Below are 57,671 nucleotides of genomic sequence, written 5' to 3' on the forward strand. Positions count from 1 at the left end.
GCTGAAAGAAGTTATACTAATGAACCACCTGATTTGCTATATTTCACAACACCCTCTGCGCAGCGATAGGCTAGTGCCCCTAACGTACCAGTTGGATTATAGCCACTATTGTGTGCGAAGTTTCCGGCACTCACAGCAAAAAGATTTTCTACATTCCAATGCTGCAGGTAGTTATTCACAACGCCATCCTCTGGCTTTATGCTCATAACTGTTCCTCCAGTATTATGGGTTGTTTGATACGGTACAATATTGTAATCAGTGATTTCAGCATTTGGGACAACAGTTTTGGCGCCCATTTCTTTCATAATGTCAGCTGCACGTGCTGAAATATATTTATGAAGTGCGCGATCTTGATCCGTAAAGTTGTACGTTAACTGTATTAGCGGTAAGCCGTAAGCATCCTTATACGTAGAATCAAGAGACAAATAATTTTCTTTATGTGGCATCGAAGCACCTTGTGCACCAATCCCGAATGAGCGTGTATAGTAATGAATAGATTGCTTTTTAAATTCTGCCCCCCATGTTGGTGTATCAGGGGGTGTTGGGTTCGAGCCGATAGGGCGTGCACCCGTTTGTGTTAGAGCGATACTTCCGCCGTGAATAAAATCTAAGTCACTATGATCGAAATTATCACCATTATAGTCATCTAAGCTCATACCAAGTGAACCTGCACCCATAAATGTGTTATACTGCTCATCAAAAAATCCTGCTGCTCCGGGTAGTATTTGATAGCAATAGTTTCTTCCAAGTGTCCCTTTTCCAGTAGCAGGATCATAGCGTTCGCCAATGTTAGAAACCATCAAGAGCTTGGCATTATTAAAGACGTAACTAGTAAGTACAACAGCGTTTGCTGGTTGAATAAATTCTTCACCAGATATCGTATCGATGTATCGGACACCAGTTACTTTATTGCCTTTCTTTAAGATTTCAACAACATTGGAATTATAGCGTAAGTCAAAATTACCTGTTTTTAATGCAGTAGGAACAACAGTAATCTCTGCAGATGATTTGGCGCCATATTCACAGCCGAAGCGCTCACAGAAGCCGCAATATTGACAAGCATTAATCGTTTCACCGTCAGGATTCTTATAAACTTCTGATACGTTTGCAGAAGGTACCATGTAAGGTGATAATTTTAATTTTTTTGTAGCTTTTTCAAATTGCGCAAGCATCGGAGTCATTTTCATAGGCCCCGTTGGATATGGATTTGAACGTTTTCCGCTAAATGGATTTTTATCATCTCCGGAAATACCTGCCGTTTTTTCGAATTTGTCGAAGTAGGGCTCGAGTTCATCGTATGTTAATCCCCAGTCCTGTAATAAATAATCTGGTCCAAGCTTTTTCGGACCATAATGTTTGTCTGTTAATGTTTTAATTTGAAAATCATATGGTAAGAAGCGATACGTCATACCGTTCCAGTGTGTACCAGAGCCACCAAGCCCTTCACCAAGTAAAAAGGAACCGAGCTGACGCATAGGCAATGCCTTCATATTGCGATTATTACGGAAGCTTACTGTTTCCTTAGAAAGGTTTTGCATTATATCGTAACGAATTGCATAACGATACTCGTCATGGATCGTCATATAATCTTCTGTGCCGCGTTTTTGTCCACGCTCTAAACCAACGACCTTTAAGCCTGCCTTCGAGCACTCTGCAGCGATAATGCCGCCGGTCCAACCTACCCCGACTGTAACAACGTCTACACCTGGTAATGTTGTTGCCATTTTCTAACCCCCTTATATTAGTGGCTGCCTAATGAATTAGGCTCAATTTTTTGGAATTTCGGATCTTCGATTTGAGTAATATACGCCATTTGATGACCAGGAAAGCCTTTCATACGCCAGCCATCCATATTACGATTTCCACCATATATAGGGTCAGAGTAAGCACCTTCTAATGTTGCTGCACGTAATAAAGTAAAGAAGAAAGCAGATGTGACACCACTCATTTGCACGTCACCTTTCTGGAAGGCAGTTAAAATTTCATCCATTTGCTTACCATCTATATCATTAAAGCTCTTTTTATAGCGATTCTGTGCTTCCGACTCTAACTTTTGAACACCTTGTTTAAAAATCTCTGAGCGGGTTAAACGACTCTGATAACCTTGTGTTGGGGCACCCTCACCAAATGGCCCATGCATATATTCTTTAGAATTACTTCCGTATTGCCCTGCTAGCTGATGATCGATAAAGTAAGGCACATCCAAGCCCTTTGCTCCTGGACCTAAATCACCCTCAGGGAAAATACGTTCAGTAGCATTTGTTAAAATATTAAAATCTCGTTGATTCATAAAAAACATTTTAGCTTTTGGCGAGCCAGTCTCTTCAGTAGCAGTTCCATGCTGATCATGCTCTAGCGTGGCAGTTCCTTTACCAGGCATGTTATAGCCTACAAGACCTCCTATTAATCCACCACCGACTAATGTACCTGCTGCAATCCCTGTTGTTTTTAAAAAATCACGACGTGAAACATCCTTTTCTGGACTCATTGAAATCCTCCCCTCAAAATGTATAGAAACTATTCTATTTTTTATAATCAGCAAAAAAAATAAATTATAATCAGGTATCTATGGGAAAATTTTAAATTTAATCCAAATGATGAATTGATTTGATGTAATTGAGATAAATTGTGGGGAGTTGTGGATTAATTGTTGATAATGTGTGGATAAATACAGGCTGCTGAGGAATTGATTACGTCAACTGAGCAAATGTCTGTGAAAATCATCGATGGGGAAGATAGTAGCAATAGAACGTGCAGCAAGTAATGATGAGCATGAATGAACAAAGGAGCCGCCCTAGCAATGGGACAGCTCCTATCGAAAAGGTCAGTTTAGTACTTCTTGCATAGCTTCCAATAGTTGCTCGGTAGAGATCAGACGCTCGCCACCGCCTTGTACCATCTGATCACTGCCGCCGCCTTTTCCATTAATGAGTGGCAGTGCTTTTGCAGCAATGTCCTTCATACTTTTCTCAATTTTTGCGCTACGTGCTGCGACAAACTGAAGCTTGTCTTCATTTTCTGAAACTAGTAATACGATAGCGTCTGCCTGCTCTGCGACAACAGTCCGAGCTAATTTTTGAAGCTCTTGCATAGTACGCTGAGTAAAGGCTGCAGTAATAATACGTTTTTTACTAGAAACTAGCGCTTTTGCTTCATAATTTAGTAGCTCCTCTTTTGCTGCCATAAGTGCTTTTTCTGTATTTTTCTGTGTTGTTAAGATTTTTGTAAGTGCTGTAGATGCTTCAACTTCAGGTACACTTAATTGTCTTGCAACGTCAGCTAGTACTTTCTTTCGCATTGCAAGCTCCGCTAAAACTCGATGGCCACAAACAAAGGAGACACGAATATTGCCCTTCATTTTTTCTGTGCCAAGGATTTTTATAGCACTTACTTGTCCTGTGGATGTCGGATGGGTACCACCACAACCGTTGTAATCAAAATCAGGAATAATAACAAGTCGAATATCTCCTGTGACGGCTACCTCTTTACGAAGGCTATAGTTTTCAAGTTCTTTTTCTGTAATCCATTTCGTTTCAATTGGACGATTCTCTAGAATAATTTCATTGGCACGGACTTCCGCGGCTACAAGCTGTTCTTCTGTTAGGGCATCCACGGCAATATCAATCGTGACCTGCTCACTACCTAAATGGAAGCTAACAGTTGGTGCATCAAAAAGCTCGACAAAGGCCGCTGTTAAAATATGTTGACCTGCATGCTGCTGCATATGATCAAATCGTCGTTGCCAATTCAATTTACCATGCACTTCGCCAGCTAAACTTGAAGAGTCGTCTTGAATATAATGACGAATTTCATCATTAATTTTCTCAACATCAATGACCTCGATATCATTTAAAGTACCTGTATCATGAGGTTGTCCGCCTCCTGTTGGATAAAATGCAGTATTTGATAGCACCACGTAGTTACGGCCATCTTTATCAGTTCCACTGTTGATAACTGTTGCTTTAAATTCACGTAGCATAACATCTTGATAATATAGTAGCTCTTTCAAGAAAAAAGCCTCCTTTATGTAGAATATTCTTAAGAGAAACAGGTCTCTCAAGTAGTTCCATTTTATTTTGGCATAATTACTTTCGAGTGTATACGAGTTTTCTAGTTGACCCATGCTGAATTTGATTTAATATATATAAGAACAGGTTAACTAAAAGGAGATCAAACAATGGAAATTACACAATTCTCAATGGAAGAAATTTTAGACCCAACAAATATTATTGAAGGTAAGCGTTACGAATTTATTTTAGATGTAGATATTGATGAAGAAGATGAGCTTTATCATGAAGCAGGAATTGAGCTTCGTGTATTAATTGCTGAAAAAGGTGAAGAGCCATTTATTTTAAATTACTTCATCCTGGAAAAAGCTAAAGGTGAGTATTTAGATTTTGCATTAGAGGATGAAGAGCTAGAGGAAATTTTAGCATTCTGCAAAGAGGAAATTGCAAAAGCATAGTATGCTCGTGTGAAAATCCTCCAAACAAAAATTAATATTCTTAATTGGTAAAATTCCGCTTTTCTTTCAGTGGGCAGGCACGAGCTACATTGGCGTACTCTTGTTTGTCTCCTGGGAGTCTACGCGGAATTTTAACGTTATATCACTAATTAAGGATTATTTAAGATTGGTGAAATATTAGTGTTGTGTTTAAGGGTTAAACTATGTTTATGAAATAAAAAATGGGTATTTTAGGTTTGTCATCAAAAGTAAGGGATGATATTTTTTTAGACGTATACTATGTATATAGTTGATTGGAGTGGAGGCTGGCGACTCCTTGGGGATTAGCGTCACAGATGAGACCCTGCAGCGAAGCGAAGCGGCTCATCGGACGCCCCCAGGAAAGCGCCCAGCCGGAACGGAAATCAACCCTATGGTGAAGAGCCGATTTTTAAACGAAGAGGTGTTCTATGTCAGTTTACTCACATTCAATAATGGTAGCTTTTTTAATAACAATTTTCGCATCCTTTGTGCTATTTGTACCTTGGCTTATTTATACGTATCGGAAATATGGCTACTTATCTGTATCCAAAACCATTATTATGTTCTCATTTATTTTTTACTTTTTATCTGCACTATGTTTAGTTTTACTACCTTTCCCGGAAACACGTGATACTTGCTCTCTACAAGCTCCGGATACGGTCCATTATAATTTACATCCTTTTCAATTTGTCACTGATATTTTAAAGGATAGTGGGATTGTTCTGACGAATCCATCAACATGGATTTATATCCCAAAGCAGCCTGCTTTTTATCAGGCATTCTATAATTTCTTACTGCTCATGCCTTTTGGCGTATACTTGCGTTATTTTCTTAAAAAAAGAAAGTACTGGAAGCGTGCATTTCTATTTAGCTTTTTGCTAACATTGTTTTATGAGGTAACCCAATACACAGGGATTTATGGCATCTTTAATTGTGCGTATCGAATTTTTGATGTGGATGATTTAATGCTTAACAGTGTTGGTGCACTATTAGGGTTCTTTTTAGCCCCTGTTGTGTGGGCGCTGTTTCCTTCTCATGAAGAGGTGGCAGCTAAAGCAGCAGAGATGGTCGAAAAAGATATCGTCAAGCCATTATCTATTTTATTGGCACTAGCAATAGATTTATTTATCGCATATATCATTTTGTTCTACGTTGGTGTCGTAACAGGCTATAGTGGTATGTTCGAATTTTTAGTGAAAATTGCTTTGTATATGTTGCTATTTGGTGTTGTTCCAAGCTTTACAAATGGGGCAACATTAGGGATGAAGGTTATGCGATTTACAATGGTCAGTGAAAACGGCAAAAGTATTGTAAAACAATCTTGGCGTCGTTGTGTTGCTATTCTCGTAGTAGTATGTACTTCGAAAATGATAACAACTTTAGGCCATATTCAATTAGATATGGATTCACCATTTTATGTACTGCAAATTGTCATTACATTGGTAGCCTTTATTGCAAATTTTGTTCTAACAATGGTTATTGCTATTCATGTAATACGCGTCATTGTAAGTGGAGGCAGACGCCGTTTATTTATGGACTATTATGCTGGCTTACTAGCAACAAGAAAAAAATAAGGGGGATTGTTGGATGAAATACGTAATCATCGGAGGAGATGCTGCCGGAATGTCAGCAGCAATGGAAATATATCGAAATGTACCAGGAGCAGAAATTACATCTGTAGAACGTGGATTTATTTATTCATATGGGCAGTGTGGCTTGCCCTATGTTGTAGATGGACGTATTTCATCGACCAAGCGTCTAATAGCAAGAGATGTGGAAACGTTTCGTGATAAGTATCGTATTGATGCCCGTGTTGGTCATGAAGTTAATGGTATTGATGTAGACAAAAAGCTTGTTTTTGGAACGCAGTCGTCTGGGGAATCATTTGAAATTCCCTATGATAAGCTACTAATTGCAACAGGCGCAGATCCTATTATGCCGGTGAAGAAGGGTTCGGATTTAACAGGTATACACACTGTGAAAACAATACCTCAGCTAGAGGATTTACTAGCCGATTTAACGCCAGATATAGAAAATGTAACAATTATAGGTGCAGGCTATATTGGGCTAGAGATGGCCGAGACGATACATGCTTGCGGCAAAAAAGTAAGATTGATTCAACGAGGTAGTTATGTTGCAAGAATTCTAGATGAAGAGCTTGCACAACATGTTCATGAGGAAGCAAAAAAGAACGACATCGAGCTTGTGCTAAATACAAAAGTAGAGGCGTTTGAGGGGAATCACCGTGTTGAGCGTGTTATTACGAATAATGGCGCATTTGATACAGATTTAGTCATTATGGCTGCAGGGATTAAACCGAATACCCAATTTTTAGAGGGGAAAGGCATAGCACTAGCTAAAAATGGTGCAGTCATCGTCAATCGACATTTAGAGACATCTGTTGAAAATATTTATGCTGCGGGAGATTGCGCAATGCATTTTAATATTGTGAAAGAACGCTTAGATTATGTACCTCTAGGAACGACAGCTAATAAGCAAGGTCGTTTAGCGGGCCTCAATATGTCGGGCAAGTTTGCGCCATTTCGTGGTATTGTAGGTACTTCGATCTTAAAGTTTTTCAATTTAACGATCGCCACGACAGGTATTAATGAGCGCAATGCTAAAGAGCTTGGTTTTGAATATGAGGCCTTTAAATTATCTGCCCGCCATATTGCTGGTTATTATCCAGGTGCTCAACGAATGTTTATTAAAATTGTTGTTCGTAAGCGAGATCAACAGCTTTTAGGAGCTCAGATTGTTGGACCTGCGGGTGTTGATAAACGGATCGATGTGTTTGCAACAGCCTTATACAATAAAATGACGTTACCAGATTTACTAGATTTAGATTTATCCTATGCGCCTCCATTCAATGGTGTTTGGGATCCTCTACAGCAGGTTGCTAGAATAAATGCGCGTTTATAACATAGGGGGGTATTAGAAATGAGCATTTACGACATTCAGGTTGCTTTAGAAGATGGTACTGAATATAGCTTAGATCGTTATAAGGGTAAGGCAATGTTAATTGTTAATACAGCTTCCAAATGTGGTTTTACACCGCAGTTTGAAGATTTAGAAGATCTATATAAAAAGTATCAGAATGAAGGCCTTATCGTTCTTGGCTTCCCGTCAAATCAGTTTAAGCAAGAGGTAGCGACTGCTGAGGAAGCGGCGTCACAATGTCGTTTGACATATGGTGTGACGTTCCCTATGCATGAAATGGTGAAGGTCAATGGTAAGGAAGCACACCCTATTTTTGAGCATGTGACATCTCATTCAAAAGGCTTTCTCGGCAACAGTATAAAGTGGAATTTCACAAAATTCCTTGTGAATCGTAATGGTGAAGTCGTTGGCCGCTATGGATCAGCTGATAAGCCAAGTAGCTTTGAGGATGAAATTAAAAAAGTATTAGCATAATAAAGGTAGAGGATTCACGCACAGCTTTGTGTGTGAATCCTTTTTTGCTTTTTGGAAGGTAGATGTCGATAAAATTCAGAAGTTGGGTGATAAAACATGAAAGTTTATCGATAAAAATTAAAAGTTAGGCGATAATTCTTGAAAGTGTTCCGATAAAACGCAAAAGTTGGATGACATTTTGTTAAAACGTATGTCATGTGGATAGGTTGATTGAAGCGGCTCATCGGACGACCCCAGGAAAGCGCCCAGTCGGAACGGAAATTAACCCCTCGTTATGATGCCGATTTAAGGTTGTTGTAAGCTTGCGACAATTTTGTTGTAAGTTTGGGGTCGTATACTAAAGTCAGAAAGAAGAGGTGAGCGTTTATGACGCCATTATTAAAGGTACAAAATGTAGAAAAAACTTACGGCAAAGGCGCGAATACATTTACAGCGCTATCGAATATATCATTTGAAGTAGAAAAAGGAGAGTTTGTTGGTGTAATGGGGCCATCAGGGGCTGGGAAATCGACGCTACTAAATGTGTTAGCTACAATTGACACACCAACGACTGGTGAAATCATTATTGGAGATACAAACTTAGCGCGCATGAAGGATGCTGAGTTAGCAGATTTTCGTCGCGACAATCTAGGCTTCATCTTCCAAGACTATAATTTACTCGATTCTTTAACAGTTCGTGAAAATATCGTACTGCCTCTTGCGATTGCAAAAGTGCCAACAAAGGCAATTAACGCAAGGGTAGAACGCATAGCTACACTGTTTGGGATAAAAGAGTTACTAGATAAATACCCATATCAAATTTCAGGTGGGCAAAAACAACGTACAGCATCATCACGTGCATTAGTTACAGAGCCGAAATTAATTTTTGCGGATGAGCCGACTGGTGCTCTTGATTCCAAATCAGCAACAGACTTGCTTGAAAGTTTAAGTGATCTGAATAATTCTCAAGCGTCTACTATTATGATGGTTACGCATGATGCATTCGCAGCAAGCTTCTGCCAGCGTATTCTATTCATTCAGGATGGACAGCTTTCTAAGGAAATTCATCGTGGTACTCAAACAAGAAAGCAATTCTTCCAAGAGATATTACAGGTGCTTGCTGGCATCGGAGGTGGAGTAAATGACGTTATTTAGTTTAGCGCGTAAAAATATTCAGCGCAATTTGTCGAATTACTTTTTGTATATCGCTTCGATGGTCTTTAGTATCGTCATCTACTTTACGTTTGTGACATTGAAATATAATGATGATCTTTCAGCCTTAAAACAATCATCGCAGCAAATTAAAGGATTGATGAGTGCATCATCCGTTGTGCTATTATTCTTTATTATCATCTTTATGGCGTATTCCAATTCGTTTTTTATGAAGAGACGAAAAAAGGAAGTAGCACTTTACTCTCTACTAGGTGTGCGTAAGCAGAAAATCGGCTTAATGCTCTTTTTCGAGAATTTAGTAATTGGGCTTGTCTCTCTAGTATTAGGAATTGTTCTAGGATTCTTTATGTCACAAGGGCTATTAATGATTTTAGTCCGTTTAATGGGCTATGATGTTGTAGGAAGTTTAACATTTTCTACTGAGGCTCTAGTAAATACAGCAGGAATTTTTACACTACTATTTTTATTCACATCTTTACAGGGCTATCGTGTCATCTATCAATTTAAATTGATTGACCTGTTCCATGCAGAGAAACAGGGAGAGAAAATTCCACGTGCATCATTCTTAGCAGCTATTCTTGGGACAGCGCTAATTGCATTTGGATATTATACAGCCTCTGAAGATATATTTACGAGCAAGATTTGGCGATTTTTCACAGTGCTAGGTACTCCACTAATGGTTATAGGTGTAACGATTGCAGGGACATATCTATTATTCCATAGTGTTAGCGTATTTGTATTAACGGCGTTGAAAAAAGCAACTTCTTGGTCATGGAAAGGCTTGAATTTAATTGGTGTATCACAATTATTGTACCGTATTCGAGCAAATGCTAAATCTCTTTCAATCATCGCTATTTTAAGTGCGACAACGATTACAGCTGGTGGCGGCGTTTTCGGAATGTATTATAATGCAGAAGCCAGCGTACGTCATATGTTACCTAACACATTTATGTGGAAGGGTGATGCGGTGAAATTTTCCCAAGAAAACGTTTTGTACAACGAATCGCTTTCTGTGAAAAATTTACGCGTGGATAATGAATTTTCGTTTTTTGAATATACATTATTAAAGGAATCTGACTATAATCGTTTAGCAAAATTGCAGGGGAAAGATGAAGAATTGCACATTGCAAATGGTTCAACAGTTTTACTTGATGCAGGCTTCGATGAACGTTTTTCACATGATTTTACGGGTGAAGAGTTTAAATTGGAGAACGGGGAATCATTCCATGTTGATAAAATGTATACAGAGAGTGTATTAAACTTTATTGCAGCTGGAACAGTTCTCGTTGTTAATGATAAAGTGTTCGCTGCAACAAATGCAGAAAGTGTTAAAATGCAGGTAGTTGGTATGGATAATGACTTGAAGCAACAGGCTATTTCAAAGGAGATTTCCAATCAACTAGCTACTGAACAGCAGGAAGGGTTTTCAAGTGTTCCGCAAAGTTATGAGGATAGTTTAGCTACTGTAGGATCACTATTGTTTGTAGGAAGCTTTTTAGGATTAGTATTTTTAGCAGCGACAGGAAGTATTATTTACTTCAAAATTTTAACTGAGGCAGAGGAAGATCAGTCTAAATATGCAATTTTAAATAAAATTGGTGTTAATAAAAAACAGATATTAAAAACAGTTGCAGGGCAGGTTGCCGTTATCTTTAGTGCACCACTCGTTGTTGGTATCGCACATAGTGCATTTGCGCTGCTAGCCTTTTCACAACTATTTGGTATGGATATAACGAAACCAGTAATACTGTGGATGATTGCTTATTCTGCAATTTACGGCATATATTATATCTTTACAGTGCGTTCATTCTATAAAATTGTTAGACAGGGGAATTAATATGAAAAAAGTTTTCTTAGGTATAGGAGCATTGTTCTTATTGTTCGTAGCAGGACTTGTTGTTCTGATGACCGTAGATTTTAACCGTTTAAATAAAGAAGCATACTATGTTCATATCACTACTGATGGTGAGGTAGAGGAATTCAAGGCAAGTAACGGCGAAATATGGAAGTCATATTGGTATGAGGTACCTGCCTATGACAAAAACGGTGAAGAGCAAACATTAAAGTTTTCAGCTCAGAAAAATTTACGCCACGATGCATACATGAAGCTTTATGTAAAAAAAGAAACGGAAGTTACATCATATGATGAAGTAAAATTCCATGAGCTACCTAAAAAAGTACAAGATCAATTTAAGAAATAAGAAGGAGGAGTAGTCCCTAGTATCGGGCTACTCCTTTTTTTCTTCTTGTAATTGAATGCTGACAGTTGTACCTTGTTGTTCTTCAGAGGTAATCGTTACAGTTCCTCCGTGCGCTTCAATAATATCTCTAGCAATAGCAGTACCTAAACCAGTACCATATGTTTGCTCAGTATTTGTCCCTCGATAATAGCGCTCGAAAATATGTTCAAGATCTTCGGCAGAAATGCCATTACCGTTATCAGAAATCGTAATTGAATGATCTTCAACAAGAATATTAACTGATACGTCGGAAGGATTATGAAGCAATGCATTGTGTAAAAAATTTATTACCGCTCGTCGCATAAAGTGCTCGTCAATGTGATGCTTGATAACATCTTTAGTTGCATTAAATTCAATATTGGCCTGTTCGTATTGAGGGGTATTGAGTGTATCAATAACGATTTCACGAATAAATTGCACCATATTTACTTCGGTTAAGCTGAGCGGAAGCTGCTGATGTCTTAATCGCATTGTTAAGTTTAAATCATCTAGTAAATCTTGCATATGCAATGATTGTTTTTCGATAATCTGAACGTATTCTGTTTGTTCATCAGTAGTTAATTTTACATCATTTAGCAGCTCCGCATAACCACGAATCGAGGAAAGAGGTGTTTTCATATCGTGTGATACATTGCTAATCCATTCCTCACGCATCATCTCAAGTCGTTTGCGTTCCTGCTCGTGTGCGGCTAGTTCTCTTGATACCTCATTTAAATTCTCGAAAACAGGTTTGTACACACCACCTGGCACTTTACTAGTCACATGCTCATGATTCTTTAAATGACGAATACGTTCAATCATTGCATGTAGAGGCTTAGTCAATGTTCGACCGAAAAGCCAGCCAACGAGTGTAGCTACTAATAAATCAGCAATGACAATGAGCAAACCAAACTTGCCAATAAACTGTAAGACTGATGAGCCAGAAAAATGAGTGACATATCTAGTAACGCCACTTCCCTCGATGCCGATAAGATAACTAATACTTTCTTTACTTCCCACATATACGGTAGTATCCACATCGAATTCTTTATATTTATAAACTTGAATTAAGTCAATCGGCGCATAGTGTGAAGGAGCTTTATCTGGAGCAAAATGGGCTTCAACGACCTGTCCATTACTATCAAGTAATTGAATCCAGGCATTTCGCTGATGCAATTGTTGAAGTCCATCCTTGCTTACTGCTGGCGTTCCATTACTTATATCAATATACTGCTGGAACTCGCGCACGAAGTTTTCCTCTGAATACGAAGTTGTATGATCGTAATCTTTTACCTGTTGAAAAATGAAAAACCCAATTAAAATGGCTGTATTCAAGAAAATAACAATAATAACAATAGACAGCACAGACAGAAGGAATCTAGCTGTTAATTTCCATTTCATACTTGCTCCTCTTTTGGAACGACAAATTTATAGCCAAGCCCTTTTACAGTTGTAATATACATAGGTTTAGATGCATCTTTTTCAACCTTTTCACGCAGACGTCGAATATGCACCATCACGGTATTGTCTGAGCCGAAAAAGTCCTCTCCCCATACACGCTCAAACAGCGTCTCTTTACTTAAAATTCGATTAGGATTGTTCATAAAGCAAGCCATCAAGCCAATCTCCTTCGCCGTTAGCTCCAATAAAACGCCGTCCTTATGTACCTCCGTTTCATCCCCATTAAGCAAAAATGGACCAACTTGAATCGACTTCGCGGAAGTTACTGGTGCGGCTTCCTGCGTTTGATAACCAGCTCTGCGAAGCTGTGCCTTCACACGATAGGCAACCTCCTTAGGACTAAAAGGTTTCGTAATATAATCGTCGCCTCCAATCGCAAGTCCTAAAATTTTATCAATTTCCTCATTTTTCGCTGACATGAAAAGCACCGGCACATGTGATACTTCTCGAATACGTCGACATAAATCGTAGCCCTCGCCATCAGGAAGCATCACATCAAGAAGTACAATATCGGGTTGTGTCTGTTGAAAGCTCGTCCAAGCTTCTTGAATGGAGCCAGCTGTATGAATTTGCTTATAACCTTCTTTTTGTAAGCTGACTTTTAGAAGGTTTGCTAAATCTGCCTCATCATCCACCACTAGAATAGTTGGTTCTTGCATTGTTCACACGTCCTTTCTTCTTTATTATTTTATCGTCATTAGAATTTTAAGAATAGTGTATAGCTAATAAGTTTAGCAGTGACCGATAAACAATTCCTTATTATCATTATCTCAAAAAAGGTTCTTCATTATAACGTGAGTTGATTTCCGTTCCGACTGGGTGCTTTGTTGCTGACGCTTCGCTTTCGCACAGATAAAACATTTGTTGCTGACGCTTCGCTTTCGCGCAGAGCAAAGCTTCCTGGGGGCGTCAAGCTTGAGATTTGCCCACCGGTTGAAGTTTCACTTTATGTGACTCATTATAAATGAAATTTGCTTTAAAAAGGAATTGAGACATTACCTGAATTTAAAAAATAGACAGACGTTCTCAATGCATATTAGCGATTTTTTTCACGAGATGGCAGGAATTATCGAGCTTTAGTGCAGACTTTTTACAATGCATTTGTACAAGTCTGTACTTTTTTATGTATAAATGGTTGAAAACATACAAAATAAACGGCATAATTTTCCATGTATTCAATAGCTATTCTATTGGACGAAAATCATGCATTTATTCATAGAGAAAATGACTGAGAAGAAGGATTTTAACGCTACTATGATTATTCCATACATACGATTAGTGACATTTTCCTCGAAATGGCAGGAACTATCAAACATTATGTCGAAATTAAGTTGTACAATCGACAATTCATTACAAAGAGTTATATAAAGTGTTGAAATTATATTTAACTAAAATCTATATACATAAAATAAAAACTTAGGAGTGTGACGAAAGAAATGACAAGCGAATTGCATGTGCTAGAAAAAGAAGGAATGCAAGGTGAAGACTTTGTACAGCAACCCCAAGCGGTCGAAACATTATTCGTAAATGAGTTCATAGATGGTATTTTAGATCCACAACAGAAAATGCTTGGGCCTGTCAAAGACGGTGGAACAATTATTGCTAATACGACGCCAGGATGTTGGGGCCCGATGCTAACACCAACGATTCGTGGTGGGCATGAAGTAACAAAACCTGTATTTGTAGAAGGGGCAGAGATAGGAGACGCCCTTGTTATCAAGATTAAATCAATACAGGTAACATCAATAGCAACAGCATCTGGGCACGATGAGGCAATTTTGGATCGATTTATTGGGGACCCGTTCGTATCAGTAAAATGTCCAGGCTGTGGTAAGCTTCATCCTAGTACAGTTGTCAAAGGGATAGGTCGGCAGGCCATTCGCTGTTCGACATGTGATACAGAAACATCACCTTTTAACATGACGAATGGCTATACTATGGCGTTAGATCATAATGGTAATATTGGTGTGACTGTTGGGCGAGAAGGGGCTCGCCGTATTGCACTTGATGCGAAAAATTATATGCGTACACCTGAAAATTCTGTGCAAAATCCTGTAGTTGCATTAGCACCAAGTGATTTGATTGGTGTTATGGCAAGAATGCGACCGTTTTTAGGGCAGCTTGGAACGACACCTTCAAAGGCGATGCCAGACTCCCATAATGCTGGAGACTTTGGTTCGTTTTTAATTGGTGCGCCACATGAATTTGCCTTTACGCAGACTGAATTAGATACACACCGTACAGATGGACATATGGATATAAGCCGTGTTCGTGAGGGTGCAACAATTATTTGTCCAGTAAAGGTTCCGGGTGGCGGTGTGTATATAGGTGATATGCACGCAATGCAAGGGGACGGAGAAATTGCAGGACATACAACAGATGTTGCTGGTATTGTTCAACTTCAGGTAAGTGTAATGAAAAAAGTAGCTTTGGATGGCCCTATTTTATTGCCAAATACAGAGGATTTACCTTATACGGCTAAACCTTTTACAAAGGAAGAAAAACGTCGTGCACGTGAGCTTGCGGAGGAATTCGGCGTTAAACAAGTGGAGGAAGTATTCCCTGTATCAATTGTTGGCTCCGGAACATCATTAAATGAGGCAACAACTAATGCTATAAGCCGTGCTGCAAGGCTTTTTGAGATGAGCGAGCCAGAAGTTATGAATCGAGCGACGATTACAGGATCGATTGAAATCGGCCGTCATCCGGGAGTTGTAACAGCAACCTTCCAAGTACCTAAAACAGTACTAAAAAAAGCGAAAATTTATAAGCCAGTGAAAAAACAATATGATTAAATGCATACCGAAAAGCACGAAAAGAAAGCAAACTAGAAGATTTCATAGTTTGCTTTTTTGTGTTATAGGGCGATAAACTACTTAACTAGTGCATGGTAAAAGTCAGACGCAATTATGCTAAGGTATAATTGATGATTGTGTCTAAAATTCGACATTTTGAAATTGAATTCTATGCAGTAGTTGTTATAATAGAACAAGCTTAGAATATAAAAAAATCGATACGGTTCTATAGAATTTTGGATAGAAAGAAAGGTGACTCATGGCAGATTTCGTACGTTTGCAGGATAAGGAAGAAAAAACAAACCCCATTAAAACATACATATTCAAGATGAAAGGTGGGGGACATGCTCCTTCACGAACAAATTTTGCTGATGCCATAACAGGTGCATTCGGCGGATTAATATGTATTTCCGTATTGCTTTGGTTGACGAATTATACAGGGGCACCATGGTTAATGGCATCACTTGGTGGGAGCTGTGTACTCGTATTTGTTGTTTGGAATGCGCCATTGTCCCAACCTCGAAATATTATCGGAGGTCATTTAATTTCAGCTGTCATCGGCTTAATCATGTATTCACTGTTGGGGACGAGCATTGTATCAATTAGCCTTGGTGTAGGTTTTACCATTTTTTTAATGGCCTTATTAGGAATCATTCATCCGCCAGCAGGAGCAAATCCGATTATTATTATTTTAGGAGGCTATGGATGGAGCTATCTAGTAATGCCCGTTCTTATTGGTGCTCTCATTATCGTATTTTTTGGTCTTGTGATAAATAATCTACGAGAAACGCGGAAGTATCCTTTGTTTTGGTGATGAATAAATTTAAGCAAGTTGCGGAAAAATGCGTTGCAATTTCGGGCAGAAAAAAATCCATCAAAAATTTGCCTTAATTGAAAACCTTTTTGCATCTGTCGCTACGCTTTCGATGCAGAAAAAATACGTCAAAAAATTTGACGTATTGAAAACCTTTTGCCCCTGCCGCTACACTTTCGGGGCAGAAAAAAATCCATCAAAAATTTGATGGATTTTTTTTGTAACTATTTTGTTGATCGCTCGTCTACTGTTGTGAGAATACTTTTTCTCGATTGTATTGGAAATGATGCATAGCTTTCTAAGTTGTGTGTACTATGGCGCTAGCTTTGAGCTGGCGTAGGCAATGAGCTATTTGTGACAATACAATGGGCTACCAACTTATGAGTAATTGTCCAATGAGCTCATTTGCCGTTCTGCTTTAAAACAGCAAATTTAATTTTTACCCATCTATGAGGTAGTTGACACCTTTATAGATGGCTTTTTTTTATGCGTTGTAGCAGAAGATGTCGATTTTGCACGACTACTTTTGTTGTTATTTCTTTTATGCATATCACGCTTTTTTTAGCATATGTTGGATAAGATTTGTTATATTGAAGAAAGAGTAAAAGAGTGTTAAAACATATAGGCAAGTATTTTACACGATAGGGGAAGATCTTTGTTGGTCGAATTTGATGGGGGGCTCCAGTTGCATGCTGTTGGATTGTGATGAGCAGTTATTCATGACATATAAACAAAGTGGTGAAAAGGGTGCTGAGAAATTACTTTCAAAATGGTTAGAGGCAGAGATTGACCCACCGGCTGACCCGAAAATTCTAGGTACTGCACTTTCACCGAATTTATTTTTAGTGAATGAGGAAACAGCGATGAATATTGCGTTTTCAACTGCACGAAAATATTGGGGTCGTGTAACGAAAGATATGCAAACTTTTTTTAACAAGCATGGTTTAGATACTAAATTTGTCAATGAACGTCTCGATGCTTTTTTTTACACACAAAAAGGCAAGGAGACCTTTTTTGAGCAGCTTTTCGCACAGCATACAATGGACTTAGAACGATTAATCTGGCTAATTTTCGGGAAGCGAATGCAAATTACATTGCCAGTTAACGAACTACAAACAATATTTTTATATAAATTTGAAAATGAATATTTCGTGCATATGATTTATAAAGAAGAAACCCAATTTTGGCATTGGCTTTTCACGAAAAAAGTTTATTCACTATTTATCCACAAACCATTAGAACAATTCACATTTATCCATGAAATGATGGGTCATATTGAACAATCTACAAGGGAAACTTGTGGACATGTGGATAACTTTGTGAATAATTATAGAGAAACTCTGGATAAGTGTATAACTTATGTGGATAATTGTAATCCTACTTGCTTGGCAAAAAAACAGTTACATCTTTACCAAATTGTAACGCACTATCGCTTATCAGAAGGGGATTATCGATGTGTTAAAGCTCTAATTACTTCCTTTGAAGCTGATTGGCGTTATTCGATGTATGCATTGACAGAGAAAGAAAAAGTTCTGATTGCATATCTTCTATTTCATATAGCACATCAGGAGCAGAATCATGAAACTGTTATTCACTACGGTGAGTATTTATTAGAAGATGAAAGACTTAATAATTACGCGATAGAGATTTTATTGGAATATAAGGACTTATTGCCGAACCGTAAGCCAACACCTCCTGCCATTATTAAAAATTATGAACTAAATTTTTTAGAAAACTTGTATGCAGTATTGCTTGAGCATTATGTAAAAATGGAGCGTTACCAAGAGGGGCTCCTGCTTTTAAAGGAACATGTACTAGCATCCAATAAAAAAATACATGCCACTTTAGTACAGAACAACTATAGTAATGAGCAATTTATTGCGATTGAGGCGTCAGTTCAGCAGGATGTTGCTCTCCATGTGAATAATTCATTACAGCATATCGGCTTGTCTGTGGAAGAATGGCGCCGACATTATCGTCAACCAGAAACGCCTTGCTATTTGGTAGCACAGAGCGCATCCTTGCATATGCTTAATATTTTAAAAGTTTTATTTGTGACCGAGCAGTATGAGCTGTTTGAAAAATTAATGGAAATTTATAAAAAATATTTACTCATTGACGATCATTTCGAAAAGCTACGAGTTTTTATAAGTGCTCGTTTAATAGAAATACAAAAAAGTGTCTAATGTGTTTTAAATGCATCATTAGACACTCTTTTTATTTCGTGTAGTTGGCCTACGATATTATTCTAAAACCCCTTTGTCCTTTAAGTCCGCGATTTGCTCAACACTATAGCCAAGTGAAGATAACACTTCTTCATTATGCTCTCCAAGCTTAGCACCGACATGCTTGTACTGCGGTTTAACACCGTCAAACTTAAAAGCAGATGCAATTTGTTTTTGCGTAGTACCGTCGCTTTTGGGAATATCAACAATCATGTCACGAGCCTTGAGCTGAGGATGCTCGCATGCTTCTGGAAAAGTTAATACAGGTTCGACACATCCCTCGAAATTCTCGTTAAACACTTCAAGCCATTCTTCGTAAGTCTTCGATAAGAACGCATCATGGACAGCCTCTTTAAAACGAATTTGTGTATAGTATGAATCATTAAAAGTATTATCAATGAGCTCAGGAATATCAAGCGCTTCACAGAGTAATCTGCGGAATTGAGGCTCAAGACTTCCTACCGAGAAAAATCGGCCATCCTTTGTTTTGTAAAAGTCATAGTAGCTGCCACCATTTAAAATTTCCTGCTCGGGCTGAGGCACACGACCAGCGCCAATATAGGCAGACCCATACATAGCATTGAGCGAAAATACAGCATCGGTCATACTTATATCAATATATTGTCCTTCACCTGTTTTTTCACGATGTAAAGCAGCTGAAAGTACTCCAATTGCCGCATGCATCGTGCCCCCAGCAATATCAGCTAGCTGAATACCCATGGAGACAGGTTTTTTATCTTTATGACGTGAATAATCAAGTATCCCAGCTAATGATAAATAGTTATTGTCATGTCCTGGCCGATTGCTATATGGTCCAGTTTGTCCATAGCCTGTAATAGCACAATAAATAACCTTAGGATTTACTTCTTTTAGAGCTTCATAGCCGATGCCAAGTCGTTGCATGACACCAGGTCGAAATCCTTCGATAATTATGTCGTACTCTTTCACGAGTGACTTAACAATCTCAATAGCTTCGGGCGATTTTAAATTTAATGTTAATGACTTTTTAGAGCGATTCAAATGTTGATGAATATACGCCTCATGATCATCGTCGTAAGGAGGCATAATACGTGTTAAATCTACGCGCTTTGATGATTCAACGTGAATAACCTCAGCGCCTAGATCAGCAAATATCATTGTCGCCATTGGTCCCGGTAGTAATGCAGAAAAATCGAGAATTTTTAACCCCTTTAAAATACCCAAATCTCCCAACCCCTTTTTGTGTAGGCTACATTGTATTCAAGAATGCATTGTAGCGCTTTTCTCATAATCCCCATTTTGTGAAAAGCATGTATTACCACTGTATTAATACAGAGTGGTGATAAATTATCAGTATTATAACAGAAGAATTGATGGCTTGACTATGTTAAATTTTATTATAAAATAATTTGTCAGAAAATTATATGTCGGAATAACAATAAAAGTAAAAAAATTCAGAATGTAGGATTGTCTTCATAACGTGGGGTGATTTCGTTCCGATTGGTCCAATCCAATCAACTTATAAAAGGGGACAGATTTTCTGTCATATTTCAGTAAGGGTACAAAAAATCTCTATGCAATATTTCTGCATAGAGATTTTTGTGTATCAGCCAATCCCAATAAGCTTCAGCTATTCAAATTACTTAGAATAGAAGTTAACTGTATAATAGGGCGCACCGTTATCTTTAAAACAGACACCAACAAATATATGTGTAAAGTCTTTTCTTAAAATATTTATACGATGCCCTTTTGAATTCATCAGTGCTTCATGGGCAAATATACTATTGGGCTGACCGTGTGCTATATTTTCGCCATACCAATAGTGATTAACTCCACCAGTAGTGAGGCGGTCATTGGAATGATTACCTTTATGATCTTCATGACTAAAAAATTGATGTGTGATCATATTGCCACTATGCTGCCGAGCAATAGGATTACATCCTTTGTCATAAATGAGCGGTTGCAATCCTTCTATAACCCGCTCATGGTTAATAAGATCAACCATTAAATCTTCAAGTCCTGCTCGTAGCTCATTGGAAGGCTTACCATAATAACCATGTTTACTTAATTCTGTTTTGGCATTAATCCAAATAATAGAACGGACAATATTATTTTTGTGTAAATCATAGAAAAAAGTAACATAGTGATCATCAATCAAATAGGTCCCGTGTGTAGTATTGCCTTCACAATCATTGTAATCGAGCAAATAGCTTGTATTTTGATAGTGAATAGCTCTAAGTGGAAGACTGTATTTTCTATTCACATCTATTCGATTAGCACCGATAGGAATACCAAATACGCTATGCCCAGTGCGTGTTTCATATCCTCCAACCACATTGGAATTATGCTTTCCTACGAGGGAAAATTGGGAGTAGTCCGTCTCTACTCGATGCCATTTCATTTTATATTCACTTTGAAAGCTGGATAGTGACAAAGTTTTTTGCGTATCTGTTATTTTTGTACGAGCTGACTTATTTGGATTGAGAGAAGTATTTGTCCAAAGAGCCATACTAAAACCAACCATTATTGGAGCTACTTTACGTAACAACATATTTAAACCCTCTTCTAATAATAAATTTGATAATAAAAATCTATCAAAATAATAACAGTTCTATAGATATAAAGTTACTATATTTTTGTTCTGTTAACGACGCTAAAATTTTGGAACTTTCCCTACTATATGGCTAACCATCAAAACGTGGGGTTGATTTCCGTTCCGGCTGGGCGCTTTGTTGTTGCTGTCGCTACGCTTTCGCACAGATAAAACAATTGTTGCTGTCGCTACGCTTTCGCACAGAGCAAAGCTTCCTGGGGGCGTCCGATGAGCCGCTTCACTGGCGATGCTCGCTCCATGGTCTCGGGCCAACGCGATGTTGGTCACGAAGGCGTTATTACAGGACGTGATGGTTTTAGCCTTCGTTCCCCTATCGCTAATCCCCAAGGAGTCGCCCAGCCTCCACTCCAATCAACTTATATACAAAGTAAATTTTCATTTCGAATTTTTATGGTGAGTCTACTATTTTATTTTTGTTATATGAGGGAATTATTTTTACAAATACTTTTCTCTCAATATAAGATATTTTCTTAATAAGGAATTTTTTTGTGCTTTAATAGAATAATAGAGGAAATTATAAACTAGGGGTAAAAGATAGAAAATGAAATCAAAACAGATAAAGTTAAAGTATTTAATCATGGGAGTTGCGATAGCTGCTTTTTTCTTAACAGCCATCGGTAGTATTTGGAGTGGTTACCGAATGAATGTTGACTCGATTAAAGAGAATACACTTGAAACGAATCGAGTATATGCACAAAAATTAGCAAAAACCGCAAGTTCCTACCTTGAAGAATCTTTTCAGATTTTAGGATATAGCGCAGGTACGATAAAAACGAAAATGCATGATAACAATGCATTGATTCAGGAAACTGAGCGTTTGAAAATGCAAAATGACATGTTTAACTCGGTGCTTATCACAAATGCAAAAGGTCTTGTATTATCAATTTCACCACCATCTGAAGAGGTACAAGGTGCAGTATTAACATCAGTTGGAGCAAAAGAGGCTTTATCTAAAAGGAAACCTCTTGTCTCAAAGCCTTATAAGGGAATGACAGGGCGTCTCCTTATTTTTATATCGTATCCTATATTTTCAGAGACAAATGAATATTTAGGAATGGTAGCTGGGACAATTTATTTAAAGGAACGAAATGTTTTTAATGAATTACTCGGAGAGCATTATTATCATGATGGTTCATATGTGTACGTAGTTGATTCAGATGGGCGCGTTATCTATCATCAGGACCCAAGTCGCGTCAATGATATCGCTATTGATAATAAAGTTGTCCAAGCGGTGGTTTCTGGAAAAAATGGAGCTTTTCAAGTAGTAAATACTAAAGGAGTAGAAATGCTTGCTGGTTATAGTACCGTACCTTTAACGGGTTGGGGAGTAGTTGCTCAAAGGCCGATAGATGTAGCATTAGCTCCTTCATTTGATAGAGTACAGGAAGTTGCTATAAAGTCCATTCCGCTTATGCTAATTTCAATTTTAATTGTCCTTTGGATGGCAGCACGTATTGCCAATCCCTTACAACAATTAGCTACTTTAACAGAGGAGAGCATGGAATCGAAAAATGTAGAAGGCTTAAAATCTGTACGTAGTTGGTATTTTGAAGCGCACTTTCTAAAAAGTGCACTCATTCGGAGTTTAACATTTTTACAGGGCCAGGTGTCCTATTTTAAAGATCAATCTACAACAGATCCGTTAACAGGTGTAACTAATCGTCGCACAATGGATGCGATGCTAGCGGAGTGGCTTGAGAACGAATTGCCACATGCCCTCATTTTGCTGGATTTAGATCATTTTAAAAGTGTTAATGATACGTATGGTCATGCAGTAGGTGATAAGGTTTTACAATTTTTAGCACATAATATGAAAGCAGTCGCTCGTGAGGGAGATGTTTGCTGTCGCTACGGTGGTGAGGAATTTGTGATGTTATTGCCAACTACTACTGCTGAGGAAGCGGCACAGGTGGCCGAGCAACTGCGCGATGTTTTGGCACAAACTATAAGTCCCTGTGGTCGCCCAGTTACTTTATCAGCAGGCGTTGCAGTATATCCACAAATGGCCGACACGACGGAAAAGTTAATTGAGGTAGCGGATGGTGCACTATATCTAGCTAAACAAGCTGGACGTAATCGAGTCATAGTAGCAGAGCAAGAAAATAAATAAAAAATGTTTTGAAATAAGCATACATTTCTAATTTTGGGGGTACATGATTAATGCTACGATCATTTGGGCAAGCTACTTTTAGTCATTCCCCATATGACTTGTAAATCATGTTCAAATGATACGTAAACTCGGGACACATCTCTTGATTCGACTTGACAAGATGCAAGGTTATCCCCCTTTCCCTTATGACATCACAAGTACGACTAGATGTATGCCTATATATCGTTAAAGCCAAGTGAGCACCGATGCTCCTTGGCTTTTTAATGTTTATTGCCGACTTTTGTTAACGATTTTCTTCCAGTATTTTAGATTTATCTATGAAGGTTCACTATCTACTTGTCGATATAAAGGGTATGATGAAAATGATATTTTGAACGTATCAAATACATAGATGAAAGGAAGAGTGGGATGGATAAAACAAAAGTCCAAAAAGTGAACAAAGCACTTATAGCAACTGTTTTTGCTACTAGTGGGATTGCTGTTGTAGTACCACCACAAAATGCAGCTGCAGCTACTTCACCATTTACGGATATTGACCAATATTCAAGCCATTACGACAATATTTTAAAATTATACTCTCAAGGTGCAATTAGTGGGTATGCAGATAAAACCTTTCGACCAAATCAAAATGTAACACGTGGTCAAGCAGCAAAAATGCTAGCAACTGTTTTAGACTTGGATTTAAAAAATGTGCAAGACCCATATTTTAAAGATGTCCCAAAAAGTAGTGAATACTACAAGTATATAGCTGCATTACAAAATGCAGGAATCATGGCTGGGTATTCAAACGGAACATTTATGCCTAATGAAGTGATTACACGTGGGCAATTAGCAAAAATTTTAGCGCTAGGCTTTAAATTTGAGGTAGCATCTAATTACAACCATAGTTTCCAAGATGTTACTAGTCAAACGAGCAACGCCATTTATATTCAAACTTTAGTAGATTTAAAGATTACAGAAGGAACAACACCTGTTACTTTCTCACCATATAATGCGGTAACACGTGGACAAATTTCATCTTTTATTGTGCGTTCACAAGAGAAAAAGGGCAATGCCACATCTTTCAAAATTACAGGTGTTGAAGACGATAATGTCTACATAAATGGTGAGCCTTACTCAGTACCGGAAAGTCTCTCGCATATTTTTAACGAAGATAATGCACCGGTATTAAAAGGTGCACTTATTGAAGGGGATCTTTCAGGAAAAACCATTCGCTCTGTTTCGAAGCTAACATTGAACGCTAGCGGGACAAGCTCAAGATTTCTAGAGTTTGATGGCGATCATGGATCCTTTGGTGCGACAATCGTTGTTAACGGGAACTATATTGAATTTTCAAATGTTACACTGACTGGCACAATGCTTGTCAACGAAACGGTACGTCCACCTTTACAATTAGGCGTTTCCTATTATAAGCCATCATCGCTTGGCCCTATAGCAAGCATCAATACTGCATTTATCAACTGGTCTAATCCAGATAATCCAAATGATGAAGGCTCGTCCTCATCCAATAACGGTCCGACAACAGATCTCCAAAATTGGACAGATCAGAATTCCGACAAGAATCCTGATAAAAACAAGCCATTTGAGAACTGGTCTAAAGATAAAGTGACGATGAAAAATGTTGAAAAACATATTGAATTTTATAACAGCACTGTATCACGTCTAGTTGTCTCTCAAAGCGGTACAAAAATTGAAACAAATACGAAGCTACCACGTGTAGACATCATCGGGACTGTTCGTGAATTTGAGATTCAAGGAAATATCGGCACACTAAACCTTGATACAGAAACGAAGCTGACAATTTACGGAGATGGCAATATCGACTGGATTAACTACAATAGCTATACAGATTTAGAACTGTATATAGACGGTCGCGTAGGTACTCTGTATGTTGATAATGTATATGGTTGGGTTGATCTTGGAGATTACACGTATGTTGACAAAGTTATTATACCGAAGGGCGAGTCACCGAATAATATTTTCGACGACTTCCTAGAGGATAAAGATAATATTGGCACTATTACAGATCCAGACGGTAAACCAGTCGATAAAGACGATCTTGAAAATCAAAAACCAGCTGATAAAACAAAGCCTTTAATCGACATTACGAATGTAAATGTTTTAAGTGGTAGTGAGATACAAGTAGATTTCACTTCAGATAAAGTTGGAACTTACTACTATATCGTCCGTGAAAAAGGCGCCGATGCACCAACGAAAAAAGAAATGGTCAATCGTATTTCTACTGACAATGTGGCAAGCGGAACAGGCGCAGCAGTGCTTAACAAAAACACTTTTAAAGTCACTAAATTAGGTGAGAAAAAAGAATATGTCATTTATGTGATGGTTGTTGACGGGGCGAACAATGTTTCGGATATTAAATCACAAGAATTCAAAATGAAGGATACTATAGCACCTGTAGTGACATTTAAATCTGTAAAACCACTTCCTGGAGGGAAAAGAGCAGAAGTAACATTTAATTCAACAAAGTCTGGGGAATATTTCTATTTAGTGCGTAAAAAGTCAAATGCTACTCCACCGACAGCAGAGGAAATTATTTCAAAACCAACAAATAAGGGTAAGGTTACTGGCAATACTGCCGCCGAGTTAACAAAGACAATACTGCTAGAAAATCTAGAGGCCAAAACAGACTATGACTTCTTTATAGTAGTGAGAGATGACTCAGGCAATATATCGAAGGTTGCTTCAACGTTAATCTCAACACTTGAGTTAGATGAAATAAATCCTTTCGTAGAAAAAACGAAACTTGAACCTGCTGCTGGAAAGGAAAATCAATTCTACATTTATCTAAATGAAGCATTAGATCCTGAAAGCGCTCGAAATGTAAATAACTACGATTTATCAGGAACAGTTATCGTCAATACGACAGGACAGAAAAAAATTAAACCTTCTGCTGTAGAGTATAAAGAAGGCGATAAAAAAGTATTATTAACAATTCCATCTGAAACAGGTTTTGTCTATGGAGATACATTACGTGCAACAGTTTTACCTGGTGTTAAGGATTTGGCAGGCAATGAATTTGAAAATACCAATACCGTTGAACCTGGTAAAAATGTTCGAAACTATGCAGAATACGTGCATGAAAAACATGTTCCACCGAATATTCTAGAATTAAACGTTATTGGGAAACCCGACCAAGATGAAAAATATAAACGAGCTGAGGTAGAATTTAAGCCAAATAAAGCAGGGACGTACTATTACATGGTGTTACCTGATACGGTCGAAGACAATGGAGAAACAAAAACATTTGAGCAATATTTAAAAGATAAAGGTATTACGGAGAGAGATTTCTATAATGAATTTGCGACTGAATCATCATTAAAATCAGGCTACTTCCAAATAGGTGGAAAAGATATTTATATTGAAATTGGCTCTGGTCCGGCCGACTTAGAAGCTGATACAAAGAAATTCCCTATTGTTATTGATAAAGATAAACTAAATCCATTTATAAGCTATTCGGTTCATATGATATTAAAAGACCGTGGCGGCGAACTTTCTAAAATAGCTTCTAAAGCAATATTTGGGGACTCAAGAGCACCATTAGTTACCGAGATAGCAGTGAAGTCTGGTACTACTAAAGGTTATGATGATACGAAAGCCATTGTAAGTTTCAGTACAGATGAGACAACAAAGCTTCATTACTGGTTCGTACCAAAGAAAAACGCGGATGGAACAGATAATCCTGATGCAAAGCTAACTATTAACACGGCAGCAGAAAGAAAAACATTAGAAGACAAACTTAAATCAAGTCCTTCAGTCACAAAAAGTGGAAAAGGTACGTCTGGAACTTTAGATATGACAGGAGTTACTTTAACACCACATACCGAATATGTTGTTTATTTAGGTGCACAAGATACGTATGGTAACTTTACTGTTTATAAAGCCAAAGATGGAATTCACGATGAATCAAATGATGGCTGGATGAAACAAGATTTCTATTCTGATGGCACACCACCACGTTTTGAAATGACAGTTGGTAAAGAAAAGAAACGCAATATTGTATATCGTAATCCAGATGATACGTTTACGATTTCATTCAGTGAAGCCATCATGCGTGATGAAAAAGGCGATTCCTCAATTAAAGATCTAAGTCTATTAACAATTACAGACGACGCCGATCAAGATATTACTTCACAATATCAATTTGTTAAGTATACAAAGGGGAAAGCGACAACAGAGGAAAGTCAGTTAATTATTAAACCAACTGCTTCTGGTACGGCGGACAAAACATTTACTGTGAAGATGAAAGATGATATAGCTCGTGATTACATTATTTCAGGCTATGAAGGTAATAAGTTTGATTTAGCTGACTTCGGTAAGTATGTATATCCAGGATCAATTAAGAACAGAATTGATGATGCTGTAGTTACAGGTACTAATATTGGTACAGATGATGTCCCAGCATCAAAAACTATGCGTGCTATTGTTTATATTGATGCTGATCTATCAGTTGATCAACGATACTACTATGCAGTAACTGGGGGAGCTACAACTATCGATCCGCAGCTAGTAATAGATTTGGTAAAAGACCCTAAAACACCAAACAATACAATACTTGCATATGGTAGTGATAAATTAGTTGCTCAAAGTCCTGCAAATAAGCAATTTACATTAAATTTAACTGCACCACCTGCTGTCGATCCAAAATATACTCCAGTATTTACAAAAAATAATAACTTCTTTATTTTCACAGTTGACCAATATGGAAATATTGTATGGGCTAATGATACAAATAATCCTAACAATACTTACTTTAAACTTGGTTCTAATATTAAACCATAATAAATCGAGACCCTCATCAGTAAGGGTTTCAAACTCGACAAAAGGCATAGAGACGTTAACTCTCAATGCCTTTTGTCATTTTTCTATCTTGTTTATGTTAAAGAAAATGGTTTTCTCTCACCGAACATTTCTCTTTATTAAGTGGCATGCTATGTTCAAGTAGTTAGTTTCTTAATTCCATATAAAAAACATCGAATCCCTATAAATATTTCCTATAACCCACAACTACAAAGCAGTATACCCACCATCCACAGTAAACACGCCTCCTGTAACAAAAGAAGAAGCCTCCGAAGCTAGGTATAACGCAATACCACCTAGTTCATCCGGTGTTCCGGGTCTGCCCATAGGGGTAAGGCTCATCCAAGTGTCAATCATGTCTCCACCTTGTTCAAAATACGGCTTTGTCAGCTCTGTTTTCATGTATCCTGGAGCAATTGTATTCACTTTTATATTATGCTTTGCCCATTCCATTGCTAAACTTTTCGTAAGCATAATCACACCGGCTTTTGATGAGTTATAAGAAGATTGGCATTGTGGAGTATTAGCAATGATGCCAGACATAGAGGAGATATTCACGATAGATCCTCGTTTTTGGTCAATCATTACTTTGCCAACAGCTTTTGATACCAGAAAAACTCCATTTAAATTGATATTGATTACTTTATTCCAATTTTCAAATGACATCTCTTCAGCTTTTTCATGAATTGTGATGCCAGCGTTATTAAATAAAACATCTATTTTACCGAAATGCTTCAACACCTTGGTTACCATATCATTGACTTGTTGTTCATTGGTTACATCCATTTTGATCGCAAGAGTGTCTATTCCTTCATCACGCTTGAATTGATCAGCTGTTTTCTGGGCTTCCTCTAGATTTAAATCTGCTATGACAATATGAGAACCAGCTTGTGCTAAAGCAAGAGCCATTGCTTTTCCTAATCCCATTGCTCCTCCAGTTACAATAGACACCTTATCTTTAAGACTAAATCTATTTAAAATACTCATATATTTACACTTCCTTTTATTTGATGTTACCGCTTTCATTAATAGGGATACATCTAAATTTAATGTGCAATTTCGATTGATTGATTGTCATCTGTAGCTGGTTTACTGATGTTTTGATCGACTTTCATAAAGAATGTCAGTATAAAGCCAACTATATATAATATAGTAAGTGTCCATATAGCACCTTCAACACCAGCGATCGGCACAATTGCTGTTACAATTGCTGGGCCAACAAAGTTACTTAAACCTGCTGATAAATTGTGCATGGACACTGCTGCACCTTTATGAGATGGTTCCAGTGTTGGGAAAATAGCCGACATTGGTACGAACGCAGCAATTGCAAATCCAAAGAATATAGCTACAAATAATCCAACCCAAATATTTGGTCCAAAGGATATCGGTAAATAGTAAAAAATTAATGTAGCGATGGCCATACCTATACAACCAAACCATCTTACCTGTCTAACCCATCCAAGTTTATCTCCAAGAATACCCCACATTAGGTTCGTGAAAATAGTTGTTGCATAGACAGCTCCCCAAATACGTAGCCATTCGGACATCGTAAATCCGATTTGCTCTGTAAAAACAATCGGTAGTATAACGACAAAACCAAAGAGCGAGATTTGGTTAATAATACGTACAGCTGAAGCGATAACGATTTGTGGGTTTTTCGCGATTGTAATCCCTCTTAGTAATTCTTGCAGTGGTCCTTCATTTGTCGTATTTTCTTTATAACTATTGAAGTCATCTTTTATTAAAAACATCGCCATCAGGCCTCCAATGGCAATAAAGATAATTGCCGACCATAATGTACCTATAAATCCGATTGCAGGAATTGAAAAGCTTGGCAGGTATGTACCAAAGACTCCTACTCCCACTGAATACATACACCAAAACCAACCCATTGCAGAAGCTAATCTTTGTTTTGGAGCAGCATATGCAATCCAAACTACAAAGCCGTAAATAAACATCGGATAGGCAATTCCTCGAATCCCATACATGATAAGCATCATAGCATAGTTTTTTGGTTCAAGGCCTAATGTTAAAAAGCCAATATGGAAAATAATCCAAAGTACAAAACCGATGATCATAGTACGACGTGGTCCAGTTATTTCTGCCAATACTCCTGAAAGCCAAGAAGCTATGGCAACAGTGAGTCCATATACTGTAAAGACTAATGAGGCCTGCTGTGTAGAAAACCCTAAATCAACTATATACTTTGATAAAAATGCTTGTTCAATTCCGTCTCCTGTCATAAAGAAAGCAATGGCAATATATCCCCAAATTAATGCTATTGGTAAACCAAAGACTTGCTTCTTTGATGGAGATGCAGTTAAGCTACGATTCATAATGTTTCCCTCCTTAATCCTTTTTATCATTACGCCTTGATTATTGTCTCACGGTTTTGAACTGTGCCATAAACCTGCAGGGAGCAGGGGAGTTAGCTATTGTTTTAAGTCGATTTGACTTCAGACAGATTAATTGCCGCGTGACCATTTGAAGTGGCTATAGTTTAATACCTTTAATTTAGTTACCGTCTGCTTACAAAAAAGGCTTCTACAATCGTATTTATCTCGCCCCTGTAAGAGGGGAGTATTCGATGGTAGTAAGCTCCGCTACAAAACTATGCGAGAATGACAAGGGTTCCTAACCTTTGAGTGTAATGTTTTTTCTAGGAACCCAATTTTGATCTATGGTATTAAAATAACTTTTAAAGAGCCGGCTCCGCTTTTTACCATTTCAAAACCCTTCTGAAACTCTTCTAGAGGAAGTTTATGAGTAACTACCCCCTCAGTAGGGAGTGCACCAGATGCGATTCCATTAATAACATTTGGATAACAGTAAGGTCCTAGGTGTGCACCTAAAATATCAAGCTCTTTACGATCACCAATAATACTCCAATCGACAGTTACCGGACTTGAAAACACACTAAACTCCACAAAGCGCCCAAGCTTCCGGATGGCGTGTAAGCCCTGAATAACACTAGCGGGTGCACCGGTTGCTTCTATATAAACATCACATCCATAACCCTCAGTCATATTTTTAATTTCTTCTACTACATTTATCTTTGAAGGGTTAAGAACGATATCTGCACCAAATTGTTTGGCAAGCTCTAATCGATCGTCTCGTATATCTAAAACTACTAATGTACCAGGACTTCGTAATCTAGCTGCTGCTACCATTCCTAGTCCAAGCGTTCCGGCACCTGAGATGACAACAAAATCTCCTATTTGAATATTAGCTCGATTTACTGCATGCATTGAACATGCATACGGTTCGATTAGAATAGCTTTTTCAATAGGTAAATCATGAGGTACTTTATGGTTAATAGCGTTTACTGGAAACTTCATATATTCGGCCATTCCGCCATTCACATTGTTCTGAAAACCGTATATATCATGCTTTTCACACATCCAGTATTGACCGCGCTTACAATAGCGACAAGTATTACAAGGTACAATTTGTTCTGAAATAAGGCGATCTCCAACAGAAAACTCTGTCACGCCATTGCCCACCTTGATAACAGTTCCTACAAATTCATGTCCCGGGATGACTGGAGTTTTTACATAACTAGGCTGACCATCCTCTCCGCCCCAAAACATTGGTGCTCCATCCCAAGCTTTTACATCACCTGCACAAATACCACAGGCTTCTACCTTAATCAGGATTTCACCTGCTTCTGGAGAAGGGACATCCACAGATTCAAGTAAATATTCGCCGGGACCATGGCATACAACCGCGTTCATTTTACTAGCTACATTTGACATGATTATCCTCCTTAGTATTTATCTGTATTTTCTGAAAACTGAATTTCTACTGTTATATTTAAACATTACTTTGAAGATAGACAACATGCGTTTGCAAATATTCTTCTAGACCATGTCTTCCATCGGCACCACCGATACCTGACTTTTTCCATCCAGCATGGAAACCTTGTATAGCTTCAAAGTTTTCACGATTAACATATGTTTCCCCGAACTCTAATTCCTTGCTTGCACGTATTGTTACATCTAAGTTTTGTGTGAAAATAGAGGATGTTAGACCGTACTCACAATCATTAGCTAGTTCGAGTGCTTCATCTAAGTCATTGAAAGTAGCAATCGGAAGTACAGGACCGAAAATTTCCTGACGCATAATTTCCATTTCATTATTTACATTTACAAGTACTGTTGGTTCATAAAAATAACCTTTTTCCTTTGAAGAGCGCTTACCACCTGTTAAGATTGTTGCTCCATTAGCAACTGCTTCCTGTACCATCTTCTCTACCGATTCGAGTGCCTCTTTATTAGAAAGGGGCCCCATATCAATTTCTTTATTAATTAATGGATCTCCATAGGTTACCTCGGTTATTGCCTTTGTTACTTTTTTAATAAATTCGTCTGCAATGTCTTTATGAACATAAACACGTTCTGTGCAGTTACATACTTGTCCTGTATTAATGACACGAGAGGCTACAATTGAACGTACTGCTAAATCTATATCTGCATCATCCATAACGATAGCAGGTGCTTTTCCTCCTAACTCTAAAGAAACTTTTGTAATATTTTCTGCCGCTGCCCGCATAACAGCAGCACCAGCATTATAGCTTCCTGTTAAACTAACCATTCCAACCTTTGGATTGCCAGCTAACTCTTGTCCAAGGGTTGTTCCACTACCAGTTACGATATTGATAACACCTTTAGGCAAGCCTACCTTATCAATGATTTTTGCAAACTCTAATGCATTATTAGGGGATAAATCACTTGGTTTTAGAACAATCGTATTACCTGTGATTAAAGCTGGTGCTGCTTTACGAGCAATTAAGAAAAATGGGAAATTCCATGGTAAAATACCAGCTGTAACGCCAATCGGTGCTTTATGAATAAAAATTTGCTCATTTGGTCGATCACTTTGTACGATTTCTCCTTCATAGCGTCTCGCCCAACCAGCCATATAATCGATATAATCGGCAGTAAAGTTAACTTCTGTTTCAGCGAGGGAAAGAGTTTTCCCCATTTCCTCTGATATTGTGCGTGCTAAGATTGGAACATTTTCACGTATTTCTTTAGAAATTGCTTGCAAGTACCGTCCTCTCTCAATAGACGGAAGCTTGGCCCAATCCTTTTGTGCTTTCTCAGCGGAATCAATAGCTAGTCGTACATCTTCCACAGTCCCTTTAGGAACCTCTGAAATAATTTCTTCCGTTGTTGGATTAATGACTTTTGTTTGCTCACCTGAGCTAGAACTAACAAATCGCCCATCAATGTACATTTGATATTTTCTCATAATCTTTACATCTCCCCGCAAAATGTATTTTTAAAAATAAAAAACTAGTTATTTGTGTACCCCTATAGATTAGGAAAACGACCAGGAACTTTGAATTTTTCCTCACGTAATTGAACCAATGTTGTTACCTGTTCTTTTGTTAACTCCTTTGGTTCTCCGATTGCTGAAGTTAGATAAAGAAGCTTCGCATAAAATTCCATGGACTCCATTTTGAAATAAGCACTCATTAAGTCGATCCCACAAGTTAGTGCACCATGATTGGCTAATAAAATGGCATCATGATTTTGAAGGTAAGGAACGATTGAATTAGGTAACTCTTCTGTGGAGGGAGTCCCATATTCTGCTATAGGAACTTCTCCTAAAAAAATAGTTGATTCAGGCATTATTTGTTTATTAAGCGGTATACCACAAATTGCGAAGGCAGTGGCATATAAGGGATGAGCATGTACAACTGCTGTTACGTCGGGACGTTCCTCATAAACACGTAAATGCATCTTAATTTCTGAGGATGGCTTTGTGTTTAATAGATTGTCCTCAATTACCTCTCCTTTACTATTAATCTTGCATATCATATCTGGGGTCATAAACCCTTTAGAAACTCCTGTCGGGGTACATAAGAAAGAATTTTCTGAAATTTTAATAGAAATGTTTCCATCATTTGCGGCCCCCATGTCTTTCATATACATTCTTTTTCCTATGTCGCATATTTGTTCTTTTAAAAATTGTTCTGAATTATTCATTAAAGTTCTCTCCTTACTAATTTCTAAATCTTAGCTTAGATTCTATGTCTTTAATTCTTCTTTGTCAACATAAACAAAAATATAATTCTTTATTCAAGTCTGTTTATGTTGTTTTAAAGATAGGGAGTGGAGTAAAATGAAATAGGGATGGTGAGATTATGATGACTAAATACAGAAAATGTTTAGCTTTTGATTTTGGCGCATCTAGCGGAAGACTAATAGCGGGGGTTTATGATGGAGAAAAGGTCATTTTAGAAGAGATTTATCGTTTTAAAAATGAACCAGTTACAATAAATAATCATTTACATTGGAATCTTGAACTTTTGTATAAACACATACTAAGTGGGTTAGAAGTGGCTTCAAAGGATAGGTTGGAATTTGATAGTATCGGAATTGATACTTGGGGAGTTGATTACTGTCTTTTAGATAAAGAAGGAAACCCTATTCACTGGCCATTCCATTATCGGGATACTAGGACAGAAGGTGTTTCTTCAAAATTACCAATTCAATTTGAAGAATTCTATTCTAAAACGGGCATACAATTTTTATCCTTTAATACAGTTTATCAATTATTCGTTGAATTCCAAAATAACCCAGATCTAAATCAACAGGCTGAACACTTATTATTTATGCCGGATGTATTTAATCATTTTTTAACAGGAAACAAAAAGACGGAATATACAATTGCATCAACTAGTCAACTATTGAATGTAGAGGGCAAGCAATGGGATTTTGACATCATTAAGCGATTAGGATTTCCTGAACGCCTTTTTCAGGAAATCATTTTCCCAGGCGAGATTTATGGAATGTTAGATAAAAAACATATGAGAAAAATCGGTATGAGTAATCCAGTTCCAGTTATTTCAGTAGGAAGTCATGATACTGCTAGTGCTGTTGCTGGAATACCTTTAGAACATGAAGATAGCGCCTATTTAATTTGTGGATCTTGGTCTTTGTTAGGACTTGAAATTCAAAATCCTATAGTTAATGAACAATCTTTGAAAGAGTCTTTCAGTAATGAGGGTGGGGTATTAAATACAATCAGATTTCTTAAAAATATTAATGGTATGTTTTTATTGCAACAATTAAAAAAACACTATAATGAAATATTTACAAAAAAAATAGATTTTGTTGATATTATTAACGCTGCGAAATTATCGAATAAAAGCTTTTCTATTAATCCAAATCATTCTTTATTTTTATCGCCGGATAATGTTATGGAAGCTATTAATGCCTATTGCATTTCTACAAAACAAGGCAAACCCGATAATCTAGGTGAGTGGGCAATTGCTATCTATAACGGATTAACACAAGAATTTAAAAATCAATTACTTAACCTTGAGAATATTACTGGTAAAAAGATAAAGCAGATTCATATGGTTGGAGGCGGTATTCAAGACGAATTATTATGCCAAATGACTGCCAATGTAACAAACAAGAAAGTGATAGCTGGTCCCGTTGAATCTAGTGTTCTAGGAAATATTATGATTCAACTATTTGCTTTAGGAGAGGTCTCAACTCTTTCAGAAATAAGACAGATCATAAAAAGGTCTGTTTCCTTAAAGGTATATAAACCACAATCTTGAAGGTAGTAATTAGTCATAGCGTTCTTAGCATACGTACTACTAAATCAATTAACGTCCCTCTGCTCTGCTTAGTATAGAGAGACACTTTCTCTCACAAAAATATTTACGGAAGAATGGAAGTTGAATAGTTTAAATAGAAGAATACACTATGAAAAAGCGAAAATTCACGTATCGTTATTGTTACCTAGGTAATGATACGATATGGAGTTTTCGCTTTGTCTTCTTCACTTTTCTAATCGAGTATTGTTACTAATTTTTGTAATTGTCTTCTTTCCCAAGTACAATTTAAACAAAGGGAAAATCATCAGATGTACTAGTGAAATAATCATATCAAAACGAGCATATTTCCTTCGCTCTTGCTTGGAAATTATAGTTTCGACTTTCGAAGGGGAAAATAAATAGAAAAATGGGGATTTATTATGTTACCAAAAGAACGATTGCAAAAAATAATAGATTTAATCCAAATTGAAAAGAAAGTTTATGTTTCTGAACTAAGCCAAAAATTTTCAGTCACAGAAGAAACCATTCGAAGAGATCTTGAAAAATTAGATAAAAAGGGAATTGTATCAAGAACTTACGGAGGGGCAGTAATAAACCGAAACGGCTCAGAAGATTTACCTTTTAACACAAGGACATCCCTTAATATAGAATTAAAAAAATCAATAGTTTCGAAAATTCATCATCTGATTAAAGATGGGGATAAATTAATGGTTGACCCTAGCTCAACAGCTTTTGAATTGGTCAAAGCATTATATGATAAACAAGATTTAACGTTAATCACTAATTCCATAAAAATATTAAATGAGTTTAGCGATTCACACTTTCAAATTATTTCAACAGGGGGAGAATTACGAAAAAAATCACTTTCCTTAGTGGGCCATGCTGCAGAAGCTACTGTTAATAGATATTTTGCAGATATTCATGTATTTAGCTGCAAGGGGATATCGCTGGAACATGGAATTTCGGAATCTAATGAGCCAGAAGCGGAATTGAAAAAAATTATGCTTAAAAATTCTAAGGTCAATCTTTTACTAGTAGATCACACTAAATTTGATAAAGTAGCATTTTTAAAGCTATTTGATTTTAGTGATATCGATGTTCTTGTAACAGACAAAAAACCATCCGCGGAATGGATAGAGGGACTGAAAGCAAATAATGTACAGCTAATTTATTGAATCACTAGTATTGATTAAATAAAACGAATTCTATCATCGATCCAGATGTGAGAAGTAAGACTTCATAGTAAGTCATTATCATCAAAAGTTAATTTTCTTTTCGGTATATACTTGGTCATTAATTTTGGAGTGCCTGCTCGGCTTGCCATTTTTTCAATAAAGAGCTGTCCGAATAATTTATAGAATTACTAATAAAACATACACTACCCAGAAGAGACGTCTCAAAATCTATTGAGATGTCTCTTTTCATGTTTAAAAGAAAATAAAATCCGTTATACCGCATTATTATCCGTCTATTGGTAGAGAAGTAGGACTAAAAAAATTAAGATAACTATATTTCTAAATGAGAAAAATTATCAAAAAGGAGATCTTAGATAAACATAGTGAATAGTTTCTTTAATTTAAGAGTCATAGGCATTCATTAATGAAAGGGGAATAAAAATGAAAAATTTTTGGGCATTTGTTATAACTGGAATGCTATTAATCGTTACAACTACGGGATTTGCCCGTATGGCTTACGGAATTGTATTACCTTTTATGCAGGAAGGGCTGTCATTAACTACATCACAGTCAGGTTTATTAGGTACGATGCTCTTTTTAGGTTATTTACTTACAGTAGGTCTGTCTGGGATGCTGACGATGCATATTGGAGCGAAAAACGTGCTGTTGGCAGGCGGAGGCTTTGTTATTGCAGGTTTAGGAGGTCTTATATTTATCCCGAATTTTTGGTGGGCTGCTATTGCTTTATTTTTAGCTGGTGCTGGTAGTGCTCTCGTCTATACACCTCTATTATCAATAGCGGTTAGCTCTTTCCCAAAGAAAAGAGGGACAGTGATGGGATTGCTAATGAGTGGTGCGGGTGTAGGAATGCTACTCTCTGGGGTACTTGTACCTTTTATGCTTCAATATTTTCCTAAGCTTGGCTGGCGAGGAGTATGGTTAGTATTTGTGGTAATCACAATTATAGTCGTGTTAGTAGCATCTTTTGTGATAAAGACACCACACTCGGCAGAAAAGGGTTTTGTACAAGAAAAAACTAAAGTCTGGAGAAGTAAAGAGCTATACCTCATAGCTGGAATTTACTTTGCCGTTGGACTTGTATATCTTATTCCGAATTTATATCAAACAAGCTATATGAAGGACATCGGGATTTCAAATGCAGTGGCGGGCTCCATTTATGCTGTTGCAGGGATCGTTTCAATTGGCGGTGCGCCATTATGGGGAATGCTGGCGGATAAGATAGGCGTAAAAAAAGCATTAATGGCAGCGTTGCTTTTGTCAATTGTTGGAGATGTCTTTCCAATACTATTTCCTAATGTAGTTGGATTTATCGTGTCTGCTATTATATGGGGCTCGTCTCTTGGAGGTGTCCTTGTACTCATTCAAATGAAGGCAAGCCAGGAGGTATCGGCAAAATATGTGGCATCAGCGATCGGCTTTATTTCTATCTTTTATGCTATCGGTCAAATGATTGGACCTGGATTTGCAGGATGGCTTATAGACTATGCTGGAGGATATGCTACTGCTTATGGTTTTGGAGCTACTATCTTCTTTTTGTGTTTACTACTATCAATGGCACTTACAACTAAAGAAGAATAGCTATATCGCAGTTCGTTTGCTATACTTTGGTTATAATTGATAATCGTTCTCAATAAACTGAAGGATGGTGATGAACACTTGAATACTAATTTCCATGATAATTTTAATGAATTTTTTCATGCATTGGAAATATCAAAGGTACATGAATGTCCGTTTGTATTCCAACCAAATATGCAGGAAGGAGCTATACATCGTTTTATTCCCCGCCGAGATTTAGAAGTGGTTATATCTGATTATTCATTTTATCGAGAGCACCAAATGCAAATAGTTACAAAACAGCCTATGGTTGAGCTTAGTTTTTGTTTACAAGGTAATAGAGGTGTTTACATCGCAGGCTCAGAGTATGAAATTTCTTCAGGAACATGCTCGCTTCAATTTATAGAGCAGGTGGGGGCAAATTTTATGTTTCATAAAAATCAATCCTATCAAATGGTGGGGATTGGTATTCCGATTTCAACTTTCAATCATTTTATGAATGAAATTAGTAAAACTAGTGAGGAATCCTTAAATTTCTCTAAAATTCTTGATGGAAAACGATATAGACTCTTTCAAGAGAGAATTAACGCATCTTCCTTAATTATTGTTCAGCAAATGTTAGATGCTATAGCAAGTAAGAAAATGACCAATTTAGAGCTAGAAAGTCGAGCATTACAGCTATTATCAATGACATTTCGATCTCAACTATTTGATAATTCTCTTAGCCCTGTTATGTTTTCAAAAAGTGATAGAACCAAAATACAGCAAGCTCAATCAATTATTACAGAACATATGTCTAATCCTCCTACACTTATTGAACTATCACGTTTAGTTGGTTTAAACGATTACAAATTAAAAAAGGGATTTAAAGAGATGTTCGGAAAAACAGTGTTTGGATATTTACGAGAAAAAAGGCTAGAGAAGGCATTTCTTTTATTACAAGAGGGAACTATGAATGTAACAGACATTGCGAATGCAGTGGGATATTCTAATCCTAGCTATTTTGCGGAGATTTTTAAAGAGAGATTTGGAATTAATCCTAGAGAAATATTAAGAGATCTTAATCGAATGTAGAGTCCTAGATTATAAAAACACCTTAAATTGAGTAAATCAATTTAAGGTGTTTATTATGGGAATATCAAAAGGATAACTAGTAAGTTGCCTTTCCATTTATAGCTTCTTGCTCTATCGCTTTATGAACAATTACGCCCTTATGCGGTGTAAATACGTATGTGATACCAAATAAGGGGTATCTGGTTTAAGACCATCCCTTTCATCATCACACCCAGCCAAACGCGCGAGCAACTGTTGCTGTTAGCCACGTCACACCAATGGCAATAACAGTTGGAATTAAAAATGACATAAATGTCCACTTTGCACTTTTTGTTTCTTTATAAATATTGACTAAAGTCGTTCCGCAAGGGAAGTGTAGAAGTGAGAATAACATCATATTTAAAGCTGTTAGCCAAGTCCAACCTTGGTCGATAAATACTTGTTTTAGCTTCGATAAATCCTCAATTTCTAGCATAGCTCCTTGTGATAAATACGCCATAATTAGGATAGGGATAACAATTTCATTGGCTGGTAGCCCAAGAATAAACGCAGCCATAATAAAGCCATCCATACCAAGAGCCTGACCAAACGGATCTAAAAAGTTAACAAAATGCATTAGAATACTCGTATCACCAACGTAAATATTGGCGAATACCCAAGTCAAAATAGAGGCAGGCGCTGCAACGATTACTGCTCTTTTTAATACATTCCATGCTTTATCAATACTCGCTCTTAAAACTGTATCCCAAAACTTTGGTTTTCGGAATGGTGGAAGCTCTAACGTGTAATGGGTAGGTACGCCCTTTAAAGCTGTTTTAGAAAGAACCCAAGAAACAGATAATGTTACAACGACGCCCAACATAACAAATCCTATTAAAATACCCGATGTTACAAGTGTACTTGTTGCACCTGAAAAACCAGTTACCATAAATAAGGATGCTAATAAAATAAGTGTTGGCCATCTCCCATTACAAGGAACAAAATTGTTCGTTAAAATGGCTAACATTCGTTCACGAGGGGATTCTATAATTCTCGTTGACAGAATAGCAGCAGCATTACAGCCAAAGCCCATTGCCATTGTTAATGATTGTTTTCCGTGTCCACCTGCTCGTTTAAATAAACGGTCCATGTTAAATGCTACACGTGGTAGATAACCGTAGTTTTCTAATAGAGCGAACATAGGGAAGAATATAGCCATTGGCGGTAGCATAACACTAATAACCCAACCGGTACCTCTAAATAGGCCAAGAATTAAAATACCGTGTAGCCATTCTGGTGCGTGCATTGCTTCAAAAAGAATTGTTAGCTTACCTTCTAGATAGCCGAATAAGTTTGCTAACATATCTGATGGTACGTTTGCGCCAGCAATAGTAATGTAAAAGACCGTCCCAAGCAAGATAAGCATAATAGGGAATCCCCAAATGCGGGATGTGAAAATTTCATCTAATTTATCAGATCTGTACATTGCAGGCTGCTGCGATACTACTTTTTTACATAAAGATTTGCTTTTAGTATAAATATCACTAACGATTTCATCTCGAATATCCTCATTCGAAACTTCGTTCACTTCAGCTAAAATACCCTTAAGTGAATTACGATTTAACACTGACTGGGACTCCATTCGTTCTCACCTCGTGCTGTTTATTATTCCTATGGTTTTGCAGTTTTAAGATCAATTCCTCATCACCATCAAGTAAGCGAAGGGCAACCCATCTCGATGGATATTTATCATCAAAATAACCTTCTAATTTCGCTTCTATCTTTGTAATGGCTTCCTCTATATCTTTCGAATATTTCATGCGATACGGAGTTGTAACTATTTGTCCATTTACCAGTTGATTTAATGTATCCAGCAATCGATTAATGCCTTTTTTATTTCTTGCCGATATTTTTACAACTGGGACTCCTAGTTCACGAGCTAATCTCTTTTCATCAATTCGGATACCTTTTTTCTCAGCTTCATCAATTAAATTGATACAAATGATGACATTATCAGTCATTTCTAAAACTTGGAGCGCAAGATTTAAATTTCTCTCTAATGATGTTGCATCAAGCACAACAATCGTTGCATCCGGTTGGTCAAAAACAATATGGTCTCTTGCAACTTCTTCATCTGCTGAATTGGAAAATAGAGAATAGGTCCCGGGTAAATCCACGAGTACATATTGCTCTCCTTTGTGTTCAAAAGATCCTTCTGCATGAACAACCGTTTTCCCTGGCCAGTTCCCAGTATGCTGTTTCAATCCTGTTAATGTATTAAACAATGTACTTTTACCGGTATTTGGGTTACCTGCTAAAGCTATTCTATTTACTCTCATTTTGTATTCCCCCTAACAATTTTGCCGAGAATCATAGAGCTCTCATCATTACGTAATGCAATCGTCGTATTGCTTACGCGATAAGCAACAGGGTCTCCTAAAGGACTTTTACGAAGAACGGAGATTTCTGCTTCTTTCACAAAGCCTAAATCTAATAATCTTCTTCTTAAAGGCCCTTTAATATTTATTTCTTTTATTAAAAAGCAATCTCCAAATGAGCATTCAGAAAGTGGTTTCAACGATATCTTTTCCATATGCATTTTTTATTCCTCTCTATAATAATATTTCCTGAACTTCATATTGTTTCTCTAAGGAAACTTTATTAATGATTATCCCTGTTTTATGACAATTGTCAATAGTTTTCTGAATTTTTTTTGAAAGAACACGATAAAAGAGCGTTCTGATGAAGGGAACGACGGCGCATTGCTTAATCAGTTGTTGGATCAAGAAATGTAAAAAAAATGGGGATCTGTAGGCGTACCAAGCGGAGCAAAGTTGTTGATGTAATGGTATGAAAAGGTCCTCTTTATGATGTATTAATGTAAGTAAGATTTCGTTACAGGTGCCTATTGAATTTTTGAAAGAAGAGGTTGACTGTGAAGAAGCGATAGCAGAGCAGAAAAAAGCATAGCCCTCTGCGAAATTGGCAGAGGGTTATGCTTTTTTCTTTACTGAGATTATTAGTGGATTACTATCTAACAATTTGGAATGAACCAGGAGTAGTTGTTTGAATGAAATAACGATTTCCTTCTACTGTGTAATCAGCAGGCTCTTGATCGCCAAGGTCAAACGTACGAACGATGGAGGCATTCGATGATAAATTATCGATAATGATTTCCATATCTGCCTCAAATTCAACTGGTTTTTTATTTAATGTTGCTTGGAATGTGATACGATTCAAATTTCGTGTAATTTTAATTTCCATAACACCAGTATCCTCATTAAGAAGAGTTCCTAGCGGTGGAATAATAACAGTCATATTAGATTTTGTCGTTAAAACGAAGCGCTCTGTACTGATTTCCGAGTCAGCAACGTTTATTTTTGCTGTATAGGTATTTTTATTTCTAGTCATAGCTGTAATTTTACCAGGTACGGCTGCCGTATCCGATAAAATTGGAGTTTTTGTCCCGTTCCCTTTAGTCGGTAGCTTATATTTCCCATTTACAAAGTCCACTAAAGTCCAGACATTAGGGACAAGCTGCTGTTGCACAGGCGTTAAAGCTTCGAAGGCTGTTTTCACTGCCTGTACATCTTGGGCAGTGGACGTTTTAGGCGATAAAGCTGCAATGGCGTTTTCCACTTCCTTAGCTGCTTCCTTATCTTTCACAACAAGCTGTTCAGCATCTAATAAAAGCTGCTCTACACCAACAGGTAAAGAAACGTTTGTAAATTTGCGTATTGCATTGAGCTCTGCTCTAGCATCAGCTACATCTTGATGGAAGGTAATGCGAGAAGAGTTTAACAATCGAATTTTATTAACCACTTTATCAATAGATGTATTTGGTGTGATATAGGATGTCAGTATTCTTTGTGATTCCGCACTCACAAAGGTCTTTTGCGCTGCGTTTAACGTATTGTACCAATCTCTCGTTTCCATAACATTTTGGTAGTAATTAACGGAAGTCGATTCCACTGAAGCTAATTTCGCTTCAATTTGATCAGCAAGCTTACGATATGCTACTTTTGTCTGTTTATGATTTGACAGCGTTGAATAATTCGTGACGTACTCTTGTTCCGTTACGGTTAACGCATCGTATGCTTTGCTGGCTGTCTCTAAAGTTGTTTGGAATGAAGCGGTTGTATCATTAATGTTGGAAATAAGTCGAACAACATTCGCAACATTAGCGTTGTAGTAATAAGTATTATCATATATGTAAGCAGTTTTTACCTTCCCTGTAATATCAGCAGCCGATGCTGACGTAGGAGCAGTATAGATCAGTGAAGGGACCGCAACTAGGGCGAGTAAGGCTAATTTTCTTTTGTTTTTCATAATACGAGAAACCTCCTATTGGGTTTTAGATAATTGCGATGGATTAATCATAGGATTTTTATCCTAGATGAAACTTTTGATTGTCTTGATAATATCCTAATTTATGTTGATAAACCAATTTTATCATAGACTAGGATTTTTTTATGTATATTTTAGGTGAATAGGTAGATAGGTTGTGTGTTTTTTTTAATACTTTGTGTCTTTTGTACTTTTGGAAATGTGAAAGGTAAGCACGTCGCTTTTCAATAGAGACGGGTAGAATCGTAAGAATGATGGATAGAACCTATAAAGTCGTGGATAGAACTGCAAGAATGATGGATAGAACCTATAAAGTTGTGGATAGAACTGCAAGAATGGATAGAACTTTTAAAGTCGTGGATAGAATTGCAAAACTGCAGGATAGAATCCCGAAACGGACGGTTAGAACCCTCGTGATTTTAAAACCTTTACAGAGGCAATGTTGTTTTTAAATTGTAAAACGGATAGAACCCTCAAACCGATAGAGATGATCCTACTCTTATTTAGGAATTGAGAAAGAGATGGTCGTGCCTTGTCCAATCACACTTTCGATCGTTAATTCCGCGCCGAATTATTGCTTTAGGCGTTGTTCGGTATTAACGAGGCCGACGCTTGCTTTTTTTTAACACACGAATGACTTGTCACAAGGGACCCTTGTTCGGTAGCCGCAGAAAGGTGCAAGAAAAAGTTCAATCATTTTCTCCTGATGAGGAAGATAGCTATTTCACTTTGATGAAGCTCTATGATTTGAACAACGCTGCTGCTGTAGAGGGGCAATATTGACTGTTTAACGAAAATGCTGCAGGAGCAATTAGCAGTGGAGCCTAGTGAGGAAATTGAAGAGTGGTATAAAAACTGGAGAAAAATGAGTACGATTTCGCAGGTGAATGTTTTGGAGATGTAATTTTATATGAAATGAAAAGGACTGGGCATGTGCCGAGTCCTTTTCATTAATATTTTGAGCTATAACTTTTAGCAATGTAATAGTATTAATTTCTACCATTTTTTTTGTTACTTTTATACGTTGAGATAGCTTTATTTAAATTATCGTTGGCATTAGAAACTTCATACTGAGTCGAAGTGCTATTATAATAAATATTTTCAGCGTATTGAACAGCGGAATCTAAATCGTTTCTTTCAGCTCGTGTAGTCCAATAAGTATAATATGACAATCCAGCCCCGTTTTCAGAAACTTCTACATATTCATATCGAACGGAATCGATAAGTGACCAAAGGTTAGATTTATCCACATTATACCCATTTGTCCCAATTTTTTGGGCATTCTTGTAAGTCCAGATAGCATTGTTTAAATTATTCGTAGCATTGGCAATATCATTTTGAGTAGAATAGTAATTATTTACAACTGATTGAGCAGATGAAACAGCCGAAGATAATGCATCTCTCTCAGCTTGAGTTGTCCAAGGCGTGTTATATGGAACGTTGTAGCCATCCGAAGAAACGGTTACATACTGAACAGAATTGATAAGGTTTGTTAGTTGAGATTTATCAACATAATTTCCATTTACTCCGTATTTATGGGCATTCTTGTAAGTCTGGATCGCATTGTTTAAATTATTCGTAGCATTCGTAAAATCATTTTGAGTAGAATAGTAATTATTCACAACTGTTTGAGCAGATGAAACAGCCGAAGATAAAGCATTTTTCTCAGATTGAGTTGTCCAAGGCGTGTTATATGGAACGTTGTAGCCATCCGAAGAAACGGTTACATACTGAACAGAATTGATAAGTGTTTGAAGTGAAGCCTTATCACCATAACCATATTTTGTGCCACTTTTTTGTGCAGCTTGATAAACGGCTAATGCATTTCTGTACTGTGTAATAGCATTGTTTACTTGCTCCTGAGAGGCGTTGGAATTATTAGCTACTACTTTTGCGCTGCTTACGGCAGATTCGAATGCTGTACGTTCAGCTTGCGTCGTCCATTTTTCAGTTGTTAAAACGTCATATCCATTAACAGATACTGCAACGTACGGAGGTGTAGCCACTAATTTACTTAGCTCTGTTTTATTCACCACTGGTAAGGTTACAGAGGCTTTATTATCATCCACCTGCACCTTGTTAATTAGATGCCCTGAATCTAATGTCACCTTTGCACCGTGCTTAACGATCACTTGATCAATTTTACCTTCTCCGTAAAGACTAAAATCTTTTTCAACATCGATTGTAAGCTTATCAACATTGGCATTAACCTCAAATGCTGCAACTTTACCTACTACATCAACCTTAGAAATGTTTTTGTCAGAAGTCACATTTACTTTAGTACGCTCCATGTTAATATTTGGAGATTTAATATCTTTTAGGGAAACATTTAACCATTTAATGTTTCTCGTCACTAAAGGTTTAAACGTAATCGTATCCCCGATAGTAACGGTATCAATCGTAATTGCCTTCTTGACACGATTAGTTACGATAAGCTCATCTTTAATAGTTACATTTTGAATTTTTACATAATCCGCATTTACAGTTAGGCTTCCATCAATTTGTTCGCCACCGCCGTCAAAATATACCTCTTTTTTGTTTGTACCAGCTTTAGATAGAGTTAGTGCGGTAATACTTGTAATTTCACCGTTCTTTACGACAATAGTAGCTTCAGCATTTGCCAATGCAGTGCTATTTGATGTATTTAAGAGAGGCTTTAACGACTGACTAATTTTAAATTGGCCATTGGATGTAAGTACTTTATCTTTAGTGATGTTGTTAATGGTAACAGTTTGCCCCTTAGCTGTGGCTGCGGCTACCTGCCCACCAATTTGAATTGAGTGGTTTAAAGATTGATCATTTGAAGCTGCGTTTGCAGATGCTACTGGCAAAACTAAGGTTGCTGTAATAGCTGTTGCCATAAAAGTCGATAACGCTTTATTTTTCAAGTTAATCACTCCTATCGTAGTATTTAGTAGATAATATATCATATATTTCAATATTTTAGTATATAAAGGGTATGTTTTACTAAACAACCAATAATAAATGGATAATTGGTCCTTTTTTATGTGATTTAAATTTTTGGGTTGCAAACACTAGAATTCTCTATAAATCATCAAAATTCTACTTGATTCGCTAAATATCTTATTGTTATACGACCTTCCATCCATTATCATTATGTATAAAAGTGGGGTGTTGTGATGGGGAAGTCTAGGAGTATCGCTTTAAAGCTATCTGCTCTAATTATAGGGCTATTTTTAGTGTTATTTATTACATATACGGTTATTGTAAGTGTTATTTTAAAGAGTCAAAGCGTTGATGATGCAGAAACTGCAACACTGGAAACTGCTGAATATTCGGCAGCAAAGATGAGTGAACGCTTTCAGAAAGCAAACACGACTTTACTGACGACGAAACGTATAGTCGAGGGTATGGAGAAAAAAGGTAAGCTTTCTGCAGAAGACATAATAAAAATGATGGAAACTAACTTAGTTAATAATGAAGATTTACTTGCTGTAGGAGCTGTTTTTGAACCAAACTCCACAAACGTAGAGCCAACAATAAATGCTACTTTAGTGGATTCAAAAAATCGCTTTATACCTTATTTAAGTAAGGATGGAAATGAAATAACAACGTCTTTTATTGATGGCATCGATGACAAGAGTATTTCCGAGTGGTATTGGATACCAAAAGAAGAAGGAAGATCCGTTCTAACGGAGCCATACGAATATAATATCAAAGGACAAACAGTACTAATGACAACGATTGCTGTTCCGTTAGTCGATGCTTCGGGATCATTTTTTGGCACGTTGACGGCTGATATAGCTATTGATTATTTAAAGGGATTGACAGAGTCCGTAAAGCCAGATGGTGGCTATGCAGCTATTATTACTAATAATGGAGTTTTAACTGCAAATAGCTTTGGTGAGTCATTAAAAGGATTAAATATGCAGGACCATTTGGACTGGACAAGCATTAAACAAACAATGGATAGTGGCGAGCTAAAAAGTATGTATTTGGATTCCGAAGAGCTCAAGGAAAATTCATTTAACGTTTTTGCTCCTATGAATTTAGATGGGATTGATGAAACATGGACTGTACAATTAGTGCTACCAAAATCCAAAATATTAGAAACCTATAATCATGTGCTTACTTTTACCATCATAGCGTCAATTATTATAATTGTTTTAATGGCAGTTGCTAGTGCATTGTTTATCTATAAATTACTGAGGCCATTAAAGTTTTTACGCACTTCTATTGAAACGGCGGCAAATGGAGATTTAACTCAAAAAGTGGATGAGAAATATATTAAGCCTGATGAGATTGGTGCTGTTGCATTAGCTTATAATAATATGTTAGATCAAACGAATAGCGCCATTCAAACCGTGCTGAATGCTACGACATCACTCAATCAATCATCAAATTATGTTCATGAGGCGTTTAATGAAATAGTTGCTTCAAGTCAAGAGGTCTCGGTAGCTATTAATGAAATTGCGCAGGGAGCATCCAAGCAATCTGAGGATACAGAAGAAACCAATTATCGAATGATTGATTTATCCGATCAAATTGATGCTATTACAACGCTTTCAAATGAAATGGACGAGCTATCGAATAAAACGAAAACAACTACAGACGAAGGAATGAAAGAAGTCGAAAGCTTACGTGAACGTAACTCAGAAACGAATGCAATGAATGGACGTATTCAGCAGCAAATGGAGTCATTGGCGTCTAATATTGCCAATATCAATCAGATTATAGCGTCTATTCAAGGTATTACCGAGCAAACAAATTTATTAGCCTTAAATGCAAGCATAGAAGCTGCACGTGCTGGTGAACATGGTAAAGGTTTTGCAGTTGTCGCTGAGGAGGTACGAAAGCTAGCAGAGCAATCCAGAAATGAAACAGATGTTATTAAGCAAACAGTAGATAGCATTCTTGAAAATTCTCAGCAAACGGTAGCTGTCATTGCCTCAAACGCAGGCTTAATACAAGCTCAAAATGAGTCAGTACAAAGCACTGAGGTTGCGTTTAAAGACAATAGTGAGCTTTCTAGTTCTATTGCAACGTCAATTAGTGAGTTAATGACTAAACTTTCTCATATGTTAGAGCATAAAAATCAAGCGATAATGGCAATCCAAAGTATTTCTGCTATTTCTGAGGAGACTGCTGCATCTGCAGAACAGGTAAGTGCATCTGCTATTGACCAACAAGCGGAACTACAAAAGGTTGCAGAGTCCATCAATAATATGAACGAGGTTTCAAAAGAATTACAAGAGGTCGTTAATCGATTTAAGCTCGTTTAACTTTTTTCAGCAAAAGACTGCTTCAATATGTGAAGCAGTCTTTTTATTTATGGTAAAAGGCATTGGACTAAAAATGCCTCGTAAAGGGCTATGAGTTAACGGTGAGGTACATTGACCAAGTATTAAAACAGCACTACTATAGGAGAGGAAAGGGGACACGCTATGATGTATCTCGGTATGATTTTTTTTAAAATTGTAGCTCCAATTTTAGTGCTTTTAGTACTTGGTGCAGTTTTACAAAAGAAATTTCGCTTTAATTTAAAGGCGTTATCTCAACTTATTACATATTGTTTCATGCCCGCAGCTGTTTTTGTGAATATATATGAAACGAGTATAGAGCTGTCTGTGCTTGGGGAAGTTGCATTATTTATTCTACTCTTTATCGGAAGCCAAATGGTACTTAGTCACTTTCTAGCAAAGGGACTCGGCTTAGCAAAACCCGAGGCTGCGGTGTTTAAAAATAGTGTTGTCCTAATTAATTCAGGTAACTATGGTATTCCGGTTGCACAAATGATTTTCGTGACCCAGCCGATTGGAGTAGCGATTCAGGTCATTCTCGTAATATTTCAAAATATGACGACCTATACTTACGGCTTGTACAATTTAATCTCTTCAACAAAATCGGGCATGTCTATTGTGAAAGACTTCCTCAAAATGCCTATTATTCATGCACTTATTATTGGTGTTGCAATGAACTATTTTAATATCGCTATTCCGCAGTTTGTAAAAATTCCGATAGACCATGTGGCAGATGGCTTTATCGCAGTAGCATTAATAACTTTAGGGGCACAACTATCACAGCTTGAAATCAAATCCATGTTCAATAAAATGGTATTCATTAGCTGTTTTACACGACTAGTCATAGGGCCAGCCGTAGCATTGCTGATCATTTATGTACTTGGCCTTGACGGTGTCGTGGCACAATCACTTTTTATAGCTAGTTCGTTCCCGACATCGCGAAATAGTTCTAGTCTGGCATTAGAATATGACGTAGAATCGGCAACTGCTGCACAAACAGTATTATTTTCAACGATTGTGAGCTGTATTACAGTGACGATTGTGATTTACGTAGCGGAACTGTTGTTTACCTAACAGCTGGATGTTATTCGGAATAAGATAGAGTGACAGCCCATCTGGAGTAAGCGGTTTTCCTTCTGATTTTTAAAAATAGGATAATCACCAAAAGTTAGGGATTATACTTTTTAAAACGTATGCCATGTAAATAAGTTGATTGGAGTGGAGGCTGGGCGACTCCTTGGGGATTAGCGGCTCATCGGACGCCCCCAGGAAAGCGCCCAGCCGGAACGGAAATCAACCACACGTTATGATGATGACACAAAAATATTCAAATGAAGCTTCCATCTCTTAACAATATCTGCTACACTAGCATCAAACTTAATAGCATTAACTAGGGGAGTCTGATGAGTCAGGCTGAGAGGGAAACGCATAGAGGTTTCTTGACCCTTTGGACCTGATCTGGCTCATACCAGCGTGGGAAAGTTAACCATTATTGCACTCTACGTTATTTGCAATAACTATACCTTTACATTCTTAGCCGGATCCAAATTTTTTTTTGGATTCGGCTTTTTGTTTTTGTTGGGGTGAGCTAGATTCGGTCCTTGGAATAAATGTAAAAGGGAGCGAAGTAGTTTATGACAACAGTTAGCGACAAGAATATTACGATTATGTCAAGTTTTGAAGGAAGTAAAAAAGTTTACGTAGAAGGATCTCGACCAGATATTTTAGTGCCAATGCGTGAAATTGCTCTAAGTCCGACGACAGGAAGCTTTGGTGAAGAGGAAAATGCGCCAGTACGTGTTTATGATACGAGCGGCCCGTACACTGATCCTGCATATAAGGTGGATATTACAAAAGGATTGCCAGCTTTATGTAGTGTATGGATCAAAGAACGAGGTGACGTTGAAGAATACGAAGGTCGTACTATCAAGCCAGAAGATAATGGATTCCGTAAAGCTGATGATCCACGAATGAATGAAAATGTTTTTCCGGATTTATCTAGAAAGCCTTTGCGTGCGAAGAAAGGTAAAAATGTAACACAGCTTCACTATGCACGAAAGGGAATTATTACTCCAGAAATGGAATTTGTAGCGATTCGCGAAAATATGGACCCAGAATTTGTGCGCTCAGAGATCGCGGCAGGACGTGCTATTTTGCCATCTAATATTAATCACCCTGAGGCAGAGCCGATGATTATTGGACGTAACTTCCACGTAAAAATTAACGCCAATATTGGAAATTCAGCGGTGTCATCCTCTATTGCAGAAGAGGTAGAAAAAATGACGTGGGCTACACGCTGGGGTGCTGATAACATTATGGATTTATCTACTGGTAAGCATATTCATACGACACGTGAATGGATTATCCGTAATGCCGCGGTGCCAGTGGGAACGGTGCCGATTTATCAAGCGTTAGAAAAAGTAAATGGTGTGGCAGAGGATTTAACGTGGGAAGTGTATCGTGATACGTTAATCGAACAGGCAGAGCAAGGTGTTGATTACTTCACGATTCATGCAGGGGTATTGCTACGCTATGTGCCATTAACGGCTAATCGTGTAACAGGCATAGTGTCTCGAGGAGGCTCGATTATGGCACAGTGGTGTTTATATCACCATCAAGAAAGCTTCTTATATACTCATTTTGAAGAAATTTGCGAAATTATGAAAACCTATGATGTTGCCTTCTCTTTAGGTGATGGTTTACGTCCTGGTTCTATTGCAGATGCAAATGATGAGGCTCAGTTTGCGGAGCTAGAAACGCTAGGGGAATTAACGCAAATCGCCTGGAAGCATGATGTACAGGTGATGGTAGAGGGACCAGGGCATGTGCCAATGCATCTTATTAAAGAAAATATGGATAAGCAATTAGAGGTGTGTAAGGAAGCTCCTTTTTATACTTTAGGGCCACTGACAACAGATATTGCTCCTGGCTATGACCATATTACATCGGCTATTGGTGCTGCGATGATCGGTTGGTATGGTACAGCAATGCTATGTTATGTGACGCCTAAAGAGCATCTAGGCTTACCAAATCGTGAGGATGTTCGTGTAGGGGTTATTACGTATAAAATTGCTGCACACGCGGCAGATTTAGCGAAAGGGCATCCGGGAGCACAGCAGCGTGACGATGCACTATCTAAGGCACGCTTTGAATTCCGCTGGCGGGATCAATTCAACCTATCGCTTGATCCAGAGCGTGCAGTCGAATACCATGATGAAACATTGCCTGCAGAAGGGGCGAAAACTGCGCACTTCTGTTCAATGTGTGGCCCTAAGTTTTGTAGTATGAGAATCTCACAGGATATTCGTAATTATGCAAAAGAAGGAGACCTAAATACTACTGAAGCAATCCACAAAGGTATGCAGGAGAAAGCCGAGGAATTTAAAAAGGCAGGCAGTCAAATTTATCAATAATTATTAGAGCAGGCTTGTATCTATCAGATATAAGCCTTTTTTGGTCATTAAGATAAAAAAACTCCATGTGAGGTTGCCCTTCACATGGAGTAAAAAGTTGGATTTGGATATCAATAATATTTGGAATATGTGGAGAATTAAACGTTAGTTGGTTGTTTTACGTATGGGTTTGAAAGATCCACGCCTTCTAATGAAAGACCCATAGCTTTTGCTACACCTTCACCATATGCTGGATCAGCTAGATAGCAGTGCAGGATATGGCGACGTTTGATGAACTCTTCAACTGACGCCATATCATTAGCAGTATTTTCGAATAGGCGTTGTTGTTGTTCAGCAGTCATTAGGCGGAATAATTTACCCGGCTGCTCGAAGTAATTGTTGTCGTCTTCACGGAAGTCATGGATACCAGCATTACCATCAATACGTAATTCAGGCTCCTTGTAGTCTAAATTATGCTCCCATTCACCATAGCTATTTGGTTCATAGCCTAAAGTTGAACCAAGATTGCCGTCGAAACGCATAGCACCATCACGGTGGAACGTACGGAATGGACATTTTGGTGCGTTTACAGGAAGCGAGTAGTGGTTCACTCCTAAACGGTAGCGCTGTGCATCTCCATATGCAAAGATACGAGCCTGTAACATTTTGTCTGGCGAGAAGCTAATACCAGGAATAATGTTAGATGGTGCAAATGCAGCTTGCTCAACTTCCGCAAAGTAGTTGTCCGCATTTTTATTTAACTCGAATTCCCCCACAGGAATTAATGGGAAGTCTTTTTTATACCATACTTTCGTTAAATCAAATGGGTTATATGGTAATTCACGTGCTTGTTCCTCTGTCATTACTTGAATATACATTTTCCATTTAGGGAAATCGCTATTTTCAATTGCCTCATATAGATCGCGTTGTGAAGATTCACGGTCATTACTAATCACTTCAGCAGCCTCGGCACCAGTTAAGTTTTTAATGCCTTGCTCTGTAGTAAAGTGGAATTTAACCCATACGCGCTCATTTTCTTCATTAATAAAGCTATAAGTGTGAGAACCGAAACCATGCATATTGCGGTAACCTGACGGAATACCACGATCAGACATAACGATTGTTACTTGGTGAAGCGCCTCTGGTAATGAAGTCCAGAAATCCCAGTTTGAATTCGCATTTTTCATATTTGTACGTGGGTCACGTTTTACCACGTGGTTTAAATCTGTGAAGTGTAAAGGATCACGGAAGAAGAATACAGGTGTGTTGTTACCAACTAAATCCCAGTTACCTTCTTCAGTATAGAACTTAAGTGCAAAGCCACGAATATCGCGCTCAGCATCCGCTGCACCACGTTCACCTGCAACTGTGGAGAAGCGTGCAAACATTTCAGTCTTCTTCCCAACTTCTGAGAAGATTTTTGCTTTTGTATATTTAGTAATATCATGCGTTACAGTGAAAGTACCGAATGCACCTGAACCTTTAGCGTGCATACGACGTTCAGGAATAACTTCACGGTTGAAGTTTGCTAATTTCTCAACTAGCCATACATCCTGAAGTAATAGAGGACCACGAGGACCTGCTGACATTGAATCGTGGTTGCTTACTACTGGAGCGCCACCTGCTGTTGTAAATCGACGGCTACGATCATTTTCATTTGTCATATTAGTTTACCTCCTGAAGAAAAATTGTGAGTCAAACTCTTCATCAATAACTATAACAAACACAAACTAGAATTGCTAGTAAATTATAATTATTATTGTTAAAGAATCTTTATAGTAAGATATAAACTATAAATATATGCTGAATTTAAAGGAGTTATGAATAACATTTACCACTAATTTAGTTTTTTTAAACATTTTCGAGAATTACTTAAAAATAAGTTATAAAGAAGAGCAAGCTCAAGAATAAAAGAAATTAAAATGAACTCTTTTGTTTATTTATTCTTATTGAAAATAGAATATGATAATTGAAAATAATACTTGATTACAGTTAAGGTTGGGCATTTCACTTCTTGGGGATCAGATATCGATGAGATCCCGCGAAAATAAAGCCTCTATCCGCTACTCTTTCGTACGAACTCCTAGTTGGAACGGAAATCCACTCCATGTTACTTATTTAGCCTTTTTATGTTTTACGATAACGATGAGGAGTAATTCCGATGTGCTGTTTAAAAATTTTAATGAAGTAATTCGAGTCTTCAAAACCATTTAAATAGGCAATTTCGCTAATGGCAAAATCAGTTTCTACAAGCATTTTTGTAGCGTTATGAATTCGGACTTGCTGCAGGTAGCGTTTAAGTGGCAAGCCTTGCTTCTTTGAAAAAATCGTACTTAAATAATTGGGGCTAATACCCAGTTTATGGGCAACGTAAGGTAAAGATAACCCGCTATTCTGAAATTGTTGGTCGATAATTTCTATGGCCAGTTCTACATAATCGGCCCGTTTCTCCATTCGTGCCTCACGGGCCAATTCAATCAGTTTTTGTGTAAATGATATGATGCCATTTTGAATGGTATAAAATATAGGATGCTCAATAATTAAATGAAAAAGCTGACGATAATTTTGCTCAATGGCAGCTTTCTCGTGTAATTTATACTTCAGCATAAAGCGGCGGATTTGCGCCAAAACACTTGTTAAATGAATACGTAAGTCATCTTGCTCGTAATAAATTCCTTCATTAAATAGTCGATATAAAAATGCTTTGACAGCTTCAATATTCCCGTCCTCTAAACTACTTATCAACAATTGTTGCTCTTCGGGTGTTAGTAAAGGATCGAAGGGCTGTGTCTTCAACTGTTTACTCGTATAAAAAATGTGCCCATAGCCTTCGTAAAAGCTTTGACGAAGTGCACGCTTCGTTAAGGTATACATATTCTTCATAGTTGTAGGTTCCCCATCGTATATCCCAATATTGAAAGAGCTATTATTTGTCAATCGCCATTCCTTGATTAATGTACGAACATCTTTCTCTAAATCATTTGTTTGGAATAAGCAAACAATTCTTTCTGATAAAGGATAAATCCTCATACTAGAATAAATAGGCGTTTGCTGAAGCCAGTTGTACAGTTTGTTAAACATATCGGAATGCTCAGGCTCGATCATGGTGAAGTGTATATTTGTCTCTAGGGTACTAGTTTTACTATCTAAAAATAGTTGATCGTAAAAAGATTCATCTGTAGCTTCTTGATACACTGCTTCTGCCTTTGGTGTTTGAAGGGAAATAACAGTGAGTTTTTGCTTTAATACTTCTAAATCAATTGGTTTAACGAAGAGATATGCGACCTGTAAATCGATTGCCCTTAATGCATTTTTAAATAATGGCTCTGTTGTCATAGCTAAAATAGTTCCTGAATGTTTTTGTAAAACACGATAAAGTGCAGTTAAGCGATTATTCGAGAATAGGTCAATGTTTAGTAGTATCACTTCAGGCTCAAATTGCTGGATACTTTGAAGTGCCTCATTAATAGTTGTACTTATTTCGATGGCTACATCGCCAGGAAAATATGTATGTAAAAACCAACGAATACCTGAAAGATCAGCGGAGTCTCTATCAATTAATAACAATTTCATAACTACAAACTCACCCCTTAAAATTATCTAGTTTCGTAAAAAAATACGATTATATTGTTAAAATAACAAAAAATCTGAAATAATTCATGTATTCTCTTTTAAAATTCCCTATTTTCTGAAAAAAGTAGTTAGTACAATGTAGTTAGAGTAATTGTTATTTATCTTTTGTAGCGATAGTGAAATGGATTAAGAGCATTTTTGCATAGTTATAAAGGAAACAGGGGGATGGCAGTATGAAGTCTATTATCGAGCTTGATGGCAAGACATTAACAAGGCAGCAAATAGGGGGAATTGTAAATGGCCTTGCTACGGTTGCACTATCTGCAGACAGTGTGGAGCGTATCCGTTTAAGTAGGGAGCGAATTGAAAAACGCTTAGCTGAGGGCCAAACCATTTATGGTGTGAATACAGGCTTTGGAAAGCTAAGTAATATAAAGATTGAAGAGGAAGACATTGAGCTTTTACAGTTGAATTTATTACGCTCAGATGCAACTGGTGTTGGTGCGCCGTTTCCAACAGATGTTGTACGTGCCATGATGGTTTTACGTGCCAATGCTTTAGCTCGAGGTTTTTCAGGAATTCGTCTGGAAACAGTGGAGCTGCTATTGAATCTTATAAATAAGGGAGTCCATCCGATTGTACCTTCTCAAGGTTCAGTAGGAGCAAGTGGAGATTTAGCGCCGTTATCACATTTGGCTTTAGTGCTAATAGGTGAAGGGAAGGCGGAGTTTAATGGAGAGATGATGAGTGGCAGTGCGGCGTTACAGCAAGCTGGGCTAAAACCTGTCCGACTACAAGCTAAGGAAGGGCTAGCACTTGTAAATGGTACACAAGCGATGACGGGAATCGGAGTTTTAACAGTGAATGAGGCAGAGCGTATAGGGCTAGCAGCAGATATGGCAGCAAGTTTAACGCTTGAGGCACTAAAGGGGATTACTTCCGCATTTGATCCAGCTCTTTTGGCAGTAAGACCACACCCGGAATTAGAGCTTGTTGGTGGACGAATCCGTAAGTGGCTTGATGGAAGTAAACGTGTGACAAAGCAAGGTGAAATCCGTATGCAGGATGCCTATTCACTACGTTGCATTCCACAAGTGCATGGTGCTTCATGGCAGTCATTTTTCTATGCTCAGGAGCGTGTGCAAACTGAAATGAATGCAACGACAGATAATCCGATTGTTTTAGAAAATGGAGAAGTATTGTCTGGTGGGCATTTCCACGGTCAACCAATTGCATTAGCAATGGACTTTTTAAAAGTCGGTGTATGTGAATGGGCTAATATTTCGGAGCGACGTACAGAACGCATGGTTAATCCACAGCTTAATGAAGGTTTGCCTCCATTTTTAGCGACAAATCCTGGTATTGAATGTGGACTGATGATTGCTCAATATACAGCAGCCTCTATCGTATCTGAGAATAAAGTATTGGCACATCCTTCAAGTGTGGATTCCATACCGACATCAGGTAACCAAGAGGATCATGTGAGCATGGGTACAACATCAGCACGCCAAGTACGTCAAATCGTACACAATGCCGCTCGTGTCATTGCAATAGAAATGATTTGTGCATCGCAGGCTATCCATTTAGATAAGGCAGAGGAGCAGTTATCTCCAACAACGCTAAAGTTTTTAGAAAAAGTGCGTGAGTTTT

Annotated in this window: 40 protein-coding genes and 1 riboswitch (1 of these 41 only partly in view); of the genes, 21 read left to right on the forward strand and 19 right to left on the reverse strand. The window is 37.6% G+C overall.

What is annotated here, in order from left to right:
* Positions 1–11: 11 nt before the first annotated feature.
* The 3 genes from ABH968_RS15925 to ABH968_RS15935 form a co-directional block, all read right to left on the reverse strand.
* Positions 12–1,724 (reverse strand): GMC family oxidoreductase, encoded by a 1,713-nt coding sequence (locus tag ABH968_RS15925; RefSeq protein WP_370045429.1) that lies wholly within the window; start codon positions 1,722–1,724, stop codon positions 12–14.
* 17 nt (positions 1,725–1,741) lie between these two features.
* Positions 1,742–2,488 carry a gluconate 2-dehydrogenase subunit 3 family protein gene (locus ABH968_RS15930; RefSeq protein ID WP_370045431.1) on the reverse strand — a complete coding sequence of 249 codons (747 nt, stop codon included), beginning with the start codon at positions 2,486–2,488 and terminating at the stop codon, positions 1,742–1,744.
* A gap of 336 nt (positions 2,489–2,824) precedes the next feature.
* A complete protein-coding gene (locus ABH968_RS15935) occupies positions 2,825–4,009 on the reverse strand; it encodes an alanyl-tRNA editing protein (RefSeq protein WP_370045433.1) in 1,185 nt (394 codons plus the stop codon).
* A gap of 168 nt (positions 4,010–4,177) precedes the next feature.
* Here ABH968_RS15935 and ABH968_RS15940 point away from each other — a divergent pair, with 168 nt between their 5' ends.
* From ABH968_RS15940 to ABH968_RS15970, 7 genes are all read left to right on the forward strand, one after another.
* Positions 4,178–4,465 carry a DUF6509 family protein gene (locus ABH968_RS15940; protein WP_370045435.1) on the forward strand — a complete coding sequence of 96 codons (288 nt, stop codon included), beginning with the start codon at positions 4,178–4,180 and terminating at the stop codon, positions 4,463–4,465.
* Positions 4,466–4,914: 449 nt separating this feature from the next.
* Positions 4,915–6,060, forward strand: a complete 1,146-nt coding sequence (locus tag ABH968_RS15945) for a VanZ family protein (protein WP_370045437.1) — start codon at positions 4,915–4,917, stop codon at positions 6,058–6,060.
* 13 nt (positions 6,061–6,073) lie between these two features.
* Positions 6,074–7,408, forward strand: coding sequence for an FAD-dependent oxidoreductase (locus ABH968_RS15950; RefSeq protein ID WP_370045439.1), 1,335 nt, complete (start codon positions 6,074–6,076; stop codon positions 7,406–7,408).
* A gap of 18 nt (positions 7,409–7,426) precedes the next feature.
* The gene (locus tag ABH968_RS15955; protein ID WP_370045441.1) at positions 7,427–7,900 is read left to right on the forward strand and encodes a glutathione peroxidase; all 474 of its coding nucleotides are present in this window, start codon (positions 7,427–7,429) and stop codon (positions 7,898–7,900) included.
* Positions 7,901–8,266: 366 nt separating this feature from the next.
* Entirely contained in the window at positions 8,267–9,034 is a 768-nt protein-coding gene (locus ABH968_RS15960) for an ABC transporter ATP-binding protein (protein ID WP_323650654.1), read from the forward strand.
* The gene (locus ABH968_RS15965) at positions 9,021–10,889 is read left to right on the forward strand and encodes an FtsX-like permease family protein (RefSeq protein ID WP_370045443.1); all 1,869 of its coding nucleotides are present in this window, start codon (positions 9,021–9,023) and stop codon (positions 10,887–10,889) included. Before ABH968_RS15960 ends, ABH968_RS15965 begins: the two co-directional genes overlap by 14 nt.
* Before the next feature lies 1 nt (position 10,890).
* A complete protein-coding gene (locus ABH968_RS15970) occupies positions 10,891–11,253 on the forward strand; it encodes a YxeA family protein (protein WP_370045445.1) in 363 nt (120 codons plus the stop codon).
* A 27-nt stretch (positions 11,254–11,280) separates the two neighbouring features.
* Here ABH968_RS15970 and ABH968_RS15975 read toward each other — a convergent pair whose 3' ends face one another.
* Positions 11,281–12,672, reverse strand: coding sequence for a sensor histidine kinase (locus ABH968_RS15975; RefSeq protein ID WP_370045447.1), 1,392 nt, complete (start codon positions 12,670–12,672; stop codon positions 11,281–11,283).
* A complete protein-coding gene (locus ABH968_RS15980; protein WP_370045449.1) occupies positions 12,669–13,391 on the reverse strand; it encodes a response regulator transcription factor in 723 nt (240 codons plus the stop codon). The genes ABH968_RS15975 and ABH968_RS15980 overlap by 4 nt, the downstream gene beginning before the upstream one ends.
* A 777-nt stretch (positions 13,392–14,168) precedes the next feature.
* On the opposite strand from ABH968_RS15980, the gene ABH968_RS15985 reads away from it, so the two are divergent.
* The 3 genes from ABH968_RS15985 to ABH968_RS15995 all read left to right on the forward strand — a co-directional run bounded on the left by ABH968_RS15985 (position 14,169) and on the right by ABH968_RS15995 (position 18,527).
* A complete protein-coding gene (locus ABH968_RS15985; protein WP_370045451.1) occupies positions 14,169–15,527 on the forward strand; it encodes an acetamidase/formamidase family protein in 1,359 nt (452 codons plus the stop codon).
* Between the two features lie 259 nt (positions 15,528–15,786).
* Positions 15,787–16,341 (forward strand): HPP family protein, encoded by a 555-nt coding sequence (locus tag ABH968_RS15990; RefSeq protein ID WP_370045453.1) that lies wholly within the window; start codon positions 15,787–15,789, stop codon positions 16,339–16,341.
* 689 nt (positions 16,342–17,030) lie between these two features.
* On the forward strand, positions 17,031–18,527 hold the full coding sequence (locus ABH968_RS15995; RefSeq protein WP_370045455.1) for a hypothetical protein: 1,497 nt from the start codon (positions 17,031–17,033) through the stop codon (positions 18,525–18,527).
* Between the two features lie 57 nt (positions 18,528–18,584).
* On the opposite strand, the gene ABH968_RS16000 is transcribed toward ABH968_RS15995, so the two are convergent.
* Positions 18,585–19,769: a CaiB/BaiF CoA transferase family protein gene (locus ABH968_RS16000; protein ID WP_370045457.1), complete on the reverse strand. Its 1,185-nt coding sequence runs from the start codon at positions 19,767–19,769 to the stop codon at positions 18,585–18,587.
* Positions 19,770–20,184: 415 nt separating this feature from the next.
* Positions 20,185–21,096, reverse strand: a complete 912-nt coding sequence (locus tag ABH968_RS16005) for a CAP domain-containing protein (protein WP_370045459.1) — start codon at positions 21,094–21,096, stop codon at positions 20,185–20,187.
* A gap of 270 nt (positions 21,097–21,366) precedes the next feature.
* On the opposite strand from ABH968_RS16005, the gene ABH968_RS16010 reads away from it, so the two are divergent.
* The 3 genes from ABH968_RS16010 (at position 21,367) to ABH968_RS16020 (ending at position 28,069) form a co-directional block, all read left to right on the forward strand.
* Entirely contained in the window at positions 21,367–21,633 is a 267-nt protein-coding gene (locus ABH968_RS16010) for a hypothetical protein (protein ID WP_370045461.1), read from the forward strand.
* A 67-nt stretch (positions 21,634–21,700) separates the two neighbouring features.
* The gene (locus ABH968_RS16015) at positions 21,701–23,269 is read left to right on the forward strand and encodes a sensor domain-containing diguanylate cyclase (protein WP_370045463.1); all 1,569 of its coding nucleotides are present in this window, start codon (positions 21,701–21,703) and stop codon (positions 23,267–23,269) included.
* 408 nt (positions 23,270–23,677) lie between these two features.
* Positions 23,678–28,069 carry an S-layer homology domain-containing protein gene (locus tag ABH968_RS16020; protein WP_370045465.1) on the forward strand — a complete coding sequence of 1,464 codons (4,392 nt, stop codon included), beginning with the start codon at positions 23,678–23,680 and terminating at the stop codon, positions 28,067–28,069.
* Between the two features lie 225 nt (positions 28,070–28,294).
* Here the strand turns inward: ABH968_RS16020 and ABH968_RS16025 are convergent, their stop codons facing one another.
* From ABH968_RS16025 to ABH968_RS16045, 5 genes are all read right to left on the reverse strand, one after another.
* Complete coding sequence (locus ABH968_RS16025; protein WP_370045467.1) at positions 28,295–29,074, reverse strand: SDR family NAD(P)-dependent oxidoreductase; 780 nt, start codon at positions 29,072–29,074, stop codon at positions 28,295–28,297.
* 59 nt (positions 29,075–29,133) lie between these two features.
* Entirely contained in the window at positions 29,134–30,423 is a 1,290-nt protein-coding gene (locus ABH968_RS16030) for an MFS transporter (protein ID WP_370045469.1), read from the reverse strand.
* Between the two features lie 342 nt (positions 30,424–30,765).
* On the reverse strand, positions 30,766–31,842 hold the full coding sequence (locus tag ABH968_RS16035) for an MDR/zinc-dependent alcohol dehydrogenase-like family protein (RefSeq protein ID WP_370045471.1): 1,077 nt from the start codon (positions 31,840–31,842) through the stop codon (positions 30,766–30,768).
* A gap of 58 nt (positions 31,843–31,900) precedes the next feature.
* Entirely contained in the window at positions 31,901–33,340 is a 1,440-nt protein-coding gene (gene aldA, locus ABH968_RS16040; protein WP_370045473.1) for an aldehyde dehydrogenase, read from the reverse strand.
* A gap of 62 nt (positions 33,341–33,402) precedes the next feature.
* Positions 33,403–34,080, reverse strand: a complete 678-nt coding sequence (locus ABH968_RS16045) for a class II aldolase/adducin family protein (RefSeq protein WP_370045475.1) — start codon at positions 34,078–34,080, stop codon at positions 33,403–33,405.
* A gap of 158 nt (positions 34,081–34,238) precedes the next feature.
* Here ABH968_RS16045 and ABH968_RS16050 point away from each other — a divergent pair, with 158 nt between their 5' ends.
* The 4 genes from ABH968_RS16050 (at position 34,239) to ABH968_RS16065 (ending at position 39,490) form a co-directional block, all read left to right on the forward strand.
* The gene (locus ABH968_RS16050) at positions 34,239–35,666 is read left to right on the forward strand and encodes a rhamnulokinase (RefSeq protein WP_370045477.1); all 1,428 of its coding nucleotides are present in this window, start codon (positions 34,239–34,241) and stop codon (positions 35,664–35,666) included.
* Positions 35,667–36,085: 419 nt separating this feature from the next.
* Complete coding sequence (locus ABH968_RS16055) at positions 36,086–36,841, forward strand: DeoR/GlpR family DNA-binding transcription regulator (protein WP_370045479.1); 756 nt, start codon at positions 36,086–36,088, stop codon at positions 36,839–36,841.
* Positions 36,842–37,276: 435 nt separating this feature from the next.
* The gene (locus ABH968_RS16060) at positions 37,277–38,440 is read left to right on the forward strand and encodes an MFS transporter (protein WP_370045521.1); all 1,164 of its coding nucleotides are present in this window, start codon (positions 37,277–37,279) and stop codon (positions 38,438–38,440) included.
* A gap of 78 nt (positions 38,441–38,518) precedes the next feature.
* Entirely contained in the window at positions 38,519–39,490 is a 972-nt protein-coding gene (locus ABH968_RS16065; RefSeq protein ID WP_370045481.1) for a helix-turn-helix transcriptional regulator, read from the forward strand.
* Between the two features lie 205 nt (positions 39,491–39,695).
* On the opposite strand, the gene ABH968_RS16070 is transcribed toward ABH968_RS16065, so the two are convergent.
* The 5 genes from ABH968_RS16070 to ABH968_RS16090 all read right to left on the reverse strand — a co-directional run bounded on the left by ABH968_RS16070 (position 39,696) and on the right by ABH968_RS16090 (position 46,683).
* Positions 39,696–41,090, reverse strand: coding sequence for a nucleoside recognition domain-containing protein (locus ABH968_RS16070; RefSeq protein WP_370045483.1), 1,395 nt, complete (start codon positions 41,088–41,090; stop codon positions 39,696–39,698).
* Entirely contained in the window at positions 41,062–41,787 is a 726-nt protein-coding gene (locus ABH968_RS16075) for a FeoB small GTPase domain-containing protein (RefSeq protein ID WP_370045485.1), read from the reverse strand. Before ABH968_RS16075 ends, ABH968_RS16070 begins: the two co-directional genes overlap by 29 nt.
* Positions 41,784–42,041: a FeoA family protein gene (locus ABH968_RS16080; protein ID WP_370045523.1), complete on the reverse strand. Its 258-nt coding sequence runs from the start codon at positions 42,039–42,041 to the stop codon at positions 41,784–41,786. The genes ABH968_RS16075 and ABH968_RS16080 overlap by 4 nt, the downstream gene beginning before the upstream one ends.
* A 437-nt stretch (positions 42,042–42,478) precedes the next feature.
* Complete coding sequence (locus ABH968_RS16085) at positions 42,479–43,777, reverse strand: hypothetical protein (protein WP_370045487.1); 1,299 nt, start codon at positions 43,775–43,777, stop codon at positions 42,479–42,481.
* Positions 43,778–44,784: 1,007 nt separating this feature from the next.
* Complete coding sequence (locus tag ABH968_RS16090) at positions 44,785–46,683, reverse strand: S-layer protein (protein WP_370045489.1); 1,899 nt, start codon at positions 46,681–46,683, stop codon at positions 44,785–44,787.
* 252 nt (positions 46,684–46,935) lie between these two features.
* Here ABH968_RS16090 and ABH968_RS16095 point away from each other — a divergent pair, with 252 nt between their 5' ends.
* The 3 genes from ABH968_RS16095 to thiC all read left to right on the forward strand — a co-directional run bounded on the left by ABH968_RS16095 (position 46,936) and on the right by thiC (position 52,469).
* Positions 46,936–49,038 carry a methyl-accepting chemotaxis protein gene (locus ABH968_RS16095; protein ID WP_370045491.1) on the forward strand — a complete coding sequence of 701 codons (2,103 nt, stop codon included), beginning with the start codon at positions 46,936–46,938 and terminating at the stop codon, positions 49,036–49,038.
* A gap of 162 nt (positions 49,039–49,200) precedes the next feature.
* Positions 49,201–50,130 (forward strand): AEC family transporter, encoded by a 930-nt coding sequence (locus tag ABH968_RS16100; RefSeq protein ID WP_370045493.1) that lies wholly within the window; start codon positions 49,201–49,203, stop codon positions 50,128–50,130.
* 308 nt (positions 50,131–50,438) lie between these two features.
* A riboswitch (TPP riboswitch) is annotated at positions 50,439–50,553 on the forward strand.
* Positions 50,554–50,690: 137 nt separating this feature from the next.
* A complete protein-coding gene (thiC, locus tag ABH968_RS16105) occupies positions 50,691–52,469 on the forward strand; it encodes a phosphomethylpyrimidine synthase ThiC (RefSeq protein ID WP_370045495.1) in 1,779 nt (592 codons plus the stop codon).
* A gap of 137 nt (positions 52,470–52,606) precedes the next feature.
* Here thiC and ABH968_RS16110 read toward each other — a convergent pair whose 3' ends face one another.
* Together ABH968_RS16110 and ABH968_RS16115 are read right to left on the reverse strand one after the other, a co-directional pair.
* The gene (locus tag ABH968_RS16110) at positions 52,607–54,112 is read right to left on the reverse strand and encodes a catalase (RefSeq protein ID WP_370045497.1); all 1,506 of its coding nucleotides are present in this window, start codon (positions 54,110–54,112) and stop codon (positions 52,607–52,609) included.
* Between the two features lie 463 nt (positions 54,113–54,575).
* Positions 54,576–56,021: a helix-turn-helix domain-containing protein gene (locus tag ABH968_RS16115; protein WP_370045499.1), complete on the reverse strand. Its 1,446-nt coding sequence runs from the start codon at positions 56,019–56,021 to the stop codon at positions 54,576–54,578.
* Positions 56,022–56,254: 233 nt separating this feature from the next.
* Here ABH968_RS16115 and hutH point away from each other — a divergent pair, with 233 nt between their 5' ends.
* Positions 56,255–57,671, forward strand: the 5' portion of a protein-coding gene (gene hutH, locus ABH968_RS16120) for a histidine ammonia-lyase (RefSeq protein ID WP_370045501.1). The gene runs 98 nt beyond the window's last position; the window shows 1,417 of its 1,515 coding nt (coding positions 1–1,417); it begins with the start codon at positions 56,255–56,257; its stop codon lies off the right edge, out of view.

The organism is Lysinibacillus sp. RC79, assembly GCF_041262405.1.
Classification (GTDB): domain Bacteria; phylum Bacillota; class Bacilli; order Bacillales_A; family Planococcaceae; genus Lysinibacillus.

Excerpts from the sequence above, each read along its gene's own strand:
- ABH968_RS15925 (WP_370045429.1), bottom strand. The coding sequence starts at position 1,724 with ATGGCAACAACATTACCAGGTGTAGACGTTGTTACAGTCGGGGTAGGT.
- ABH968_RS15930 (WP_370045431.1), bottom strand. The coding sequence starts at position 2,488 with ATGAGTCCAGAAAAGGATGTTTCACGTCGTGATTTTTTAAAAACAACA.
- ABH968_RS15940 (WP_370045435.1), top strand. The coding sequence starts at position 4,178 with ATGGAAATTACACAATTCTCAATGGAAGAAATTTTAGACCCAACAAAT.
- ABH968_RS15945 (WP_370045437.1), top strand. The coding sequence starts at position 4,915 with ATGTCAGTTTACTCACATTCAATAATGGTAGCTTTTTTAATAACAATT.
- ABH968_RS15950 (WP_370045439.1), top strand. The coding sequence starts at position 6,074 with ATGAAATACGTAATCATCGGAGGAGATGCTGCCGGAATGTCAGCAGCA.
- ABH968_RS15955 (WP_370045441.1), top strand. The coding sequence starts at position 7,427 with ATGAGCATTTACGACATTCAGGTTGCTTTAGAAGATGGTACTGAATAT.
- ABH968_RS15960 (WP_323650654.1), top strand. The coding sequence starts at position 8,267 with ATGACGCCATTATTAAAGGTACAAAATGTAGAAAAAACTTACGGCAAA.
- ABH968_RS15965 (WP_370045443.1), top strand. The coding sequence starts at position 9,021 with ATGACGTTATTTAGTTTAGCGCGTAAAAATATTCAGCGCAATTTGTCG.
- ABH968_RS15970 (WP_370045445.1), top strand. The coding sequence starts at position 10,891 with ATGAAAAAAGTTTTCTTAGGTATAGGAGCATTGTTCTTATTGTTCGTA.
- ABH968_RS15975 (WP_370045447.1), bottom strand. The coding sequence starts at position 12,672 with ATGAAATGGAAATTAACAGCTAGATTCCTTCTGTCTGTGCTGTCTATT.
- ABH968_RS15980 (WP_370045449.1), bottom strand. The coding sequence starts at position 13,391 with ATGCAAGAACCAACTATTCTAGTGGTGGATGATGAGGCAGATTTAGCA.
- ABH968_RS15985 (WP_370045451.1), top strand. The coding sequence starts at position 14,169 with ATGACAAGCGAATTGCATGTGCTAGAAAAAGAAGGAATGCAAGGTGAA.
- ABH968_RS15990 (WP_370045453.1), top strand. The coding sequence starts at position 15,787 with ATGGCAGATTTCGTACGTTTGCAGGATAAGGAAGAAAAAACAAACCCC.
- ABH968_RS15995 (WP_370045455.1), top strand. The coding sequence starts at position 17,031 with ATGCTGTTGGATTGTGATGAGCAGTTATTCATGACATATAAACAAAGT.
- ABH968_RS16005 (WP_370045459.1), bottom strand. The coding sequence starts at position 21,096 with ATGTTGTTACGTAAAGTAGCTCCAATAATGGTTGGTTTTAGTATGGCT.
- ABH968_RS16010 (WP_370045461.1), top strand. The coding sequence starts at position 21,367 with ATGAGCCGCTTCACTGGCGATGCTCGCTCCATGGTCTCGGGCCAACGC.
- ABH968_RS16015 (WP_370045463.1), top strand. The coding sequence starts at position 21,701 with ATGAAATCAAAACAGATAAAGTTAAAGTATTTAATCATGGGAGTTGCG.
- ABH968_RS16020 (WP_370045465.1), top strand. The coding sequence starts at position 23,678 with ATGGATAAAACAAAAGTCCAAAAAGTGAACAAAGCACTTATAGCAACT.
- ABH968_RS16025 (WP_370045467.1), bottom strand. The coding sequence starts at position 29,074 with ATGAGTATTTTAAATAGATTTAGTCTTAAAGATAAGGTGTCTATTGTA.
- ABH968_RS16030 (WP_370045469.1), bottom strand. The coding sequence starts at position 30,423 with ATGAATCGTAGCTTAACTGCATCTCCATCAAAGAAGCAAGTCTTTGGT.
- ABH968_RS16035 (WP_370045471.1), bottom strand. The coding sequence starts at position 31,842 with ATGTCAAATGTAGCTAGTAAAATGAACGCGGTTGTATGCCATGGTCCC.
- aldA (WP_370045473.1), bottom strand. The coding sequence starts at position 33,340 with ATGAGAAAATATCAAATGTACATTGATGGGCGATTTGTTAGTTCTAGC.
- ABH968_RS16045 (WP_370045475.1), bottom strand. The coding sequence starts at position 34,080 with ATGAATAATTCAGAACAATTTTTAAAAGAACAAATATGCGACATAGGA.
- ABH968_RS16050 (WP_370045477.1), top strand. The coding sequence starts at position 34,239 with ATGATGACTAAATACAGAAAATGTTTAGCTTTTGATTTTGGCGCATCT.
- ABH968_RS16055 (WP_370045479.1), top strand. The coding sequence starts at position 36,086 with ATGTTACCAAAAGAACGATTGCAAAAAATAATAGATTTAATCCAAATT.
- ABH968_RS16070 (WP_370045483.1), bottom strand. The coding sequence starts at position 41,090 with ATGGAGTCCCAGTCAGTGTTAAATCGTAATTCACTTAAGGGTATTTTA.
- ABH968_RS16075 (WP_370045485.1), bottom strand. The coding sequence starts at position 41,787 with ATGAGAGTAAATAGAATAGCTTTAGCAGGTAACCCAAATACCGGTAAA.
- ABH968_RS16080 (WP_370045523.1), bottom strand. The coding sequence starts at position 42,041 with ATGGAAAAGATATCGTTGAAACCACTTTCTGAATGCTCATTTGGAGAT.
- ABH968_RS16085 (WP_370045487.1), bottom strand. The coding sequence starts at position 43,777 with ATGAAAAACAAAAGAAAATTAGCCTTACTCGCCCTAGTTGCGGTCCCT.
- ABH968_RS16095 (WP_370045491.1), top strand. The coding sequence starts at position 46,936 with ATGGGGAAGTCTAGGAGTATCGCTTTAAAGCTATCTGCTCTAATTATA.
- ABH968_RS16100 (WP_370045493.1), top strand. The coding sequence starts at position 49,201 with ATGATGTATCTCGGTATGATTTTTTTTAAAATTGTAGCTCCAATTTTA.
- thiC (WP_370045495.1), top strand. The coding sequence starts at position 50,691 with ATGACAACAGTTAGCGACAAGAATATTACGATTATGTCAAGTTTTGAA.
- ABH968_RS16110 (WP_370045497.1), bottom strand. The coding sequence starts at position 54,112 with ATGACAAATGAAAATGATCGTAGCCGTCGATTTACAACAGCAGGTGGC.
- ABH968_RS16115 (WP_370045499.1), bottom strand. The coding sequence starts at position 56,021 with ATGAAATTGTTATTAATTGATAGAGACTCCGCTGATCTTTCAGGTATT.